Origin of the sequence: Laspinema palackyanum D2c (genome assembly GCF_025370875.1) — a bacterium.
Taxonomy (GTDB): domain Bacteria; phylum Cyanobacteriota; class Cyanobacteriia; order Cyanobacteriales; family Laspinemataceae; genus Laspinema; species Laspinema palackyanum.
This window is the reverse complement of record NZ_JAMXFD010000009.1, coordinates 1-57,671: the sequence shown is the minus strand read 5'-3', so window position 1 is coordinate 57,671 and position 57,671 is coordinate 1. Positions and strand designations below refer to the sequence as shown.

The 57,671-nt window shown below is 48.0% G+C and carries 47 protein-coding genes (1 of these 47 running past the window's edge); 26 read left to right on the top strand and 21 right to left on the bottom strand.

Features of this window, described 5'->3' with window-relative positions; genetic code table 11:
* The 3 genes from NG795_RS13000 to NG795_RS12990 all read right to left on the bottom strand — a co-directional run.
* On the bottom strand, positions 1-227 hold the beginning of the coding sequence (locus tag NG795_RS13000; protein WP_367289086.1) for an alkaline phosphatase D family protein. 1,417 nt of this gene lie to the left of the window's left edge; only the first 227 of its 1,644 coding nucleotides appear in the window; the start codon lies at positions 225-227; its stop codon lies beyond the left edge, outside the window.
* A 97-nt stretch (positions 228-324) separates the two neighbouring features.
* Positions 325-501: a hypothetical protein gene (locus tag NG795_RS12995; protein ID WP_367289085.1), complete on the bottom strand. Its 177-nt coding sequence runs from the start codon at positions 499-501 to the stop codon at positions 325-327.
* A gap of 30 nt (positions 502-531) precedes the next feature.
* Positions 532-1,032: a gluconokinase gene (locus NG795_RS12990; RefSeq protein WP_367289084.1), complete on the bottom strand. Its 501-nt coding sequence runs from the start codon at positions 1,030-1,032 to the stop codon at positions 532-534.
* Between the two features lie 298 nt (positions 1,033-1,330).
* Here NG795_RS12990 and NG795_RS12985 point away from each other — a divergent pair, with 298 nt between their 5' ends.
* The 8 genes from NG795_RS12985 to NG795_RS12950 all read left to right on the top strand — a co-directional run bounded on the left by NG795_RS12985 (position 1,331) and on the right by NG795_RS12950 (position 16,976).
* Positions 1,331-2,692 carry an ATP-binding protein gene (locus tag NG795_RS12985; RefSeq protein ID WP_367289083.1) on the top strand — a complete coding sequence of 454 codons (1,362 nt, stop codon included), beginning with the start codon at positions 1,331-1,333 and terminating at the stop codon, positions 2,690-2,692.
* Between the two features lie 223 nt (positions 2,693-2,915).
* Positions 2,916-4,259 carry a P-loop NTPase fold protein gene (locus NG795_RS12980; RefSeq protein WP_367289225.1) on the top strand — a complete coding sequence of 448 codons (1,344 nt, stop codon included), beginning with the start codon at positions 2,916-2,918 and terminating at the stop codon, positions 4,257-4,259.
* A 2-nt stretch (positions 4,260-4,261) separates the two neighbouring features.
* Positions 4,262-9,652 carry an nSTAND1 domain-containing NTPase gene (locus NG795_RS12975; RefSeq protein WP_367289082.1) on the top strand — a complete coding sequence of 1,797 codons (5,391 nt, stop codon included), beginning with the start codon at positions 4,262-4,264 and terminating at the stop codon, positions 9,650-9,652.
* Positions 9,653-9,752: 100 nt separating this feature from the next.
* Positions 9,753-9,968 carry a DUF4926 domain-containing protein gene (locus tag NG795_RS12970; protein WP_367289081.1) on the top strand — a complete coding sequence of 72 codons (216 nt, stop codon included), beginning with the start codon at positions 9,753-9,755 and terminating at the stop codon, positions 9,966-9,968.
* A gap of 276 nt (positions 9,969-10,244) precedes the next feature.
* Complete coding sequence (locus NG795_RS12965) at positions 10,245-10,841, top strand: chromophore lyase CpcT/CpeT (protein ID WP_367289080.1); 597 nt, start codon at positions 10,245-10,247, stop codon at positions 10,839-10,841.
* 571 nt (positions 10,842-11,412) lie between these two features.
* Positions 11,413-12,564, top strand: coding sequence for an NAD-dependent epimerase/dehydratase family protein (locus NG795_RS12960; RefSeq protein WP_367289079.1), 1,152 nt, complete (start codon positions 11,413-11,415; stop codon positions 12,562-12,564).
* Positions 12,565-12,750: 186 nt separating this feature from the next.
* Positions 12,751-13,884 (top strand): glycosyltransferase, encoded by a 1,134-nt coding sequence (locus NG795_RS12955; protein WP_367289078.1) that lies wholly within the window; start codon positions 12,751-12,753, stop codon positions 13,882-13,884.
* Positions 13,885-14,399: 515 nt separating this feature from the next.
* Positions 14,400-16,976, top strand: coding sequence for a GAF domain-containing protein (locus tag NG795_RS12950; protein ID WP_367289077.1), 2,577 nt, complete (start codon positions 14,400-14,402; stop codon positions 16,974-16,976).
* A gap of 24 nt (positions 16,977-17,000) precedes the next feature.
* Here the strand turns inward: NG795_RS12950 and NG795_RS12945 are convergent, their stop codons facing one another.
* From NG795_RS12945 to folB, 8 genes are all read right to left on the bottom strand, one after another.
* Positions 17,001-17,831 carry an ABC transporter permease gene (locus NG795_RS12945; protein WP_367289076.1) on the bottom strand — a complete coding sequence of 277 codons (831 nt, stop codon included), beginning with the start codon at positions 17,829-17,831 and terminating at the stop codon, positions 17,001-17,003.
* Positions 17,832-18,064: 233 nt separating this feature from the next.
* Positions 18,065-18,478 carry a 6-carboxytetrahydropterin synthase gene (locus NG795_RS12940; RefSeq protein WP_367289075.1) on the bottom strand — a complete coding sequence of 138 codons (414 nt, stop codon included), beginning with the start codon at positions 18,476-18,478 and terminating at the stop codon, positions 18,065-18,067.
* 11 nt (positions 18,479-18,489) lie between these two features.
* A complete protein-coding gene (locus NG795_RS12935; protein WP_367289074.1) occupies positions 18,490-19,233 on the bottom strand; it encodes an SDR family NAD(P)-dependent oxidoreductase in 744 nt (247 codons plus the stop codon).
* Between the two features lie 315 nt (positions 19,234-19,548).
* Positions 19,549-20,343 carry an ABC transporter ATP-binding protein gene (locus NG795_RS12930; RefSeq protein WP_367289073.1) on the bottom strand — a complete coding sequence of 265 codons (795 nt, stop codon included), beginning with the start codon at positions 20,341-20,343 and terminating at the stop codon, positions 19,549-19,551.
* Between the two features lie 339 nt (positions 20,344-20,682).
* Positions 20,683-21,732 carry an ABC transporter substrate-binding protein gene (locus NG795_RS12925; RefSeq protein ID WP_367289072.1) on the bottom strand — a complete coding sequence of 350 codons (1,050 nt, stop codon included), beginning with the start codon at positions 21,730-21,732 and terminating at the stop codon, positions 20,683-20,685.
* 98 nt (positions 21,733-21,830) lie between these two features.
* Entirely contained in the window at positions 21,831-22,280 is a 450-nt protein-coding gene (locus NG795_RS12920; RefSeq protein ID WP_367289071.1) for an NUDIX domain-containing protein, read from the bottom strand.
* Positions 22,281-22,400: 120 nt separating this feature from the next.
* A complete protein-coding gene (locus NG795_RS12915) occupies positions 22,401-23,321 on the bottom strand; it encodes a glycosyltransferase family 2 protein (protein WP_367289070.1) in 921 nt (306 codons plus the stop codon).
* A gap of 284 nt (positions 23,322-23,605) precedes the next feature.
* On the bottom strand, positions 23,606-24,001 hold the full coding sequence (folB, locus tag NG795_RS12910; RefSeq protein ID WP_367289069.1) for a dihydroneopterin aldolase: 396 nt from the start codon (positions 23,999-24,001) through the stop codon (positions 23,606-23,608).
* 348 nt (positions 24,002-24,349) lie between these two features.
* On the opposite strand from folB, the gene purC reads away from it, so the two are divergent.
* The 11 genes from purC (at position 24,350) to NG795_RS12855 (ending at position 36,152) form a co-directional block, all read left to right on the top strand.
* Entirely contained in the window at positions 24,350-25,081 is a 732-nt protein-coding gene (gene purC / locus NG795_RS12905) for a phosphoribosylaminoimidazolesuccinocarboxamide synthase (protein ID WP_367289224.1), read from the top strand.
* A gap of 132 nt (positions 25,082-25,213) precedes the next feature.
* Positions 25,214-27,721 carry a BamA/TamA family outer membrane protein gene (locus NG795_RS12900; RefSeq protein WP_367289068.1) on the top strand — a complete coding sequence of 836 codons (2,508 nt, stop codon included), beginning with the start codon at positions 25,214-25,216 and terminating at the stop codon, positions 27,719-27,721.
* A 16-nt stretch (positions 27,722-27,737) separates the two neighbouring features.
* Complete coding sequence (lpxC, locus tag NG795_RS12895; RefSeq protein WP_367289067.1) at positions 27,738-28,613, top strand: UDP-3-O-acyl-N-acetylglucosamine deacetylase; 876 nt, start codon at positions 27,738-27,740, stop codon at positions 28,611-28,613.
* 69 nt (positions 28,614-28,682) lie between these two features.
* Positions 28,683-29,213: a 3-hydroxyacyl-ACP dehydratase FabZ gene (gene fabZ / locus NG795_RS12890; RefSeq protein WP_367289066.1), complete on the top strand. Its 531-nt coding sequence runs from the start codon at positions 28,683-28,685 to the stop codon at positions 29,211-29,213.
* A 136-nt stretch (positions 29,214-29,349) separates the two neighbouring features.
* Positions 29,350-30,162, top strand: coding sequence for an acyl-ACP--UDP-N-acetylglucosamine O-acyltransferase (gene lpxA / locus NG795_RS12885; protein WP_367289065.1), 813 nt, complete (start codon positions 29,350-29,352; stop codon positions 30,160-30,162).
* Positions 30,163-30,172: 10 nt separating this feature from the next.
* Positions 30,173-31,378: a lipid-A-disaccharide synthase gene (lpxB, locus tag NG795_RS12880; RefSeq protein ID WP_367289064.1), complete on the top strand. Its 1,206-nt coding sequence runs from the start codon at positions 30,173-30,175 to the stop codon at positions 31,376-31,378.
* Positions 31,379-31,567: 189 nt separating this feature from the next.
* Positions 31,568-31,972, top strand: coding sequence for a hypothetical protein (locus NG795_RS12875; protein WP_367289063.1), 405 nt, complete (start codon positions 31,568-31,570; stop codon positions 31,970-31,972).
* Between the two features lie 194 nt (positions 31,973-32,166).
* Positions 32,167-32,505, top strand: coding sequence for a DUF6825 family protein (locus NG795_RS12870; protein ID WP_367289062.1), 339 nt, complete (start codon positions 32,167-32,169; stop codon positions 32,503-32,505).
* A gap of 195 nt (positions 32,506-32,700) precedes the next feature.
* Positions 32,701-34,428: an ABC1 kinase family protein gene (locus tag NG795_RS12865; protein WP_367289223.1), complete on the top strand. Its 1,728-nt coding sequence runs from the start codon at positions 32,701-32,703 to the stop codon at positions 34,426-34,428.
* Positions 34,429-34,535: 107 nt separating this feature from the next.
* Complete coding sequence (locus tag NG795_RS12860; RefSeq protein WP_367289061.1) at positions 34,536-35,264, top strand: Stp1/IreP family PP2C-type Ser/Thr phosphatase; 729 nt, start codon at positions 34,536-34,538, stop codon at positions 35,262-35,264.
* A 681-nt stretch (positions 35,265-35,945) separates the two neighbouring features.
* A complete protein-coding gene (locus NG795_RS12855) occupies positions 35,946-36,152 on the top strand; it encodes an NblA/ycf18 family protein (RefSeq protein ID WP_015152044.1) in 207 nt (68 codons plus the stop codon).
* A 766-nt stretch (positions 36,153-36,918) separates the two neighbouring features.
* Here the strand turns inward: NG795_RS12855 and NG795_RS12850 are convergent.
* Positions 36,919-37,293 (bottom strand): group I truncated hemoglobin, encoded by a 375-nt coding sequence (locus tag NG795_RS12850; RefSeq protein ID WP_367289060.1) that lies wholly within the window; start codon positions 37,291-37,293, stop codon positions 36,919-36,921.
* 747 nt (positions 37,294-38,040) lie between these two features.
* Here NG795_RS12850 and NG795_RS12845 point away from each other — a divergent pair.
* Positions 38,041-38,916 (top strand): universal stress protein, encoded by an 876-nt coding sequence (locus tag NG795_RS12845; protein WP_367289059.1) that lies wholly within the window; start codon positions 38,041-38,043, stop codon positions 38,914-38,916.
* A 19-nt stretch (positions 38,917-38,935) separates the two neighbouring features.
* Here the strand turns inward: NG795_RS12845 and NG795_RS12840 are convergent, their stop codons facing one another.
* The 4 genes from NG795_RS12840 to NG795_RS12825 all read right to left on the bottom strand — a co-directional run bounded on the left by NG795_RS12840 (position 38,936) and on the right by NG795_RS12825 (position 46,502).
* On the bottom strand, positions 38,936-39,385 hold the full coding sequence (locus NG795_RS12840) for a hypothetical protein (protein ID WP_367289058.1): 450 nt from the start codon (positions 39,383-39,385) through the stop codon (positions 38,936-38,938).
* A gap of 343 nt (positions 39,386-39,728) precedes the next feature.
* Positions 39,729-40,907, bottom strand: coding sequence for an anhydro-N-acetylmuramic acid kinase (locus tag NG795_RS12835; RefSeq protein WP_367289222.1), 1,179 nt, complete (start codon positions 40,905-40,907; stop codon positions 39,729-39,731).
* Between the two features lie 309 nt (positions 40,908-41,216).
* Positions 41,217-44,438, bottom strand: coding sequence for an efflux RND transporter permease subunit (locus tag NG795_RS12830; RefSeq protein WP_367289057.1), 3,222 nt, complete (start codon positions 44,436-44,438; stop codon positions 41,217-41,219).
* 243 nt (positions 44,439-44,681) lie between these two features.
* Positions 44,682-46,502 (bottom strand): efflux RND transporter periplasmic adaptor subunit, encoded by a 1,821-nt coding sequence (locus NG795_RS12825; RefSeq protein WP_367289056.1) that lies wholly within the window; start codon positions 46,500-46,502, stop codon positions 44,682-44,684.
* Between the two features lie 577 nt (positions 46,503-47,079).
* Between NG795_RS12825 and NG795_RS12820 the strand changes: the two genes are divergently transcribed.
* Positions 47,080-47,925 (top strand): Npun_R2479 family HD domain-containing metalloprotein, encoded by an 846-nt coding sequence (locus tag NG795_RS12820; protein WP_367289055.1) that lies wholly within the window; start codon positions 47,080-47,082, stop codon positions 47,923-47,925.
* A 179-nt stretch (positions 47,926-48,104) separates the two neighbouring features.
* On the top strand, positions 48,105-49,247 hold the full coding sequence (locus NG795_RS12815) for an AI-2E family transporter (RefSeq protein ID WP_367289221.1): 1,143 nt from the start codon (positions 48,105-48,107) through the stop codon (positions 49,245-49,247).
* A 5-nt stretch (positions 49,248-49,252) separates the two neighbouring features.
* Here the strand turns inward: NG795_RS12815 and NG795_RS12810 are convergent, their stop codons facing one another.
* Together NG795_RS12810 and NG795_RS12805 are read right to left on the bottom strand one after the other, a co-directional pair.
* Positions 49,253-50,323 (bottom strand): ABC transporter permease, encoded by a 1,071-nt coding sequence (locus NG795_RS12810; protein ID WP_367289054.1) that lies wholly within the window; start codon positions 50,321-50,323, stop codon positions 49,253-49,255.
* Between the two features lie 127 nt (positions 50,324-50,450).
* Positions 50,451-50,609: a hypothetical protein gene (locus NG795_RS12805; RefSeq protein ID WP_367289053.1), complete on the bottom strand. Its 159-nt coding sequence runs from the start codon at positions 50,607-50,609 to the stop codon at positions 50,451-50,453.
* A gap of 285 nt (positions 50,610-50,894) precedes the next feature.
* Here NG795_RS12805 and NG795_RS12800 point away from each other — a divergent pair, with 285 nt between their 5' ends.
* Together NG795_RS12800 and cysE are read left to right on the top strand one after the other, a co-directional pair.
* Positions 50,895-51,380: a hypothetical protein gene (locus tag NG795_RS12800; RefSeq protein WP_367289052.1), complete on the top strand. Its 486-nt coding sequence runs from the start codon at positions 50,895-50,897 to the stop codon at positions 51,378-51,380.
* A gap of 208 nt (positions 51,381-51,588) precedes the next feature.
* Complete coding sequence (gene cysE, locus NG795_RS12795; RefSeq protein ID WP_367289051.1) at positions 51,589-52,341, top strand: serine O-acetyltransferase; 753 nt, start codon at positions 51,589-51,591, stop codon at positions 52,339-52,341.
* Between the two features lie 159 nt (positions 52,342-52,500).
* On the opposite strand, the gene NG795_RS12790 is transcribed toward cysE, so the two are convergent.
* From NG795_RS12790 to NG795_RS12780, 3 genes are all read right to left on the bottom strand, one after another.
* Entirely contained in the window at positions 52,501-52,698 is a 198-nt protein-coding gene (locus NG795_RS12790) for a hypothetical protein (protein WP_367289050.1), read from the bottom strand.
* 234 nt (positions 52,699-52,932) lie between these two features.
* Complete coding sequence (locus NG795_RS12785) at positions 52,933-53,427, bottom strand: hypothetical protein (RefSeq protein WP_367289049.1); 495 nt, start codon at positions 53,425-53,427, stop codon at positions 52,933-52,935.
* Positions 53,428-54,106: 679 nt separating this feature from the next.
* Entirely contained in the window at positions 54,107-55,486 is a 1,380-nt protein-coding gene (locus NG795_RS12780; protein ID WP_367289048.1) for a helix-turn-helix domain-containing protein, read from the bottom strand.
* 211 nt (positions 55,487-55,697) lie between these two features.
* On the opposite strand from NG795_RS12780, the gene NG795_RS12775 reads away from it, so the two are divergent.
* Entirely contained in the window at positions 55,698-55,934 is a 237-nt protein-coding gene (locus NG795_RS12775; RefSeq protein ID WP_367289047.1) for a hypothetical protein, read from the top strand.
* A gap of 302 nt (positions 55,935-56,236) precedes the next feature.
* Positions 56,237-57,208, top strand: coding sequence for an MvdC/MvdD family ATP grasp protein (locus NG795_RS12770; RefSeq protein ID WP_367289046.1), 972 nt, complete (start codon positions 56,237-56,239; stop codon positions 57,206-57,208).
* Positions 57,209-57,671 lie beyond the last annotated feature (463 nt).

The following is a 57,671-nucleotide window of genomic DNA, read 5'->3' as shown; positions in this document are numbered from 1 at the left end:
GTCAAGCGTAACTGATATTCACGGCGATCGCCTAAAATCAATAAGGGAATTCCGTGAGTCGGAATGGGACGAGAAGACACCACTAACCAGTATTCCCCCGGTTCAGAAACCCGGAACCACAGACGGACCGTGGTGGGGGTCGTATGACCGAGAATACTGGTTTGCTCTAAGGGTGAATTCGGCCAAGGATGCTGTTCAGGATCATAAAACTTCAGCAGGGGATTCATAAGGGTTTCTCGTCTCCATTGCACGGATAAGGAAAGACCATTCTATTATCTCGGCAATGGAGACACTGAATTCACCCCTTGGCAGTTCTAATCGACTTTACTGTGATTTTCCAGTCAGACTGCGGATCTGAGGCATCTCATCGGTTTGGGATTGGGATTGTCCCCGATCGCAATTTTGATGGGGTTGGGGTCGCTTAATAGCGGGCGATCGCAGCAACGGCACCCTCTCCTGGCATTTGGGAGACTCTGCCTCCTGATCACTCCCCAACCCCATCAACTATCTAAAATCCCCCTGCAAACTCCCTCATCCCGACCCTTTCACCACACTAGAAATCCGTTCCACCAACTCAGAAACGGGTAAAGAAACATCCAAATGAATCGCCTCATCGGGAGTCGGTTCTTCTAACGCATCAAATTGACTATTTAGCAAATCTGCTGGCATAAAATGGTCTGTTCGCGACTGCATTCGTTCCTGAATCACTGCCTGGGAACCCTTCAAATAAACCAACTTAATGGGTTCCAAAGAACAATCCAAAATTTCGCGATAAGATTGCTTCAATGCCGAACAAGCTAACACCACATTTTTATCTTGCTGTAACCAAGCGGAGATTTGTTGACGCATTGCCATTAACCAAGGGTGGCGATCGCTCTCATCCAAGGGAATTCCCCGACTCATTTTCTCCACATTTTCCGGGGAATGTAAATCATCGGCATCCATAAACTGCCAGCCTAACTGCTCTGCCAGACGCTTCCCGACGGTAGTTTTCCCCGAACCCGATACTCCCATGATGATGACAATGGTCACCGTTAAAGCTCCTTTTTCTGCCGACTGTGATTGCTTTGGCGCGTCTCTCGATTCCTCAGTTGAGAGCGATCGCGCTTTTATGGGTTTCCGTTGCTACAGATTCCCCCTGTGGGTCCAATTTTACTATTATAAAACATCTTTGCCTTTGAGATAAACCCTGCCAGTACCAGAAGCGTCACAACCTCACCGAAATTTACCCAATTCAGGGTTTTCATTAGATAACGCAACTCACCCTTGAAAATAGCTCAGGGGTGATTCACTACTTGAAGCAAACCGCAATAATACAGCAATAACTAAAATGGAACGTAAGTTTATCGAATTTTATAAGGTGACTAATATTGTATCTAAGCGGGTTAGTCCCCTTGATTTAGAAGCCCGTAAATATTATGTAGATTTATCGCCGGTTATTGGAAATGAAGTTGAAAAAATTCATGATAAAATCATTATTACTGGGCAGCACGAACCAACTTGCACAGTGTTAACAGGCTATATTGATTCAGGCAAATCAACGGAACTCCTACGATTAAAACATAAATTAGAAGTGGCAGGGTTTCATGTGGTTTATTTTGAAGCCTATGAAGACTTGGATATGATTCAGGTATCCATCGCCCATATTTGGCTGGCGATCGCCTGTCGCATTGTCCAAAGTTTGGAGACAATAGAAATCAAGACGCCCAAAAAACTTAATAAATTTCTACAAGAATCTTTGCAAATTTTCTATTTTGACGTTCAAGAAGAAATAAAAGAAGCAATTTCAAAAAATGTTCGGCTAAAACTAGGAAAAGATGGAGATATTTTTACTTGGTGTATAGAAATGAGAGAGGTTATAAAAAACTCTCAAAAAAAATCGTTCTTTTATCAACCTTTAAGTCAATTTTGGAATTCCCAAAAAAGCGAACTTATAGAAGCGATAAATCAGGAGTTAATCGAACCCCTGGTTACCCAAATAAAAGCCCAAGGAAAACAGGGATTAGTTGTGATAGGGGAGGGTTTAGACGGAATTTATAACATTAGATTACCCGGGGGTCAAGTACAAACTGAATATTTATTTGTTGACCAAGGAGAATATTTGACAAAGCTAAATTGTCATGTAGTTTATACCCTACCCATCTCCCTAGTATTTTCCAATCATTATGAAATGCTGACTCAGCACTTTGGTGAACTGAGAGTTTTGCCAATGGTGCCGGTGCGATCGCGCGAGGGTCAAGAACATCAGGAGGGAATGGCACGCTTACGACAACTGGTCCTCATCAAAGCCTTTCCTGAGTTGGATGAACAACAGCGTTTAGAGGCAATTTCGCTAGTTTTTGAAAATGCTGAAGCCTTAGATAGATTATGCCGCATTAGTGGAGGTCATATCCGCAATTTAGCTGGTTTATTATACAGGTGCGTGATGGAAGGGGAGGATTTTTCTTTTCCTCTAAAGCGGCAAGCCTTAGAAAAGGTCATTGATTCCTATAAAGAAGACTTAAGAGCAGCAATTAATGAGGAAGAATGGGAGTTGTTACGTGAGGTAAAAACCTCCCAAATGGTGAAAATAGGAGACTCAAAATATCAAATGCTTATTCGCTCTATGTTTGTATTAAAATATGGCGACGGTAATCAGGAGTGGTTTGATATTAATCCAGTCCTGAGTGAAGCCGAAGAAATGCAAAAATAAGCCAATCTAATCCTGAGTTTTAGATGAAGCAGGACCGGGCAGATTTATACCCACTCCTACGGGCGATCGCAAGCAACCGAGTCCACAACCTACCCAATTTAGCAGTTTTGTTAGATAATAGATAAGGCTGTTCCCCTGGGGTCCTAGCGATGTGGACCCGATCGTCCAAAACTGCTGAGAGTCTCCCCTACCATCCAACGGCAAAACCACCCCAATTATGACAATGACCCCTGATATCCGTGACTTTTATCGTGCTACTGAACCCGGACGGGCCCTAGTTTGTGCCAACCCCGAGGACCGGAAATATTACATTGATTTTTCCACGGTTCGCGGTGGTGAAATTATTGATAAACTTAAGAACAAAATCACCTTTTTCATGCCCGATCGCCCGACTTGTGCCTTGTTTACGGGCCATATTGGTTGTGGGAAATCCACGGAACTTTTGCGGCTGAAAATGGAACTGGAAAAGGCCGGGTTTCATGTGGTTTATTTTGCTTCCAGTGATGACTTGGAACTGACGGATGTGGATATCGTGGATGTGTTGCTGGCGATCGCCTCTCGCATCTCCCACAGTTTAGAGTCCATTCAACTGCTGCAAACGAGCAAGCTCAAAGCGTTGCTGCAAGACGTTTCCCGGGTTCTCAACGCGGATATTCAAGGAATCAAAGCCAAAATTCCAAAAATTGGCGATGTGGGAATCAGCGGACAAGGAGACAACTTTACCTTGTCTATGGGAATTGGGGAAATTACAGCGCAAGTCAAGCAAGATGCTTCTTTACGGAAAAAGCTGAATCAGTTTTTAGGACCCCAAAAACAACAACTGCTGGATGCCATTAATCAGGAGTTGATTGAACCGGCGATCGCAAAATTAAAAGAACAAGGAAAGCAGGGTTTGGTCGCCATTGTAGACAATTTGGACCGCCTCGATAATAGTCCGAAATTCGGGGGGAAACCGCAACAAGAATATCTATTTGTGGACCAAGGGGAATATTTAAGCAAGCTGAATTGTCATCTGGTTTATACCCTACCTTTGGCGCTGAAATTCTCCAATAGTTATGGAATGCTGACACAGCGATTTGAGGACCCGAAAGTGTTGCCAATGGTCCCGGTGCGATCGCACGATGGCAGTGAACATCAAGCGGGGATGGCCCTCTTGCGGCAAATGGTCCTAGCGAGAGCTTTTCCCGACTTGGACGCACAACAACGCTTAGATGCCATTCCCCTGATTTTTGACAGTCCCGACACCTTAGATCGCCTCTGTCAAATTAGTGGGGGTCACGTTCGGGATTTACTCAAATTGCTGAATACCTGGATTATGGAAGAAATGCAGTTTCCCCTGGGTCGTCAAACCTTAGAAACCGTGATTCAATCCAGTCAAAATGATATGATAATCCCGATTTCTGAGTCAGAATGGGAGTTATTGCGGGAGGTCAAAACTCGCCAACAGGTTAACGATGATACGGGATATCAGCAGTTGATTCGGAGTCGGTTTGTGTTTGAGTATCGGGATAACGGAAAAGTTTGGTTTGATGTGAATCCAATTTTAGCCGAAGCGGGGAAACTATAGAGATGAATCACTCCTTTAATCCAGAACAAATCAGCCCGGAAAATGAGAAGGCTTTAAAAAAATTGGCTTGGGCATTGGAGGCATCTCGGGGGGAGTTTAAGCTGTTTATTGCCCGCTGTAATTATATCCAATTGCGGGACCGGCTGGCCCAAAGATTACAACAGCTTTGTTCCGTGGAAATTCGCCGAATTGAGGTCAAAGCAGGGGACCGATTGCTGCATAGCCGAATTCGGCTAGAATTGGGGGAAGAACAACCGGATGCGCTGATGGTGTTTGGGTTAGAAATTGTTACGGATATTCAGACCCTGCTGAGTTCGGCGAATCAAGTCCGGGAGGAGTTTCAGAACCATTTTCATTTTCCCCTGGTGCTGTGGGTGAATGATGAAGTCCAGAAAAAAGTCCGCCAGATTGCCCCGGATTTGGAGAGTTGGGCGATTCCGGTACAATTTACGATGGATCGAGAGGCGATCGCCTCTTTTGTCACGGCAACCGCCCAGAGTTGGTTTGCCAATCAACTGCAACTCACTCGCCAATCTGCCTTAAAATTGCAAGGAGAACTGGCAGCAGCGCAACAGGATTTAATCAGTCAAGGTGGATTAGATGAAGAACTCAATGCCAATTTAGAGAGTCTATTGGGTGCGGTTAAATTCATCCTCGATTCCCCGGATTTGGCCCTCGTCCATTATCAACTGGCGGCGAACTGGTGGGATAAATCTCATCAGTTAGAACGCCTAGGAAAAATTTATCATCAAATTGCCGTTTGCCATTATATCAAAGCCCGAAAACAACGGAATTTAGAACCCTCCGATTGGCAACCTACACGGGAAGCACTCGCCCAATGTTTAGCCACTTTTGAACAAACGGAAAACCCCCATTTAATTGCTGATTCCCTAGACAGCATCGGCAAAATATTACGCCAGTTGCAAGACTGGGAGACCCTGCAACACCTGGCAACCGAGGCGTTATCCATCCATGAAACCCAAAATCAGCCCCAAGAAGCGGCGCGAGATTACGGGTTTTTAGGGGAAGTTGCTTTATCCCAAGAAGATTGGAACCGGGCTAAAGAATTAGCGGAAAAAGCCCTAGAGATTTTAACCTCAAATTTTGGGGTTGTCTCTGAGTATTTGAGGGGAAACCTGCACCCCCAACCGGAAGAACGCCGAGTTTTGTATGATGCGAGTTTATATTATTTTATTTTAGCCCAAGCGGAGCAGAATTTAAACCATCCCGAACCGGCCCTCGGTCATTTGGAAGCAGCAAAACAAGCGGGGAGTCCGGATAATGATACGAAACTTTATATCGATATTCTCTGTCAATTACATATCCTGTATTTTCGGCAAAAACAATATTTAGAAGCCTTTCACATCAAATTAACCCGATACTCCGTTGAACAACAATATGGAATCAGAGCCTTTGTCGGGGCTTGTTGGATTCAACCGCAACGGCAGGAGAGTTTTGGTCTAATTCTAGGGGAAAAGCGCGAAACGGTGGCCCCGGAAATAGCCGCTTCTGGGCGGATGCTGGATGTAGAAAAAATTGTCCAAGAAATTGGCGAGAATAATTCTCGAATCCTGGTGATTCATGGACAATCCGGGGTGGGAAAAAGCTCTCTGGTGAATGGGGGAATTATTCCCAAGTTAAAGGAAAATTCAATGGGATATGAGGAATATTTACCCATTGCAGTGCGAGTTTATACGAACTGGAAAGAAGAATTTGCCAACAGCTTGGCGGAGGCATTAGCAGAGAAAGGGATAACTGGGCAGCCTGTCCCTGGGTCGGAAAAAGGGCAATTAGAATTGTTCCTGAAACAGTTGCAGGAGAACGAGCAACGAAATAGGCGATCGATACTCATTTTCGACCAATTTGAAGAGTTCTTTTTTGCTTGCCCCACCCCCAGGGAACGGCGGCAATTTTTTAATTTTCTCGGGGATTGTCTGAGCCAAATTGTCAGCATCAAAGTTATTCTATCCCTGCGAGAGGATTATTTGCACGAATTATTAGCGTGCGATCGGCTAGAAAGCATGATGATTATCAACAATGATATCCTCGCCCGCAAAGTCCGTTATCCCCTCGGTAACTTTCTCCCGGAGGATGCTCAACAAATTATCCAGCGCTTAACGGAAAAATCACAAATTTGGTTTCCCGATGCCTTAATTAAGGAATTAGTCCAGGAATTAGCAGCGGAATTAGATGCCGTGCGCCCTATTGAATTGCAAATCGTTGGCGCACAACTGCAAGCGGAAAATATTACCACCTTAGCGGAGTATCAGGAACGGGGACCCAAAACCGAATTTGTCAAGCGCTACTTAGACGATGTGGTAAAAGACTGCGGACTCGAAAACCAGGAGATAGGGGAACGGGTCCTGTACTTGCTCACTGATGAAAAAGGCACTCGTCCCCTGAAAACGCGGGAGGAAATAGCGCAGGAGTTACAGGAACTCGCCGCCGATTTGACGGGAGAGGTTAGCCAATTAGATTTAGTGTTGAAAATTTTTGTAGACTCTGGCTTAGTGTTGCTAATCCAGGAAAAGCCAGCCGAACGGTATCAACTGGTTCATGATTACTTAGCGGAGTTTATTCGCAAGCAACAACAGCCTCAGTTAGAACGATTAAGGGCTGAACTGGAACAAGAAAGAACCCAACGGAAATTATTAGAAGCCGAACGTCAAAAGACCCAGGAAGAGTTAGAACAGGAAAGAAAGGCCAAGCAAATCTTAGCAGAAGCCTCTAAGAAAGCAGCACAGCGAATTCGCCTGAGTACACGAATTTTGGCCGCCTCCTTAATCGCCGCCACAATCACCGGAGGACTTGCCATTAAAGCCACTCAAACCCTGGAGGAAGCCCGAGAAGGGACGAGACTTGAACGCGAAGGGTTAAATGCCTTACGACAATTTGAAGCCTATCAACTCGATGGATTAGTCTCAGCCATGAGCGCGGGGCAAGAGTTAAAAGCCCTGGTTAAGCACAAGCGTTCCCTCTCAGATTATCCCACTCTAACCCCGATGCTGGCCTTGCACACCATCATCAACCAGATCTCGGAACGGAATAAACTTCAACATCAGGATTCGGTCTCCAGCGCCAGTTTCAGCCCAGACGGGGAGAGCATCGTCACCGCCTCCTCGGACAACACCGCCCGGGTCTGGGAGCGCCGTGGCCAGATGATTGCCGAACTCAAGGGCCATCAGGGTCGGGTCTGGAATGCCAGTTTCAGCCCAGACGGGGAGAGCATCGTCACCGCCTCAGAGGACAACACCGCCCGGGTCTGGGAGCGCAGCGGCAAGCTCGTGGCGGAACTCACCGGCCATCAGGGTTCGGTCTCCAACGCCAGTTTCAGCCCGGAAGGGGAGAACATCCTCACCGTCTCAGATGACAACACCGCCCGGGTCTGGGACCGCCGTGGCCAGATGATTGCCGAACTCAAGGGCCATCAGGGTCGGGTCTGGAATGCCAGTTTCAGCCCGGACGGGGAGAGCATCGTCACCGCCTCAGAGGACAACACCGCCCGGGTGTGGGAGCGCCGTGGCCAGATGATTGCCGAACTCAAGGGCCATCAGGGTCTGATCGGGGATGCCAGTTTCAGCCCAGACGGGGAGAGCATCCTCACCGCCTCAGATGACAACACCGCCCGGGTGTGGGAGCGCCGTGGCCAGATGATTGCCGAACTCAAGGGCCATCAGGGTGCGGTTTGGGATGCCAGTTTCAGCCCAGACGGGGAGAGCATCATCACCGCCTCAGATGACAAAACCGCCCGGGTCTGGGACCGCAGTGGCCAGATGATTGCCGAACTCACCGGCCATCAGAGTGCGGTTTGGGATGCCAGTTTCAGCCCAGACGGGAAGAGCATCCTCACCGTCTCAGACGACACCGCCCGGGTGTGGGAGCGCAGTGGCCAGATGATTGCCGAACTCAAGGGCCATCAGGGTCGGCTCAGAAGCGCCAGTTTCAGCCAAGACGGGCAGAGCATCCTCACCGCCTCCTCGGACAACATCGCCCGGGTCTGGGACCGCAGTGGCCAGAGGATTGCCGAACTCAAGGGCCATCAGGGTCTGGTCTGGAATGCCAGTTTCAGCCCAGACGGGGAGAGCATCCTCACCGCCTCAGATGACAACACCGCCCGGGTCTGGGACCGCAGTGGACAGAGGATTGCCAAACTCAAGGGCCATCAAGATGGGATCAACAGCGCCAGTTTCAGCCCAGACGGGGAGAGCATCCTCACCACCTCAGATGACAACACCGCCCAGGTCTGGGACCGCCGTGGCCAGAGGATTGCCGAACTCAAGGGCCATCCGATGGGGGTCTTCAGCGGCAGTTTCAGCCCAGACGGAGAGAGCATCCTCACCGTTTCACATGACGACACCGCCCGGGTCTGGGACCTCCATGGCCAGATGATTGCCGAACTCAAGGGCCATCAGAATGGGGTCTTCAGCGCCAGTTTCAGCCCAGACGGGGAGAGTGTCGTCACCGCATCAAATGACAAAACCGCCCGGGTCTGGAACCTCCGTGGCCAGATGATTGCCGAACTCAAGGGCCATCAGAATGGGGTCTACAGCGCCAGTTTCAGCCCAGACGGGGAGAGCATCGTCACCGCCTCAGAGGACAACACCGCCCGGGTCTGGGACCGCCGGGGCCAAATGATTGCCGAACTCAAGGGCCATCAGGGTACGGTCTACAGCGCCAGTTTCAGCCCAGACGGGGAAAGCGTCGTCACCGCCTCAGAGGACAACACCGCCCGGGTCTGGGACCGCCGGGGCCAAATGATTGCCGAACTCAAGGGCCATCAGGGTACGGTCTGGAATGCCAGTTTCAGCCCAGACGGGGAGAGTGTCGTCACCGCATCAAATGACAAAACCGCCCGGGTCTGGAACCTCCGTGGTCAAATGATTGCCGAACTCAAGGGCCATCAGGGTACGGTCTGGAATGCCAGTTTCAGCCCAGACGGGGAGCGCATCCTCACCGCCTCAGAGGACAACACCGCCCGGGTGTGGGACCGCAGCGGCAAGCTGGTGGCAGAACTCACCGGCCATCAGGATGGGGTCAACAGCGCCAGTTTCAGCCCGGACGGGGAGCGCATCCTCACCGCCTCCTGGGACAAAACCGCCCGGGTGTGGCCTGTGGGAAGTTTGGATGAGTTGCTGGAGTGGGGATGTGACTGGCTTGGGGATTATCTGGTTACCCATCCCAGGGAATTAGAAAAGTTAGAGACTTGTCAAACGCCATCCAATTTGGCAGAGGCAGCAATCTATTTAGTCCGAGAAGGGGAGGTGCAAGCGAGAGCGGGTCAGGTGGATGCGGCAGTGGCGACGTTCCGCAAGGCGTTGAAGTGGAATGCAGAGTTAGATTTTAATCCGGAAGTTAAAGCGAAGCAGCTTGCCGAGGAGGGAAATCCAGAATAAGCGGGTCAGGTCAGCTTTGATATTTGGAGGGTTTGGTTACCCCTAAAATAGACAATCAATTTCAATTTATTCCTCTAATTTTTACCCAGGAGTTAATCTCATGAAACCTGAACTTTATCAAGAAATTGTTTTGAAAGAAGACTGGGAGGAATTTAATCTGCACCGGGGTGATATTGCTACTTTAATTGACTTTGTACCTTCACCAACTGGGGGCGAAGATGGCGCGATTTTAGAAGTGTTTAATGTCCGGGGAGAGGCGATCGCCCTCGTGACGGTTCTGGTTTCTAGTATTGAGGGTCTCCCGCCTGATGATTGACTGTCCATTGGGTGACTCTGGGGATGATGCTGGGATAGGGAACAGTTTTTAGGGAGTGGGTGGGTTTGGTGCTTTAGGGGATAACGACTGAAGTCGTTACTACGAACATCGGGAGGGATAACGCCTGAAGGCGTTACTACGAACGTTGGAGGGATAACGCCTGAAGGCGTTACTACGAACATCGGGAGAATGAGGGTTGGGGTGGCGCGGAATTTTCGGGTCTGCCGTAAAATAAGCAGAACTGCCCCCACTTTAAAATCTTACTCTGTAATATCCATGACTCATTCCACTGATATTCTGACTTTGGCGCGTTGGATGGCGTCGGACTTTAGCAATTTTGACCAGGCGATCGAGAATCCGCCGTTTTTTGCCCATATTCGGGTCTGTATGCGGCCCCTGCCTTATGAGTTCCTCGATGGGGTCAGTCTGTATTTAGAGCAGGCTTATGATTTTATGCTCAATGAGCCCTATCGGGTGCGGGTGTTGAAGTTGGTCCCAAAGGGCGATCGCATTGAAATCGAAAACTACAAGGTCCAGGATGAGGCATCTTTCTACGGATCCGCCCGCGATCGCCATCTCCTGCAATCCCTCACCCCAGACAAGCTCGAAAAAATTGCCGGTTCTACCTTCATTACGGAATGGACTGGATCCAAATTTCAGGGCGAGGTGGAACCTGGAAAAAGCTGCATTGTGGTTCGTAAGAATCGCACTACCTATCTGGATAGTCGGTTTGAAATTGATGAAAATGTCTTTATCAGTCACGATCGCGGACTGGACCCCGATACCGATGAGCACGTCTGGGGTTCCGTTGCCGGTCCTTTTGTGTTTAACAAGCGGGTTGCGAGTTTTGCCGATGAGGTGGTGGTGAATTGATACTAAACCCGCCCGCCCGCAGGCTGAAGCCTGGGGCTATACGGACGAAGCCTGCCTCCGCAGGCTAAGAGAGAGACGCGAGATCTTGCATCTGTGCAACAAGCCTTTGTAGACCCCGCGATCCGGCGGGGGATCAATCCCCCGCCTCATAGCTAAAGTCGGTTAAAAACCGACTAGAAAACCCACGGGATAATACTTTCAGTCGGTTTCAACCGACTTAAGTTGTTAGGCGGGGGTTTGAACCCCCGCCGCTTGTTGCAACGCGCATAAGATGTCAGAAAACTGACTTTTGACAACCTGATTGGGGATCAAGGGTAGAATTTCTCCGCAATCTGGGTGTTTCAAGTCAATGTTATAGATTAGCCTGCGGAGGCAGGCTTCGTCCGTATAGCCCCAGGCTTAAGCCTGCGGGGCAGCTTCAGGGTGCAGGTTAAATGAGGCATTTTGTGCTCCGGTATTCCTTAATGCAGATTTTTTTCGGAAATCTGTCAACTCGCTGAAGTGAAATATCCCACAGGTGGCACAAACCTGGTAGAGTTACCGAGTATTGGCAAGCAAGATTCATCTACCTATGAGAGTCCTGGTTATTGGCGGTGACGGCTATTGCGGTTGGGCAACTGCGCTTTACCTATCCAATCACGGTTACGATGTCGCAATTTTAGATAGTTTGGTGCGTCGGCACTGGGATATGCAACTCTGCGTTGAAACCCTAACACCGATCGCCCCGATTCAGCAACGATTGCAGCGTTGGCGCGATCTAACTGGTAAATCTATTGATCTGTTCGTTGGGGATATCACTGATTACGCTTTCTTAAGTAAGGCCCTCCATCAGTTTGAGCCCGATACCATTGTTCACTTTGGTGAGCAGCGATCGGCCCCCTTTTCGATGATTGATCGTGACCATGCGGTTCTCACTCAAGTGAATAACGTGGTGGGAACCCTGAATCTGCTTTACGCCATGAAGGAAGATTTCCCTGACTGCCATCTGGTCAAGTTAGGCACAATGGGCGAATATGGCACACCAAATATCGATATTGAAGAAGGCTATATCACCATTGAGCATAACGGGCGCAAAGATACCCTCCCCTATCCGAAGCAACCGGGAAGTTTCTATCACTTAAGTAAGGTTCACGATAGTCACAATATCCAGTTTGCTTGCAAAATTTGGGGCCTGCGTGCTACGGACTTAAACCAAGGGGTCGTCTATGGGGTCCTGACGGAAGAAACCGGCATGGATGAGATGCTGATCAACCGTCTCGATTACGATGGCGTGTTTGGAACAGCACTCAATCGCTTCTGCATTCAAGCGGCAGTGGGTCATCCCCTGACGGTGTATGGCAAAGGCGGACAAACCCGAGGATTTTTGGATATTCGCGACACGGTGCGCTGTATGGAACTGGCGATCGCCAACCCAGCAGAAGCGGGTCAATTCCGTGTCTTTAACCAATTTACCGAACTATTCAACATCGGTGAACTGGCATCGAAGGTGAAACAAGCTGGAATTGCAATGGGACTGAACATCGAGATTGACCATCTGGAGAACCCCAGAGTTGAACTCGAAGAACATTACTTTAATGCCAAAAATACCAAACTGCTGGATTTAGGTTTACAACCCCATTATCTATCCGATTCCCTACTCGATTCTCTGCTGAATTTCGCCGTTAAATACCAGAACCGAATCGACAAAAACCAGATTCTACCTAAAGTATCTTGGCGACGTTAAACCCTCGTGTTTAGCGGCATCCGGTGAGACTAAAGGATTCTATATCCTGCGTAACTTTCTCAAGGGAGTGCGAAATTCTAGCTCCCCAGTGACCAGAGCTAGAATCTCGCACTATCATTCATCAATTAAAACCGTTGAAGTTGCAAAGAGGCTGACCTAAAAACCCTTGCGTAACTAAAATTTGATATGAGAATTGCACTTTTTACCGAAACCTTTTATCCCAAAGTTGATGGCATCGTCACCCGACTTTGCCGCACTGTCGAACAACTGCAACGTGCAGGAGATCAAGTCCTCGTCTTTTCTCCAGACTACGGCATTACTGAATACAAAGGAGCCGAAGTTTACGGCGTCACCGGGTATCCCTTACCCCTCTATCCCGAACTGAAATTAGCCTTTCCCACGCCATCCTTACGGCGCAAACTTGAAGATTTTCAACCGGATTTAATTCATGTGGTCAACCCGGCTGTTTTAGGAGTCGGGGGAATTTATTACGCTAAAAGTCTGAAAATTCCCTTAGTTGCTTCTTACCATACCCACCTCCCCAAATATTTGCAACATTATGGGTTAGGAGTGCTAGAACCCCTGCTGTGGGAATTGCTGAAAGCGGCTCATAATCAAGCGGAATTGAACCTCTGCACCTCAATGGCAATGGTGGAAGAATTGCGAAATCATGACATTGAACGGGTGGATTTGTGGCAGCGTGGGGTGGATACGGAGTTATTTCAACCTCATTTAGCCAGTCGAGAAATGCGGAGTCGCCTGAGTCAAGGACATCCCGACAGTCCCCTGCTGCTGTATGTGGGACGACTCGGTGCCGAGAAAGAAATCGATCGCATTAAACCCGTCCTAGAAGCGATTCCCGATGCCAGATTAGCCTTAGTCGGTGATGGACCCACCCGGCAACAACTGGAACAGCATTTTGCCGGGACTCCCACCCATTTTGTCGGCTATTTACACGGAGAAGAATTAGCCAGCGCCTTTGCTTCAGCCGATGCCTTTATTTTTCCTTCCCGAACAGAAACTCTAGGGTTAGTGCTGTTAGAAGCAATGGCAGCCGGTTGTCCCGTGGTTGCTGCTGCCAGAGGTGGCATTTTGGATATTGTTACCGATGGGGTTAACGGATACTTGTTTGATCCCGATGAGGAGAACGGTGCGATCGCCGCCACCCAACGCCTCCTCGCCAACCAAATCGAACGCCAGTCCCTCCGCCAAAATGCTCGCAAAGAAGCAGAACAATGGGGATGGCAAGCGGCAACCGCGCAATTGCGACGCTATTACCAAACCATCCTAGGTTCCGGTCGTTTACCCCTAGCTGCCTGACGGAGTTCCTGTTCGTAGTAACGACTTCAGTCGTTTCTTCCTGTTCGTAGTAACGACTTCAGTCGTTTCCGCGTGACGAAAGCGCCAGCCAAGTCACGCACTCATAGATAGAGCATAGAGTCTGCTCGTTTACTTCTTGCAGCCTGATAGCAACAACCGGCGGGGGATAAATCCCCCGCCTAACAGCTAAAGTCGGTTGAAACCGACTGAAAACACCACGGGATAAAACTGGCAGTCGTCTTTAGACGACTTTAGCTATGAGGCGGGGGTTTAAACCCCCGCCGGTGTTGAACTACGAACCAAGAGAACGACTGAAGTCGTTACTACGAACCAAGAGAACGACTGAAGTCGTTACTACGAACCAAGAGAACGACTGAAGTCGTTACTACGAACCAAGAGAACGACTGAAGTCGTGACGTTGAACATCCTCCCCCACCTCCCAATCTCCCCACATTTCCCAGGGGTAGCGTACCATAGAGATCAGGCAAATCTGAGCCGGTAAGCGTTGATAACACATGACATTTTCAGGCACTGGTAGCGTTCTAGCGGCTTTAACTCGGGTGGGTCGCATGGGGGAGTTGACCCGGCGGGTCAAGGATATGCAGGTTGGCGAATTTGTCTGCATCCTTGATTTTATTACGGCAGAATTTCAGCAATGTCTGCTGGCGATCGATCTGATTAATAATGAAGCGCTCGAAATTCTGTTAGAACAACTCCTCGATGCCTTCACCCTCAAAATTAGTCAAATCCTGCAAGCAGAAAAGACGACTATTTTTTTAATTGACCAAGAGAAAGAGCAACTCTGGTCAAAAATTAGCCAGGATGAAACCGGGAAAAGTACCGAAATCCGCTTACCCATCCATATCGGCATTCTCGGTCATGTTGCCTGCAATGGGGAAAGTGTCAATATTGCCGATGTTCGTCATCATCCTTTATTTCAAGCGGAAGTGGATGAACCCCCGGGATGTGACCCGCGAAATCTTCTCTGTGAACCGATTTTTAGCAGCAAAGATACCGATCGCGTGGTAGCGGTGGTCCAGGTCCTCAATAAAATGGGGGAGGTTCCGTTCAACCGCGAGGATCAGCTTCAATTTGCCGGGTTTGCCTCTTCTATTGCAATTATTCTGGAAAGTTGTCAATCGTTTTATGTCGCGGCGAGAAATCAACGCGGGGTGAGTGCGTTACTGGAAGCAACGACGACTTTAGGTCAAAGTCTGGACCTGGAAACGACGTTACGCGCTGTGATGGACCGCGCCAAGGATTTAATGCAGGCCGATCGCAGTACCCTATTTTTACTCAGCAAGGAAACTGACGAACTCTGGACGAAAGTCGCCAAGGCAGATGGCAAAACAATGGTGGAAATTCGGATTCCGGCAAATCGTGGCATTGCCGGTTATGTCGCCTCTACGGGTCAAACACTAAATATTCATGATGCCTATCTGGACCCGAGGTTTGACCCCACGACGGACCGGAAAACGGGATACCAAACCTCTACGATTCTTTGTATGCCAGTTTATAATGCCTCGGGGGAATTAATCGGGGTGACGCAACTGATTAATAAACAGAAGGGGAGTTTTAATTCCTCCGATGAAGCGTTTTTGCGCGCGTTTAATGCTCAAGCGGGAATTGCTTTGCAAAACGCACAATTGTTTGAGAGTGTTTTGCTGGAGAAGCAATATCAAAAAGATATTTTAGAAAGCCTTTCCGATGCGGTGATTTCCACCAATATGGATGGGAAAATTGTCACGATTAATGAGGCGGCGCTAGAGTTGCTGGGATGTCCGATTCAGAAGGAGGACCGCAAACAGAGCGATCGCCAGTTTCAGATTCAGCGGGAAAATAAGCAAAAACTGCTGCTATGGCAGCAAAAGTTACAAGGTCGCTATGTTTGGGAAGTGGTTCCCATCGAACATCTGAGATTTCGCTTAGAGGATGCATTACGAAATGCGGCAAGGCATTTTGTCCCGGAACAAAGTCTGACCATTGGGTTAGTCAAGTTGGATGAAACGAATATGGAAAGTGCGATTTTGGTGATAGGCGATCGCAACAATCCTGAGTTTTACATCCCCTGGAATGAGCCGGATGAAAATGTCATAAAATACCCCAAAAGTCAAGTCAAAGAAATCGAACGCAGTCTCAACCTCACGGTGAATCCTTTAACCAACCCAGAAGGGGGAGTCCGGGGTGGATTAGTCGTTTTAGAAGACATAAGTCGCGAAAAACGGATGAAAACCACCATGTATCGCTACATGACTCCCGGGGTCGCGGAACGAGTCATGGCATTGGGGGAAGATGCCTTAATGGTGGGGGAACGCAAAGAAGTTACTATTCTATTCTCGGATATTCGCGGTTATACAACCCTGACGGAAAACCTAGAAGCGGCAGAAGTCGTCTCGCTTTTGAATAACTATTTCGAGACGATGGTAGAAGCAGTTTTTAACTGTGACGGAACGTTAGATAAATTTATTGGTGATGCGCTAATGGCCGTATTTGGCGCACCATTACCCCTGAAAGAACACGCTTGGAAGGCGGTACAATCGGCCTTAGATATGCGTCGGCGTTTAGATGAATTTAATCGTCAGCAAAAAGAACATAATATTCGCATTGGGATTGGGATTAGTTCCGGGGAAGTTGTTTCTGGAAATATTGGCAGTCAAAAGCGGATGGATTATACGGTGATTGGGGATGGGGTGAATTTAAGTGCACGGTTAGAAAGCGTAACGAAGGAATATAAATGTGATATTATTATTAGCGAATTTACTTATCAACTTTGTAGCGATCGGATATGGGTGAGAGAGTTAGATAAGATTCGGGTGAAGGGGAAAAATCAGGCAGTGGGGATTTATGAATTAATTGGCGATCGTCAGACTCCCCTAGATGCCGCGAAACAGAAATTCTTAGACTTTTATAGCGCCGGACGTGCCGCATATATCTCCAAAAACTTCTTAGAATCGATTACCCTCTTTCAATCCGCAGGCGCAATTTACCCCGAAGACCAAGCGGTGAAAATTCACATTCAAAGAGCGGAGGATTATATAAAAACGCCACCTCCAGAGGACTGGGATGGCGTCCATACGATGACAACAAAGTAATATAAATTGGGTAAAAAGGGTCAATTAAGTATCCCGTTTAACTGACCCTTCATGCCATTCCCCTAAAACCCAATCTGATATTCTTGATAACAGAATAAAAATCAAAATACCCAGCATTGTCACCAGGAATAAGGCGGCAAACATTCGGGGAATTTGTAAATTGTAACCGGCAATTAGCATTTGATAGGCAATCCCGGAATCGGTACCGCCAGTCCCGGCGACAAATTCTGCCACCACAGCACCAATTAAGGATAATCCCCCGCTAATCCGCAATCCTGATAAAAAATAGGGTAAGGCACTGGGGAGTCTCAAATACCAGAGGGTTTGCCAACGGGAGGCTTTATAGAGGATAAATAAATCTCGTAAATTGGGGTCGAGACTATTTAAGCCAAAGGTGGTATTAGAAATAATCGGGAAAAAGGCGACAATCCAGGCACAAGTCACCAATGCGCCAAAGGTATAGTCTTTAAACCAGATAATAATTAAAGGTGCGATCGCCACAATAGGAGTAGTCTGTAAAACAATCGCATAAGGATACAGACTTTTCTCAATCCACTTACTTTGAGACATCAACACCGCAATCATTAACCCAGAAATTGCCGCAGTGATAAAGGCTACTACCGTAATTTTTAAGGTAATGAGCAACGCGGGAAACAGAATCGGCCAATCCTTAATTAAAGCCTGAAAAATATCCGAAGGTTTCGGCAATAAATAAATGGGAGTTTCGGTGACTTCCACCCCAATTTCCCAAGCGGATAGCACCAGAATTCCCACTACAATCGGGGCAATGGTATCCAAAGATAATAACTTATTTTTCTTCAGTTTTGCTAAAATTAAGGCGATATCTTTGTTCATTTTATCGGTTTTAGTAATCTAGGAATCGGTTTTGTCCGAAAGGGATTAACCCGTCCGTAGTTGAGAGGATAGATATATCAATCGACCCAAAGGGCGTCGGTACAAAATGGGTGAGAAACCGGGTTTCTGTCAAAATTTTTCGCAATTCATCATCAATTTGGGTGAGAAACCCGGTTTCTTGTCCCTGGGGTAAACTATACCGATACTTTAGTCAGGGCGGACAGTAGCAGTCTCTAAGTGCCCCGATAGGTCACATGATCATTGTCGGTTTCATACAACTGCATTTCATAGAGCATTCCAGGGGGTAGCTTGGGTTCTAGCATATTCCAAAAGACCACGACCATATTCTCAGCGGTGGGATTGATGCCTTTGAAAGCAGGGACATCTAAATTAATATGCTTGTGATCGACCTCCTCCAGAATTGCGGCATCAATGGCATCTTGAAGGTCAAAGAAATTCAAAACAATCCCGGTTTCGGGATTGACTTCTCCACGAACTGTCACTTTTAATGCATAGTTATGACCATGACCATTAGGATTGTTGCATTTGCCAAATACTCGGCGATTTTCTTCATCGGATAAGGCATCGCTGTGGAGACGATGAGAGGCGGAAAAAGTGACTCGACGGGTGATATAAATCATCGACATACTGAAAACTCCTAAGCATTACTAAAAATTTCAAGGTTAGCGCCGGTGAGACATTTCGCTTGATAGTCATCCGCTAAAAAAACGATGGTGCGCGCCACATCATCCGGGGTGGTTTGGGTTTTTAGAAAGGGCGCAGCTTGTTTCAGAAGAGCGGTATCCACTGCACCGGGGGAAACACTATTCACGCGAATTCCGTGGGGTTTACCTTCTACGGCGAGGGAATCGGTGATGCCAACGACCCCGTATTTACTGGTAATGTAACTGGTGAATCCCGGAAATTTATCGGGTCCGCGAACACCGGAGAGGGAGGCGACATTGACGATCGCACCGCCATGAGATTGAGCGATCGCCCGACGAAAAAACTCACGGCAGTACAAAAATATCCCGGTGACATTCACCGCCATGATCCGTTCCCAGTCCGCCAGTTCAATTTGGGTAAAATCGGTCACTTGAACCATTCCGGCATTATTAATTAAGATATCCACCCGACCGAAGGTGGCGATCGCCTGGTCAAAGACCTCTAGAGTCTGTGCCTCTGAACTGACATCCGCCGGATACACCACAACTTGCTCAGGTTGAGATTCAGTGGCGATCGCCTCTCTCACACCCTCCAGTTGCTCCCCACTCCGACTGACGAGGACCACAGAAGCTCCTCGCTGTGCCAACTGTCGAGCCGTGGCGGCACCAATCCCCCGACCTGCTCCTGTGACAATGGCAACTCGTCCCGCTAAAGATTTCTCCAAATGATTCAGCATCTCCTTCTCGTAGGGGCAAGATTCACTAGAAAACGGCGCTAGAACTCTGGTTGATTGACCCTACTTCAAGGAAACCGTAACTAAGAACCAGGGGTTAATTATAGCAAAATTTTGACCCATCTGAGCCAAAATAATCCAATTATCCAGCTCCTCAATTAAACCCCCTCTATCCTGCCAAACCTCCTGAACTCCAGGGAGATTGAGCTGGATTGAGGGGTAAAAATCACCCAGATTTAGGGAAGCGATTCATCCCGGATGAAGCCTAATTCTTTATCCTAGAGATGCCTTGAATCATCTCGGCCTTTGATAGCAGAATTAGACCGAGAAAAATTGTCGAGGGGATTCCCGGGAATGCGGATCCATTGCTTCCGCTAAAGCGGCATACACCTGTTGACAATAGTTGAGATAACGCTCAGAAGTCCGAAACGCTTCGGTGCGGGGTAACGGTTCATCGATGGGAATCTCAGCGATCGCCCGTCCCGGATTCGCCCCCATCACCACCACTCGCTTGGAGAGATAAACCGCTTCATAAATATTATGAGTCACAAATAGGATGGTTTGACGTTGGTGATTCCATAATGAAAGTAACTCATCATTGAGGTTAGTACGTGTGATATCATCCAAAGCCCCAAAGGGTTCATCCATCAGTAATACTCGGGGTTCCGTGACGATCGCCCGAGCAATAGAAACCCGCATTTTCATCCCCCCGGAAAGCTGGCGGGGATAGGCATTCGCAAAGTTTTTCAATCCGACTAATTCCAACGTCTTGGCAATGGAAGCATCGGCCATTCTTTTGGGAATTCCCATCAGTTTGAGGGGTAAGCGAATATTATTTTTTACCGTACTCCAAGGCATCAAAGCCGGTTCTTGGAACACAAACGCGATCTGTTGTTTTAAGGTGCGATCGGCCCATTCAATTTTTCCCCCACTGCTCTCACTGAGGCCCGCAATAATTCTTAAAATGGTACTTTTCCCACATCCAGAAGGGCCAACTAAACTGACAAAATCTTCCCGATTAACCTTCAGATTTACATCCTTTAAAGCCACCACCCCATTATTAAAAACCTTGCTCACCTGACTGATAGTAATCGCCGTTTCCGGGTTCATCATGTTTTATTTTAACTCAAGAAAGCTAATTTCAAATTCAATTGTAAACCGTTGATTTTCTCTTTGCCGCTGGGTAAGCAGGCTTTTTTAAGAGAGCCATACCCTTAAGGGAAATCCAAAAAATAAATCATTCAAACGTTCGTAGTAACCCCTTCAGGGGTTTCTTTATAAAGATGACTCGGTGAAGGAATCACTCCGAACATTTTGGTGGTTTTATTTTTTGGAGTTCCCTAATGGTAAGGGTTTTCTAAAACCACAATCTAGGGTTGATTTGCGAATCAACCCTACAGAGCGGGTTCGAGTTTCAAGACTGCTCAATCAGGGCAAAAGAAGGCTAAAATTTTAAGACAGGTAATAGTCTACCCCCTTATTAATAAACTCTAAGGTGTAGGCATCTTTATAGCTGGGTTTATCCTCTAAAACCCCAGCAGTTACCAACTGGTCAAACAAAGTTTTCCATCGTTCATCAGTCATCGCCCCAATCCCGAGGGTTTGAGCATCTCCCGACTTAATCAGATCATACTCCGCTACCTTACCCAGTGCAAAAGCCAGCAACTCATCAGACATTTCTGGATTGTCTTGCTGAATCAACTCATTTCCCAGTGCGGGATTGTCAAGATAGCTGTACCATCCTTTGATAGAAGCATCGACAAAGCGATGAACCAACTCCGGTTTTGATTCAATTAATTTATGAGTGGTTTCCAGGGTGAAATTATAAGGATTCAAGCCCGTTTCACTTAACAGTAAAACCACGGGTTTAAACCCGCCTTCTTTTTCAATGAGAAATGGTTCTGAAGTCAATAATCCCTGTTGGACCGAATCTTTGTCTAGCAAAAATGGGGTGACATTGAAATTATAAGGCCGTTGCTGGTCTTGAGTATAACCGTACTGTTTTTCTAGGAAAGGCCAATAAATACTACTCAGTCCCGGAACAATAAACACCCGTTTTCCCTTGAGTTGCGCCAACGAATCATTGCCGACCCCGGGATGGGCTAAAAAGGCTTGAATTTCATTTTGAAAGATGGCGGCGATCGTCACTTTGGGAATGCCTTGATCCGCTGCTTGGAGTGCATTGACTGCTTGTCCAATACTAAAGTCAACCAAATCCCCCATCAACAATTGAGTCACATTCCCTTGGGGGGGAAGGGGTCTAATTTCCACATCGAATCCATAGTCTCGATAAATCCCCGTCGCCAGGGCCTGATAAAATCCGCCGTATTCGGCTTCAGCTTTCCAGCTTAACCCGACTTTAATTTTGTCAAGTTTTCCATTCGCTGTGGAGGCGGAAGGTTGCTTTCCAGGATTCGTACAACTGGTTAAGATACTGGTTCCTAGAGCCAAGGAACTCATTTTCAGGAATTGGCGACGTTTGATAGAATTAAAATTAGTCATAGTCAGTCATTGAGGGTAAGGGACAGATTTTCTTGAGGGTATGGGAACCGGATTAGAGAGGAGATGAAGGGAAGAAGCAAGCGGGTTAATTGACCCGTTCAAGCGTCACCCCGGTTGAGATAATGTTCAACCAAAACGCGGGTGTAAGTATTCAAAGAATAGTTGAGTGCCTCTTGTGGGGTAACCCAAACCCATTCCTCAATTTCCTCATTGGGAATCACCGTTTCTGTGGTCGAACGGGCATAATAGTTCATCATAATAAAGTGAGCGTCCCGATAAAATTGGGGGTCTACGACGGCTTCTTGCAACAGTGCCCAGCGAATGTCCACCAGGTCCAGTCCAACCTCTTCTCGAAACTCCCGTACTAAGGCCGCTTCTAGGGTTTCACCCCAATCCACCTTCCCCCCGGGGACCCCCCACAACCCCCGCCATTTCGTAGTTTTGGCAATCAAAACCCGACTGCTAGGGCCACAAACCAGCGCCCCTACGGTACTTAAAGGAAAGGTTTGAACGATAGATCGGGGTGAAACCAATGATGGATCGTGCATGACTTGTAATCCCTGGGGTAATCGACAAACAGGCAGAGGGAGGGTTTTGATGATCTCCGGTAGAGATTAGTGTAACAACCTTTGTCCGCCCAAGGCTATGCCGGTGATGATTGAGATGGGTTATACCCACTCTGCCAACTGGTCGGAATTTTTCATACTTTTGACTTGATTGTTTTGCCTTGCCTCGAAATACTGGTCATCGGTGACGACATCTTGCTGGACAATTTGAGGATGAATCAGGGGAAAATCCAGTTCTTCTGTGGGCAAGTCTGCAAAACTACTGGGATTGATGGTGTGGGTTGCTTCTTGATGTCCAAACCCAATATTAGAGACTAAGTTTTTATTGGGTAAAATGGAAGAATTTTGATGATAAAGACAGGCAAAATTCCATTGATGGTCCCAGGTATCGATTTGGTTTTCATAGACCAAATCAAAAACTTGGGCCTTGACCGATGCTTCTTGTTTGTTTCCGATGATTTCGGCTAATTTATGGGTCTGTTTGAATTCGGGCCATAATTTAATATCAACATCGTAGTAAGTTTGCCATGCTCTGCGCCAAGTTGCCCAACCCCAAATATGAGTCCTGCGGGAAAAATAGTAACTTTCATGGAGATTCTGTCCGGGAATTCCTTCATTGCTTCCGGCAATATGCATGACTCTGTAATCATCTCGATACTGAGTTAAAAGTTCTTGACAATACCGGAAGAAACTTTGATTGGGTAGACAGTCATCTTCGAGGATGATGGCTTCTTCAACGGTATCAAAGATCCAATTTATGCCACTGGAAACGCGCAATTTACAGCCTAAGTTAATGTCTGAATAATGCTTGATGACTTGACAATCCCAGTCTACGCGGTCGATGATCTGCCGAGTCGCTGCACATTTTTCGGCTTCCCCGGGGCGATCGCGACGCGGCCCATCGGCAATGACTAACAACTGAGACGGTTGAGCTTGACGAATCGACTCAAAGACCTGTTCGGTGGTATCGGGTCGGTTAAAGATGAGCAAGGCAACCGGGGCTGTTAATTGCCAATCATCCATGTTTTTGATTCTCCTTAATGTTGTCAATCAATCTAACTGTAAAGGCGCGCCTTTTCAGGGGACAAGAATCAGTGTTGGTTTAATCCTGTCAAGGGAATAAATTTGATGTCTTTCACCTAAAAAATGACTGGATACTCTACCGAATAGGTGAGCGATCGCGACAGAGCGAGTCTCAAGTTGACCCGCAGAGGCTTCGAGCCGGATAATGAACTGCTTTGGTACTGTATCATTCTCGGAAACTCTACGCAATCCTTTCGGTTTCCCATCAGAGATTTAGCCCAGGTTTATGAATTTAAAAAATCCGAGAGAGACCGGGTGATTTCTACGGAAATTTTCCCAGAAAAGTCGGGGATTGGGGCGGAAACCTTCGTCAAGCGAACTCTAATTTTTTGAGCTTGCTCGCATTCGAGAATGGAGCGAGCAATTTGGGTGGCCAAATGTTCCATCGTATTGACCTTAGCGGTTTCGATGTGATGGCGAACCCGCTCAACCAATAGACGATAATCTAAGGTTTCTTCTAGGCGATCGCTGTTTCCCACCGCTAATAAATCCACCCATAAGGTTAAATCCACTTCAAACCATTGACCGAGCATTCGTTCTTCAGCCAAGTAGCCCGTGTAACCGTAATAGCGCAGGCCCGTAATCTCGATCGCGTCTCTTTGTTCTACAGATTTGTCCATGTTTTACCAAAAGTCAATCCCTGGGTTCTGTCCCGATCTTGGACATCTTTCCCGATTGTCAGTCCCAAGGAAACCCAGGGCCAAACTATCCTACCGCAAACTGAGAGAACTCATCCCTTCCCCGACAAAATGTCGTTGTAAAACTTTACTAGGACCCTAGCAGGGGGGAACTTAGGGCCACTGCTGCCCAGCATCCCCCGGTCATTTTCAGCAGTGATGCGATCGCCTATGAGGCTCCTGCAATCATTCGGGCCACACAACGATAAAATGATTGAGCGACCTCAAGTCGTCGAATTTCGGGCCCCGTTCTGGGTGCTAAGTTCACTGAATCAGAAAGCAAAAACGGTTATGGCGGCGATGGAAAAACTCTATGAAGGCAAAGCGAAAATCCTATATACCACCGAAGACCCCGAGGTAGTGCTCTCCCAGTTTAAAGATGATGCCACCGCCTTTAATGCACTTAAACGGGGGACCATCGTCGGTAAAGGGCAGATGAACTGTGCGATCGGCACGGCCCTGTTTAACCTGCTGGAATCCAAAGGAATCCCCACCCATTTCATCGAGCAAACCAGTCCGAACTCCATGCGAGTCAAGCGGGTGCAGATCGTCCCGGTAGAGGTTGTCGTCCGGAATATTGCTGCGGGAAGTTTGTGCAAGCAAACCGGGATCCCCCAGGGAACCGTCCTCAAACAGCCCCTGGTGGAATTTTTCTATAAAAAAGATGAACTAGGGGACCCCTTGTTAACCCGCGATCGCCTGCTGTTATTAGAACTTGCCACCCCAGAACAAGTAGAGCAACTGCGGACAATGGCATTGGAAATCAACCAAATCCTCTCAGAATTTTTCCATAAGTGTCAAATTATCCTAGTTGACTTTAAACTGGAGTTCGGATTCGATGGCAAGGGGAACCTAATTCTTGCCGATGAAATCAGTCCTGATACTTGCCGACTCTGGGATGAATCCCAGAGTGATCCCACTGCCCGAATCCTGGATAAAGACCGATTCCGGCAGGATTTGGGAAACGTAGAAAATGCCTATCAGCAAGTCCTTGAACGGGTGCTTTCTCATCTATCCACTTAAGAGTCCGAGGGATTAATTAGCCCTAACGCCTTAATGAAGGGAGGAGAATTTACTTCCTTCAGGAATTGTGGTGACTCCCGCTTGTATCCTTTCTTTTGGTTTCTCTGGACGTGCCAAATAACGACTAAACCCATGCGCTTATCTCCTGTCTTGTCAGCCGTTCTTGCTACTTGTGCCATTCTCAGTATTGCCAACCCCAGTCGGGGAGAGACCTCGGCTCTCTTGGCCCCATCCACAACCGAACCTTCAATGGAAGTGGAGGACCCCAGGACAACCGAGCCTGGGGAGCGATCGCCCGATGGACCGGCAGAGGGGGCTAAATCTTCCATAATTGAGGGGATTAAAAGTATTGAGAGTATTGAGAATGGGGATGCAGCCAGTGTAGCTGTGACTCAGGCACAAGGGGAGCCGATCTCCCCGGTTGTACCTGAGATTGTTCTGCCTGAAACCGAGGCGGAGCAACCGGCAGTAGAAGTCAGCGAGGGGGAGGTCACAGAGGAAACCCCGGTGATTGCATCGGAATTCGCCGTGGAAGAAGACCCCTTAGTTTCGGCGATCGCCCCAGAAGAAGAAGTCATCACCGCCATTGGGGCACAGAGCGATCGGCCCAGTCAATCCCCGGCCGAACTCCTGAACACCCCACCCTTACAACAACCGCACCTCAGCGATCGAGCAGAGGACTGGAAGCGGGCGATCGCCCAAGACCCCACCCCAACCGAACCCGCCGAACCCGATGCCATAGAAACCGAACCCTCCACTCGTCCAGTCGTCCCCTCACCCACTCCCGAATCCAGCCCAGAACCCACTCCCCAACCCACTCCCCAACCGACAACACCGCCTCCTTTCATTCCACCCCAGTCCCAACCGGCACCCCAAGCCGAACCGCAAGTCTTGGTTGCCGAAGTCGTCGTTAGTGGCGTTGAAGGACGACTCGAAGACGAAGTGTATCGAGTGATTTCCCTGCGTCCAGGACAGACCACCACCCGGTCCCAACTGCAACAGGACATCAACGCCATTTTTGCCACCGGCTATTTTTCTAACGTCCGGGCCGAACCTCAAGACACCCCCCTCGGTGTGCGAGTCACCTTTGTAGTCGAATCCAACCCCGTTTTAAACAGCGTAGAAGTCAGGGGAAATCAAGTCCTTCCCCAAGAGGTGATTGATGAAATTTTTGCAGCGCAGTATGGGGATATCCTCAACCTGCGCGACTTCCAGGAAGGCATCAAACAATTAAACGAATGGTACCAACAAAATGGCTACGTCCTAGCCCAAGTCATTGACACCCCCCAAGTGGCCGCTGATGGCACCGTCATTCTGGAAGTCGCCGAAGGAGTCGTCGAGAGTATTGAAATCCAGTTCATTAACGAAGAAGGGGAACTCGTGGACGCCGAAGGGCAACCCATTCGAGGCCGGACTAAGGAATACATTGTCACCCGAGAACTCGAACTAGAACCCGGAGAAGTCTTTAATCGCCAAACCATTGAACGGGATTTACAGCGAGTATTTGGACTGGGCATTTTTGAAGATGTCCAAATTTCCCTCAACCCTGGTCAAAATCCTCGCAACGTCGTGGTTGTGGTCAATGTCTTAGAAAGAAGTACCGGGTCGATCGCCGCAGGTGCAGGGATTAGTTCTGCCAGTGGTTTATTTGGAACCCTCAGCGTGCAAGAACAAAACCTATTTGGGAGAAACCTCAAATTAGGGACCGAGTTGCAAATTGGACAGCGCGAGGTGCTGTTTGATGTCAACTTTACCGACCCCTGGATTGCGGGTTGGGAGAGTCGCACCTCTTATACCGTCAATCTATTCCGACGGCGCTCCATCTCCTTTATTTTTGATGGGGGCGATCCAGAAATCGAACTCCCCGACGACGGCGGGCGTCCGCGAATTCTGCGCTTTGGCGGGGGACTCACCTTTTCCCGTCCCCTGGATAATGGCTGGAGAGCCTCCTTAGGCACCCAATATCAACGAATTAGTACCCGAGATGATGATGGGGATATCGCCCGAACTGACGAAGCCGGAAACGATTTGAGCTTTAGTGGCGACGGTAAAGATGATTTGTTTACCTTCCAACTCAGTGGCACCCGAGATTTACGCGATAGTGCTTTGCAGCCCACCTCCGGGAGTGTCCTGCGCGTCAGTACAGAACAATCGGTTCCCATTGGCCTAGGAAGTATCTTCTTCAATCGGTTGAGAGCCAGTTATAACTACTACATCCCTATCAATTTAATTCGCTTTTCTGAAGGACCTCAAACCTTTGCTTTAAGCGTTCAAGGCGGAACAGTCCTCGGGGATTTACCCCCCTACGAAGCCTTTTCCCTCGGGGGAACCACCACCGTGCGCGGTTACGATGAAGGGGCAGTAGGAACCGGGCGCAGTTTTGTCCAAGGGAGTGCCGAGTATCGCTTCCCGATTTATTCGGTGGTGGGCGGTGCACTGTTCTTTGATGCAGCCACGGACTTCGGAACCGGGGGCGACGTTCCCGGACGACCGGCAGAGGTCCGCAACAAACCGGGGAGTGGATTTGGCTATGGGTTGGGGCTGCGAGTCCAGTCTCCCCTGGGGCCAATTCGGGTGGATTTCGCCCTGAATGATGATGGAGGCAGTCGCTTCCACTTTGGTCTTGGTGAACGATTCTAGGAGGCCAGATTTGTTAATGAATCCCTCCTACCATCAGTTTTCTTTAACATCCCGTCTTCCACAGGGTTTAGTTGCACCTGTGGAACGCGCTGGGGTGGGATTGCATACAGGGAGCTTGACTCGGGTGAAAATACTGCCCGGTGTACCTGGGGAAGGACGCTGCTTTGTGCGGGTGGATCTTCCTGGGTGTCCGGTGATTCCAGCCCGAGTTGATGCCGTCCATCAGACCACCCTTTCTACCGAACTGGCGATCGCCCAGGCATCAGTGCGAACTGTCGAGCATTTGTTAGCCGCTTTGATGGCAATGGGGGTGGAGGATGCGCGCATTGAAGTGGATGGACCGGAACTGCCCCTATTAGATGGGTCCGCCCTGTCTTGGGTGGAGGCGATCGCCCAAGTCGGCCTAGTCCCGACCATCTCCGGGGACCAGCCAGAAATTACTCCTCTGTCTACTGCGGTTTCCATCTATGAAGGAGATGCTTTTGTGTCGGCCATCCCTTCCCCGGAACTGCGATTTAGTTATGGAATTGATTTTCCTGAACCGGCGATCGGCAACCAGTGGCACAGTTGGTCCCCCAGTCAGTCCAGCTTCGCCACAGATATCGCCCCTGCCCGCACCTTTGGTCTAGCCCGCCAAATCGAACAACTCCGGACTGCCGGTTTAATCAAAGGGGGTAGCTTAGACAATGCCCTGGTTTGCGGGGAAACCGGGTGGATAAATCCCCCTCTACGATTTCCAAATGAACCAGTGCGTCATAAAATTTTAGACTTAGTAGGAGATCTGAGTTTACTCGGCCCTCTGCCCCTGGCTCATTTTATTGCTTACAAAGCGAGTCATAAGCTGCATATCCAGCTTGTGCGCGCCCTGGCAGAATCACGGGTCCAGATTTAATGAGGCGGGCGGGGTATGCTTGATAACTCTCTCCACTCTCGATCCAGACCCTATCCACCTAAGCAAGTCATGACCACTTCTATTGAAGTTAATTCCGTTCAATCAGCAGAGTCTACCCCCAGCAAAACCGAAAGCACCTCCCCGAATGGGACGGAGGCTGTCTTAAAAACCAGCTTTACCTTAGAAGAAGTCCAGCAACTGCTGCCTCACCGTTATCCCTTTGCCCTAGTGGACCGGATTATCGAGTATGTTCAGGGAGAACGGGCGGTTGGGATTAAAAATGTCACCTTTAATGAGCCTCATTTTCAAGGACACTTTCCCGGGCGTCCGATCATGCCTGGGGTGTTAATTGTCGAAGCAATGGCACAAGTCGGCGGTGTGGTTCTGACTCAGTTTCCTGGAATGGAAGGGAGTTTATTTTTATTCGCAGGCATTGATAAAGTCCGTTTCCGTCGTCAAGTCATTCCTGGGGACCAACTGATAATGACCACGGAACTGGTGCGCGTGTCCCAACGGCGGATTGCTAAGATGCAAGCGCGGGCTGAAGTGGATGGTCAATTGGTGACCGAAGGGGAACTCCTGTTCTCGCGAGTAGATTAAACGGGAAATTATTAGTGAGGAGTGAGCGGGAAGAATTGAGAATTGAGAATTGAGAATTAAGTCCTAGGGAACAGTTGACCGTTCACTGTTGCCGGTTGATTCTTTTTTCTTCCTTTTTCCTTCTTCGAGTAATTTTATGAAAACTCTGATTCATCCGACGGCAGTCATCCATCCGGATGCGGAACTGCACCCGACTGTTGAAGTCGGACCTTATGCCGTGATTGGGGCGCAAGTCAAAGTAGGTGCAGATACGACCATTGGTCCTCATGTGGCGATCGAGGGTTGCACGGAAATCGGGGCGCGCAATCGCATTTTTCCAGGGGCAGCGATCGGGTTTGAGCCACAGGATCTCAAGTATTCTGGGGCTGCAAGTCTCACGAAAATAGGCGATGGGAATACGATTCGCGAGTATGTGACGATTAATCGAGCCACGGGAGAGGGAGAGGCGACGGCGATCGGCAATGATAATTTGTTGATGGCCTATGTGCATATCGCCCACAATTGTGAAATTGGCGATCGCGTGGTGATTACCAATACGGTGCAACTCGCCGGTCATGTTCGCATTGAAAATCACGCCAGAATTGGCGGAGTTTTAGGCATCCATCAGTTCGTGCATATTGGGGAACTGGCAATGGTGGGGGGGATGACGCGGATCGATCGCGATGTCCCGCCCTATATGTTAGTCGAGGGCAATCCCTCTCGGGTGCGATCGCTCAATCAGATCGGTCTCAAACGCGCCGGAGTCTCACCGGATGACTTGTCTGTACTCAAAAAAGCCTTTCGCCTGATTTATCGCTCTGAGGAGACGTTTAAACAGGCGCTGGAACAATTAACGGACCTGCCCCAAACCCCCTATCTCCTCCATCTGTCCGAGTTCCTGCGTCAGTCCATCACGGGCGATCGCCGGGGACCGATTCCCGGACGGCGACGTGATTCGAGTCCAGAATAAGGGGTCGCCAATGGCAACAATTTTTATCAGCACCGGGGAGGTGTCTGGGGATATGCAAGGGGCAATGTTGGTAGAAGCCCTCTATCGTCAGGCTCACTCCGCTGGGATATCCCTAGAAATTATGGCCTTGGGTGGGGCAAAAATGGCCCAAGCCGGTGCAGTCCTCCTGGGAAATACGACGGGAATTGGTTCCATAGGGATTCTCGAATCCTTGCCCTATATTTGGCCGACTCTGCAAATCCAGCGCTCTGCTAAAGCCTATCTGCGAAACTCCCCCCCGGATGCGATTATCCTGATTGACTATATCGGTCCAAATCTGGGGATTGGGAATTTTGCCAAGACACACCTGCCCCAGGTGTCGCGAATTTATTATATTGCCCCCCAGGAGTGGGCTTGGTCTTTGGGCGATCGCACCACAACTCAGATTGTCGGACTCTGCGATCGCCTCCTGGCCATTTTTCCCATAGAAGCGCGCTACTACCATGAACATGGTGCAGCGGTTGATTGGGTGGGTCATCCGTTCATTGATGTCCTGGAGAGCGCCCCAACCCGAGAGCAGGCGCGTCAAACCTTGGGAATTGACTCGGATGAACTAGCGATCGCCCTTCTCCCCGCCTCCCGACAACAAGAACTCCGCTATCTCTTACCCGTGATGTTTGAGGCGGCACAGCAGATCCAAGCTCACCATCCATCGGTACAGTTTTATATCCCCTTATCCTGGGAAAAATATCGCCCCACCCTAGAAACCGAGATTCAGCGCTATGGGTTACGCGCTAAATTGGTCGAAGCGAGTCAAAGTCGCATGGCGATCGCTGCTGCTGACTTAGCCATTACCAAATCCGGGACCGTCAATTTAGAAATTGCCCTGTTAAACGTCCCCCAAGTCGTCATCTACCGGGTCAATCCCCTCACCGCTTGGATTGCTCGACATCTGCTCAAATTTTCCATCCCCTTCATGTCCGCCCCCAACCTTGTTTTAATGAAATCTATCGTTCCAGAATTGCTGCAAGAGTCAGCTACAGCCGAGAACATCGTTCGGGAAGCGCTGGACTTACTGGAAAATCCCGATCGCCGGCAGCAAATGCAGCAAGACTATGAGCAAATGCGAGCTGCCTTGGGGGAACCGGGAGTTTGCGATCGGGCGGCACAGATTATTTTGGGGTTGATCCAGACAACCGGCGAGGGACAACCGGCGGGGGTTAAAACCCCCGCCTAACAGAATCAAGTCGTCTAAAGACGACTGAAAACACCACTGGATCAGACTTACAGTCGGTTTCAACGAACTTAATTTATTAAACGGGGGATTGATCCCCCATCGGGTGTTGCCACTAGGAAACCCAAGGTATGATGAAGCGTAAAAAATCAAGAATTCCTAACAATTCCGGGAGACCCGAGAAGAAAAGTTATGAAAAATACCCTCCTCTATTCCACCCTGTTGGGATTATCCACCCTGATCCTCGCTCCTAGCGCCAGGGCGCAACTGTTACCGCAACCCTGGGTTTCCGTAGGCGTGCAAGAGAGTGAACCGACCTTTTCTGTCGGAGTCCGGGGATTGGGCTTAGGGGTAGAATTGGGTTTGACCAATGAGAGTGCGGTGGGGATTGACGTGATGAAATTTATCAGCCCCCCCTTGATTGGGACGATTTCCGGCTATGTCGGGGTAGGGCTTTATGATAACCCCAATGCCAGTGGACAAGAGTTTGCTTATTCCGCAGGGGTGCAAATCAGGCCCGATGGTAACTTTTTCTTTGGGGCGGGATACCACAACCTCCGAGGGATTAACGGTCAAATTGGGTTCAAACTTTATTAGAACCGTGGCATTAGTCTGAGGCGATCGCCCGAAGACCCCTGGATTCAGGGGTCTTTTTAACGTTTTGATGCAAGAAATTCAAGGCAAATGTCGGCTCTAGGTTGTTTTTAGCCCTAAGACAACCCATGAGAGCCTGCGCCATCGCACTCATCAACGTTATAATTCTTTACGGAAGCCTGCGTATAATAAGTTAGATGAGTAAACCTGTAGTCGATGCCTTTTTTGTGGGTAGAGCCTTATCCCAAGCGCTTTACCACGAGCTAGAAAAAACCCTAACCAATGCCCTGAGCGATTTGGGTAAATTTGATGCGGAACAGCGAGAGCGTCTGCGGTTATTCACCCAAGAGGTGATGGAACGAGCCAGTCGCGAATCAGGTTTCGTGATGAACGTGCCTACGAACTCAGGGATCTCGGGTCCCATCGGAAGCCCGATTCCTGAACCGGGGGATCTGCAAGCAACCATTGATGAGTTGCGAGCAGAAATTGCCCAAGTTCGCGCTCAGTTACAGATTTACCGTAGTAACCGTCCTTAAGTGAAGAGACGGACAGACCCTGCCGCGATCGCCGCGTCGTCTGTAACCTGAAATCGGATTCCCGATCCTGGATCCGACGCCATCCTTGTCATTATTAAATTATCGACCGATTAGATATAGCAGTCGCAAACCCGAGTGTCTGAACTCTTAAACGATCCTATCCCAAGTCCTGAAACTCCAGAAGGTCCTAAATTAATGAGGCGATCGGGAGGTACTCTCGCCATTCGAGGGAAAGGGGGAACCGTACCCTATCGTCCCAAGGCATACCGCTGGAGTCGTCCCAATTACTCCCCCAATCGGCGGCGGATCGAAATTTGGAATTTTGTTTTACAGTTTTTGGCGAGTCTGTGGTCCATGAATAAACCCTGGACCTATAAAGGGGGATTCACAGAAGCCAAAAAAATCGCCAGACGGCGAAAACAAGCCAGTTGGATTCGTGAGACCATATTAGAACTAGGTCCAACGTTTATTAAGTTGGGACAGTTATTTTCAACGCGATCGGACTTGTTTCCTAGTGAATATGTCGAGGAGTTGGCTAAACTCCAAGATCGAGTCCCCGCATTTAGCTATGAACAGGCTAAAGCCATTATTGAGGAAGATTTTGGTCGCAAAGTTGATGAGCTCTTCCGCAGTTTTGATCCGGTCCCGATCGCAGCAGCAAGTTTAGGACAAGTCCACAAGGCGCAACTCCATTCTGGGGAAGAAATTGTGGTCAAGGTCCAGCGTCCAGGACTCAAACGCCTGTTTGGAATTGATTTAGCCATCGCCAAGACGATTGCCCACTATTTCCAAAATCACCCCCGCTGGGGTCGAGGTCGGGATTGGTTGGGAATCTATGACGAGTGCTACAAAATCCTCTACGAAGAGGTTGATTATATTAATGAAGGTCGCAATGCGGATACCTTTCGCCGCAATTTTCGCGATAAAGAATGGGTGCGCGTGCCTCGGGTTTATTGGCGCTATTCTTCCCCTCGCGTGTTGACCCTTGAATATCTTCCGGGGATTAAGATTAGCCATTATGAAGCCCTAGAAGCAGCCGGACTCGATCGCAAAATCCTCGCCAAACTCGGGGCGGAAGCGTATTTAAGACAACTCCTCAATCATGGGTTTTTCCATGCAGACCCCCATCCGGGGAATCTGGCGGTGAGTCCTGATGGGGCGTTAATTTTTTACGACTTTGGCATGATGGGGCGGATCCGCACCGATGTTCGCGTCAAACTGCTGGACCTGTTTTTTGGGATTGCCAAAAAGAATGCCGAGGACGTGGTGGAGTGTCTCATTGAGTTGGAGGCCCTGGCGCGAACGGATGATATGGGACCTGTGCGGCGATCGATCCAGTATATTCTGGATAATTTGATGGATCAGCCCTTTGAGGAGCAGTCGGTGGCGGCGATTAGTGATGATCTCTATGCGATCGCCTACGATCAACCCTTCCGCTTTCCCGCTACATTTACCTTCGTAATGCGTGCCTTTTCAACCCTGGAAGGTGTGGGGAAGGGTCTGGATCCAGAGTTTAACTTTATGGAGGTTGCAAAACCTTTTGCAATGCAGATTATGACGAATGGTAACTCGCTCGATCGCAATACGTTCTTCAATGAAATCGGACGGCAAGCCGCGCAAGTCGGATCAACGGCGTTGGGTTTACCTGGCCGAATTGAGGATACGATAGAGAAACTAGAACGTGGGGACATTCGCATCCGCGTCCGATCCATTGAAACTGATCGGGTGCTGCGGCGGATTGGTAACGTTCAAATGGGGACCAACTTAGCCTTATTGGTGAGTGCATTTACCCTCTCGGCAACGATTTTATTGGTGAACGGTGAAATCTGGCTGGCCCTAATTGTCGGGGCTGTGGCACTCTTGCTGGCGGGAAGTTTGATCCGACTGATTATGCGGATCGAACGGTCAGATAAAATGATGTAATGTTGTAACTTGGAACCCTTAGATTTGAAATTGGGCGTCCTCGCCTATCCAATCTAAACCCAATTTTCTATTCCCCCTGTAAAAGTTGTCATAGTAAGCGTTGAGTTATGAAACGATCTTTCGCGGGTCTGACGGATACGGGACTCGTTCGTTCTGTGAATCAGGACGCCTTCTATATAGATGACCCGGAGGGGCGATTTTTTATCGTAGCCGATGGTATGGGAGGCCATGCGGGAGGCCAAGAGGCCAGTCGAATCGCTACTGAAACCATTGAAAAATATTTAGTGGAATTCTGGAAGTCTTCCAAGAAGACTCCCGATCTGTTGAAAGAAGCTTTTTTGAAGGCTAATCAAGCCATTGTTGACGACCAATTAGACCATCCTGAGCGATCAGATATGGGAACGACTGCGGTGGCGGTCGTATTTCGCGATCGCAATCAACCTTGGTGTGCTCATGTCGGCGATTCTCGGTTATACCGACTGCGCGGACAGGAACTGACTCAGATTACGGAAGATCATACCTGGGTGGGACGAGCACTCAAAGCTGGACACCTCACCGTAGATGAAGCTCGGAAGCATCCCTGGCGGCACGTTCTGGCTCAATGTCTGGGACGCCAGGATTTACAACAGATTGATTTGCAAGAGTTTGAGGTCCAACCGGGCGATCGCCTGTTGCTCTGTAGTGATGGGTTGACTGAGGAACTGTCCGCTGAGGCGATCGGCCCTAATCTGCAATTGAAACTCTCCGGTGACGAAGCGGCCAAGAAACTGGTGAATGCCGCTAAAGATCAAGGGGGACGGGATAATATTACCGTCGTGATTGTCACCCTCGACTAAGGCGATCGCAACTCCCTCCAAGTCAGGGATTCCAGACATAACCCTATCATGACCCCAAAAGCCTTTCCCCAAACTGACCCCAAACTGGGTTTTTAATCCCAAACTGCTTCTCCCTTCGGCTTGTCTAATTCCCATCCTCTTCTACAGTTCCGATGCTTTAGAAAGAGGGTCATAGCCACACAGAGGATTGCACCTCTGACTCATCCATCCGATAGAGCCGTTCCCGGTCTTTGGGAGCGGTTTTTTTTGATTTTAGGCGTTTTTTGCCAAAACTTATCGCCTCAAGGGCCAGAAAGCCTGCAAAAACGTATCTCGCGACAGAGGGCAACAGGCTATCATATCCGTCATATTAGAGATACAGTAAGAGCCACACTCGGTATGTCAACCCGAAGAAATACCTAATTTGGTTCAAACTGAGCAATTTTCAAAGATTTGATTTGATACAAAGACTGTAGGCCCAGGCTTCAACCCGTGAAACCTGCTAAGTCATCGTTTCCCGATATACCCCCAGGGCAAGATTGCCATTTTGTCAAATCTTTGTTATATTTCTTAACAAGAGGCAAACAGGATATCCTGACCGCCCCCAACAAAGGCAGAAAGAGACAGCATATAAAGAGGGGTTTACCCGCTTTACAACTCTCCTTCCAGCCCTTGTGACTATCAAACATTAGGAGTTTTACAATGAGCCAACCGATAGAGCTATCTTTGGAACAACAATTTAACGTCCGCGCCTTTGAAACCCAAGTCGAGAAAATGAGCCTTGAACAGTCTCAGCATTTTCTCAAAGAACTGTACAAACAAATGATGGTCAGAGAAACCATGTATCAGCAATTCCTGAAACATGAATGGGGTTTAGATCAAGGACCACGTTTTAGCAGTGAGTTTTAATCACCGTGCTAAATTTTATCCAAGTCCCAACAGTGGGCGACCTCCGTCTCTTGCTTAGTTCCCAAGGGGGAGAAAAGCTGGGGATGCTGGGGCGTCAACTCTCTTTCCTTACCAAACAAAACAAAACACCAGAGACTATCTCCTCAGATATTCTCTAACCCAATTTGATTAGATAAACCCTTAGTAAAGTTCGTTCATGAAATTTATCGTGTTTTGTCCCAAAAAGGACAGCACAAACCCTTCTGGTAGTTCAAATCTTACTCAAAACTATTGTCCTTCCACTCGTGCCTGAGCAACTGCTCAGGCACAAGTTTTATGCATACTAATCCCATCACTGGTTATTCCCTAGTTCGTAGTAACGACTTCAGTCGTTCTCTTCTCTTATGTTCGTAGTAACGACTTGAGTCGTTCTCTTATCTGGGTTCGTAGTAACGACTTCAGTCGTTCTCTTATCTGAAGTTCGTAGTAACGACTTGAGTCGTTCTCTTCAATTGTTCAACGTCCCGACTTCAGTCGTTCTCTTATCTGAAGTTCGTAGTCAGTTACATCTTGCACCCTTTTGAGAAAGCCCCAGGAAGCAGTGGGTGGTATTGCACCTACAAACCTCGGATAACGACTGAAGTCGTTACTACAAACATGGAAGCAGTGGGTGGTATTGCAACTACAAACCTTGGATAACGACTGAAGTCTTTACTACAAACAGGGGATTGCAGTAGATTGGAAAGGACTGAAGTCGTTACTACAAACAGGGGATGGTAGTTGCTGATTATTGGTTTAATACATCTTTTTTGTGCTGCGGAGCCGCAGCGATCGCCGCTACTTCTGCCAATAAATCATCAGGAACCCCCATTTCCTTGAGAGTTTCCATGAGGTCTTCTGCCACCGCATCAAAATGTTCACTGCTTAGACCTTGTTCTTCTACCAAAGCTTTATGGGCTTCTCGCATATAGCGCCCATCATAGTGATCGCTGCCACCAAAAGCATAAGTCAGAAATGCTTTCTGGTGCATTCGCTGTTTAGCCATATCGGTATTGGCAAAAAAATGCTTGATGCGATCGTCATTTAGAACCCGTTCATAAAACTTATCTACTGCCAGGTCAACGGCGGCTTGGCCTCCTAGTTTATCAAATAAAGTCGTCATGTTTTTTCTTCAAATTCAACCATTAAGTTAAAAAAAGAATCACTTTAGTAAAAAGTTTAACCCGAAAGTGATTCAATTAAACTTCTAATATACTATAGCGTATTTGGCTTTTTTTACCCATTGCTTTAGGAGAAAATAAAAAATAAATATGAATCATTTTATTTTATTAAATAATTTTCATTAAAAAATATCCGCCATTTAACCGTAGGGAGAAGACACTAATCGCCCTAAGTGGTATTGAAGAGATGATTTTATTTTTTGGAACTCCCTAAATAACAAAAAACTAGAAAATTGAACGAGAGAATGGATGTAATTTTGTTTGATTTTCATTTTTATGGGAGTAGATTCACTGATTAATTCCCGTTAAATACCAGACCCAAATTTTTGCTACAAATTTTCAGGGGGCATTGCCTCGCATAATCTTGGTTGGTGTAACGACACTTCCGACTTTGGATAAGGACAGCAAGTCGGGACGTTGAACAGGGGATGAGAATTGAAGTCGGGAGGTTGAACACCAGAGAACGACAGCAAGTCGGGACGTTGAACACCGGAGAACGACAGTAAGTCGGGACGTTGAACTGGGGGAGGTGGGACTGAGAGTGACCAAGTGTGCGGCAAACTGCTAAAATTTGAGCATGAAAAAAATTGGGGGAGCGATCGCGGCGATGGCAAAGAGTCCAAAACCTGAGCCAGCCGCCGAATTTCCCAGTTTTTGGGCGGTCAATGATACCCGAATAATTTGTTTAAATGTTTAAGCGTGTTTTAATTAGTACGGATTTGTCGGATGGCTTACTGCGCTTGGGAAAATTCTTACCCAGTTTAGCTGCCGGAGGGATGGAGCATATCGTATTTGTCCATAGCGTTCCCCTGTGGACGAAAGGACAAATTCCTCGGGAAGATACGGAAAAAATCAGTTTGGCACGCGATCGCCTCAATGGCATTTTGACTCAGGTCCCGGATGGGTTGCAGGTTGAAGTTGAGGTGTTCTCCGGTAATCCGACGGAGAACATTCTCAAGGCAGCGGAACGGTACAAAAGCGAGGTGATGATTTTAGGGGCCTCCAACCGCAATTTACTCAGTGAAAAACTCTTTGGCAGTACGACCCTGGAGTTATCGGGACGAACCAATATTCCCATGATGACGATTCCGACTGCGCTGCTGTCTCCCTTAACTTCTGAGGAATTGGATCTGCGCTGTCGGCATCTGTTCCGCTACATTCTGCTTCCTTATGCGGATACCCAAGCATCGGGAGTATTACTCGAAGAGTTTAAGCGCTACGCGCAGAAGCGTCCCCCTAATTCCTTAGAACGCTGTATGTTAGCGTGGGTAATTGATGCCGGTGTCCTGCGAAATGTCCCGAAGGACTACAAACTCAAGGAAGCTCATGAGAAATTAGCCCCGATTCAAGCCGAGTTAGAAGCGATCGGCTTGCAAGTTGATGTGGAAGTCCGCTTAGGTGAGCCAGTGCTGGATATTTTAGATTTAGCACAGATGTCCGATATCTGTGCAGTGGCACTGGCTTCCAATAGCTTAGGTAAAATTGTGGATTGGTTCCCCAGCTTTGCGGCAGAAGTCCTGCGGCGCAGTTGTGAACCTGTCATCTTTTTCCCCTCCCGACGGTAATAGCCGTTAGTGACTCAGTTTACTCCCCTAGCCGAGTCAGTGTAGCTTCCATTGCACTGGTTAAGTAGTGCCCTGCTAAAATGCCGCTTGAGTGGTAGTAGGTATTGTGATTAAGGCGATGCAAGGTTTCAAAACCACTGCGTCGCTTTTTTTCATCCCCAAGTACCCAATAGCGCTGGATAATCGTTTCCGGTGCGATCCATCCTTCTCCCTCCACTCGTCCGAGTTCGCTATGTTGGAGAACAAAGGTGTATTGGCGGTCCCCCACGTCAAAATGTCCCCGATATTGCAGGGTAATTTCTGGGCGATCGCTTCCAGGAAAGGTCAGCTTGGTCACCATGTTAAACCAATCTTCCCGAGTCCATGCCACTAAAATTTTCCCGGTGACGGGACTGGTTGGAACATTCCGTTCTAACCAAGTGCCTTCAAGGGTCCAGCGACCCGGTTGCAGTAAAAATATATGATTCACGGCACCATATCCTTGCTTGAATTGCAGTCTGCCCCTATAGCCTTTATATGCTACCAGGTTTTATGGGACGTAGTTTTTATGAGCGAGAAAAATTTTGGTAATTTTTAGCAGACAACGAAAAGAAGACCGGATATAAATAATGATTTTGAATGTTTGATTTTATAATGGGCTCGTTTTTGAGTATAAGCCCTATAAATTATCTCTACTTTGAGAGGAGAGTCGGATTATCATTTGTTCTCTATAAAAAATAAACAATTAATTTAACTAATATGGGATGAACTCAAAAGTAATTTAGGATGGGCATCTCCCCGGTCAAACCCTAGGAATAACCGATTATTCGGGCTCAATATTTTCCTAAAATAGGATGGTGAATTTCTCCCAAAAGGGCGGGGACTTTCGCGCCAGTACATTCAGGGAGATTGCCCGGAATTCCTTGTTGACGCCAATAAGCTAACACGGCAAAGGCGATCGCCTCTTTAAAATCGGCATTCACTCCCCTGTCATCCGTGGTTAACACCGCCACAGATTGACCATAGATTTCCTGTAAGCGCTTCTGTAACCGTTGTTTTAAATAACTGTTGCGACTGCCGCCGCCACATAACAGGACCCGACTCGGGGGGACGGGTAAAAAAGAGCGATAGTTGATGGCGATCGCCTCAACGGTGAGTTCCGTCAGCGTTGCCAGCAAATCCTCGGGACTGAGGGAGTAGGGTTCCGCATCGGATAAACAATCCCGAAAATAGTCCCAGCCAAATAATTCTCGTCCCGTAGACTTCGGGGGCGGTTCGTGGAAAAATGGATGTTGAAGCCAATGATCCAGTAAAGCTTGGCAGGGGACTCCCTGGGCAGCCCAAGCCCCATCTTTGTCGTAGGTGGCTTCCCCATTGGTGAGGTATTCAACCGCTAAATCGATTAGGCTATTCCCGGGACCTGTATCCCATCCCAGCATTTGGGGAAAATCTGAACCCGTAGAGGGGGAATTCTGTTGTGGGGGAATAAATGCGACATTGCCGATGCCGCCAATATTTTGAACACATTGATAATGGTGGCGATCGCCCAGAAGGTAGAGGTCCACTTTAGGTACCAGAGGCGCACCTTGTCCTCCTGCGGCGATATCCCCTGCTCTAAAATTGGTAATTGTGGGAATTCCGGTAAGTTGAGCAATCACAGCACCTCGTCCTAATTGCAGACTGTACCCCAGTTGTTTTGTCTGAGGGGGACGATGGTAAACAGTTTGTCCATGAGAACCGATTAACTCTACCCGGTTGTCTCCTTGCAGGGTTAAGGCAGCATGAGCAAAAGTTTGGGCGATCGCATCATCCAGTTCGGCAAATTCCGCCATTGATAGGGAATCCCCAGCACAAACCGCTAAAATTTTTTGTCGCAGAGGTTCGGGATAGGGAGAGGTTGTACCTGCCACCCAATCCACCTGTAGATCTGATTCAGTTCCGGTGATGTCCACCATCGCCGCATCAATACCATCTACGGAAGTGCCACTAATTAAGCCAATTACTCGGGTCATGAGTTCGCTGAGTTTGCCAATGGTGTTGATTTTACAACTAATGCGATCGTGATCAGAGAGATTCTTTGGGAATGCGATCGGGAAAGTTGCCACCCGGCGGGGGTTTAAACCCCCGCCTAACAGAATCAAGTCGGTTGAAACCGACTGAAAACACCACGGGATAAGACTTGCAGTCGGTTTTTAACCGACTTTAGCTATGAGGCGGGGGTTTAAACCCCCGCCGGTGTTGAGAATGGTGCAAGATCTCAGTTTCAACCGATTTAAGGTTACAACCCCCGTCGGGTGTTGCCACTTGTCCTGAATGGGCCATTATTTTAAGCCCAGAACTTTGATTTTATCCTTTTTGCCTTGGAGGGCTTTTAACTTGCGACGGTGACGAGATTTGCCGTTCATGAGGTTTTTGAGGAAACTTTGGAATCCATCAACGTAGGTAAATAAGACGGGGACGACGATTAAAGTTAAGAGGGTGGAGGTGGAGAATCCGCCAATGACTGCGATCGCCATTGGAGAACGGACTTCGCCTCCTGCACCAATTTCTAGGGCGATCGGCATCATTCCGGCGATCGTGGAAAGGGCAGTCATGAAAATCGGTCGTAATCGGGAGACTCCGGCTTCTATAATCGCTGGAACTTGTCGCATTCCATTTTGTTGATTGGCGAGGGTACAATCGACTAACAGGATGGCGTTTTTGGTGACTAATCCCATCAGCATGACAATCCCAATTAAGGCAAATAGTCCTAATTCCTTTTGGGTCACCATCAGTCCGAGAAGTGCGCCCCCAATCGAGAGGGGGAGGGCTGCCATAATCGTGACGGGATGTAAAAAATTGTTATACAACAACACTAAAATGGCAAAAATCGAGAGGACAGCTAGTCCTAATGCACCCAGGAAGCGCCCGAAAATTTCTTGCATAATTTTGGCATCTCCGGAGGATTGTTGTTCCACTCCGGGAGGGAGTGTCATCCCCGGTAGCGCTTCCACTTGTGCGAGAGCATCGCCGAGGGAAACCCCTTGTAAATTGGCTTCAATGGAGACTTGACGGGCGCGATCGAAGCGATCGATTTGGGCGGGACCACTACCCAGAACGATATCAGCAACCGCAGATAAGGGAACTAAGCGCCCGGATTGACTGGGAATTTCCAGATTACCGATCGCCTTGAGGTCATTACGATAGCTTTCCGATAACCAGACTCGGATGGGAATTTGGCGATCGCTTAGGTCAAATTTCGCCAAATTTGCCTCATTATCCCCGAGAGTTGCTAGAGATGCCGTCCGGGCGATCGCCTGGACGGATACCCCCAAATCCGCTGCCCGTTGGGGGTCCGGTTTAATCAAAATCTCCGGTTTCACCACCGATGCACTGGAGGACACCTCGACCAATCCGGGGAGTTCGCGCATTTGTCGTTCTAAAGTATCCGCCGCCTCTTGCAAAGCCACGGGATTTTCACTTTTTAGCACGATTGATAAATCTTTGTTACTTCCCCCCGCACCAGCAGACTGGAAACTAATCCTTGCACCAGGAATTTTGGTAAATTCTTCGCGCATTTGTTTCTCAAAAACTTGTTGAGAAACCTCTCGTTCCTCTTTGGGCAACAAATTGACATACAATGTTGCTGTATTCAAGTCTCGGGATGCACCCCCACTCCCCACGGTTGCCAACACACTTTCCACTGCCGGATGTTTTTGTAACAGGGAGATCGTGCGTTGGGCTGTGCGATCGGTCTCCCGTAGAGTAGAACCCGGAGGAAGTTCTACATTGACCGTACTCAACCCCGTATCTCCACTATTAAACAAGCCTGTGGGAATATACGGGACTAACTGTAAACTGCCAATAAAGAAAGCAAACGCAATCATCAACGTAATCACCCGATGTTTCAGCGACCAAGTGAGAGCGGTGCGATAGGGCGTGATTTTTCGACGGGGGGAGTTGGGCATTTCCTCCGATGCCGTTCCCATTGGATGTTTCTTACTTCTGCGTTTTTGGCTGGAAGAGTGCTTATCTTTGAGCAAATAGGCGCTTAACATCGGCGTTATTGTGGTTGCCACCAAGGTTGAAAACATAGTGGAAACCGAAACCGTCACCCCAAACGGCTGGAAGAACTGACCGGGAATTCCTCCCATAAATGCCACGGGCAAAAAGACCGCCACAATGGTTGCAGTGGTTGCTAACACCGCCAACCCAATTTCTTGAGCCGCATCCATTGCAGCTTGATAGGGTTTTTTCCCCATTTTTAAATGTTGGTCGATATTTTCAATCATACAGATTGCATCATCGACTAAATTTCCCACGGCCAGAGATAGCGCCAGCAACGTCATTCCATTCAGGGTATAGTCCAGCAGTCCCATAACCATAAAGGTGGGAATAATGGACAGGGGTAACGCAGCCGCCGTAATCAACGTGGCCCGCCAATCCCATAAGAATAAACCCACCACACCAACTGTTAGCAAACAGCCCATCACCAAGGCATCAATTGAGGCTTGGTAGGACTCACGAATCTCATTAGCGCGGGTAAAAATCAGTTCAAACTCGATATCATCCGGTAGGGTTTTTTGCAGTTCCTGGATGCTTTGGCGGACCCCTTCCTCTACGGTAACCAGGGTACTGCCGGTACTCCGCAACACAGAAAAGGCAACGACGGGGGTGGCAATTTCTCCTGAGTTGGTGGCTGGGGGTTGAGAATTGGCACTCTCTTGTCCAGACCAAAATCGGGCGCTTTGTTGGGGTTCGGCGAATCCATCAATGACGTTAGCGACACTTTCTAGGGGAACCGCTTCCCCGGAAGGGAGAACAATGCGGTTTTGTCGCAACGCTTCGACGGTTTGAGCCGATCCTAGGGTGCGAATGGTGTTTTCACTGCCGCCGACTTGGGAACGACCCCCGGGAAGGTTGATATTTAAACTGCGAATTTGGTCATTGATTTGGGTGGCGGTAATCCCCAAAGCTTTGATGCGAACGGGGTCGAGTTCGATGAGGATTTCGCGGTCCACGCCCCCAATTCGATTGATTTGAGCCACTCCTGGAACGGCAAGGATAGCGCGCGCAATGGGGCGATCGACTAAATCGCTTAATTCTTCCACATTCCGGCGATCGGACCGCAGGGCGTAGGTGAGAATGGGTCCCCCGGCAAAGTCAAGGCGGCTGACGATCGGGTCGTTAATATCTGCGGGTAAGTCTTGGCGAATTTGGGAGATGGCATTGCGAACATCGTTGGTGGCGCGATCGCTATCGGTTCCCAAGATGAAGTTAATGATGGTTGTAGATATCCCATCGGTGACGGTGGAGTTCAGTTCGTCAATATTCCCTAACCCAGCAACCGCATCTTCAACTTTTCGGGTCACCTGGGTTTCGAGTTCTGTCGGTCCTGCACCCGTTTGGGTGACGGTAATACTCACGATGGGAATATCAATGTTGGGATTTTCATCAATACCCAACTGACCAAAGCTCATCCAGCCCACCACTGTCAAAATTAGAAACATGACTAAGGTGGGAACCGGGCTTTTGATAGACCAAGTGGAGATGTGAAAAGACATGAGGGAATCTAGGGTGTAGTTGGAGGATGAGGAAGATTGGAGGAGATTGGGTTCATGTTTGTAGTAACGACTTCAGTCGTTTCCGCAGGAGTTGGCATTAGCCTACTCCTGCCCCTTTGGAAGCTTAAGCTCCAGTCCCTAAACAGGCATTTAAGCCGCTCATGGTGCCTGTCAGGGCGTTCGCCCTGACACCCTTGGCAACGACTGAAGTCGTTACTACAAACAGAAGGGCCATCTCCTGAGCTAAAGCTCAACCTGGGGAGTCGGAGTGAAGTCCTCACCAATGCGAATCCGATCGCCATCTTTGAGATAGGCAGCACCCTCCACTACCACGCGATCGCCTAGGGATAGACCACTTTTAATTTCCACTCGGGTGCTACTCAGGTCCGAAGGGGAACCGTCCGCCACCTCACCCATTTCTACTGGCTGTGCCTGCACCATATCTTCCCCAACTAAGCGATAGACGATCGCCGAACCATTGGCTTGCGGTAACACCGCTTTCCCGGGAATCGTAATCGCTTGAGCTGCACTGGTGGTAATCCCAGCCCTTAAAAACATCCCGGGTCTCAAAATTGAATCCGAGGGCAAACTGACTTTAACCGTTGCCTGACGGCTTTCTTCATCCACCAAGGGAGCAATTTCTCGCACAGTCCCTGCTACCTTAATCCGGCTATCCGCATCGGAGGTAACCTGAACAGGTGCACCAATTTGGATCTGGGATAATTGAGTTTCGGGAATTTTGACCTGGAGTTCGAGTTGACCATTAGCAATAATCGAAAACAGTTGTTTCGTATTACTGGTCACATCCCCAACTCGGGCCACTCTTTCTGCGATAATCCCCGCTTTTGGTGCGCGGACTACGGTGCGTTCTTGTTGGGTTTCCACCTGTTGCGCCCGGGCTTGGGTACTGCGGAGGCTGGCGGAGGAACTGTTGGCATTAGCGCGGGCGCTGTCGAGTTGCGATCGCGCGATTTGGACATTGGCAATGGCGCTTTCCAGTCGGGCTTGAGCGCTGTTGACGTTGGATTCAGCACTTTTGACCCGCGCGTTGGCGATGTCGATGTTGGAGTTGGCGCTGACCACTCGGGACCTCATGCTGGCAATATTGGCCTCACTGCTGGCAATCCGGGCTTGGGCACTTCTAATATTGGCTTCGGCGACGCGCACCCGTTCTCGGGCGTTTTCAGCGGCAGTGCTGCGGGTTTCCAGTTCTTGGGTGGAAACGGCCCCGGCTTCGGCTAATTGTTGATAGCGATCGCGTTCTCGTTCGGCTTGGGCGAGTTCGGCTTGGGCTTGGGCAAGACTAGCGCGGGTTTGTTCGAGTGCCGCTTCAGCTTCAGCTTTGGCAGCCACTGCCTGGTCAACCTCGGATTGAGCTTCGTCTATGCCCGCCGTGACCTGTCCTGCCCCAGCTTCCACTTCGGCTTGGGTTGCTTTGGCTGTGGCAACAGCGGCTTCGGCTTCCGATTGGGTGGCGAGGGCTTGGGAGACGGCGGCTTCGGCGATGGCGATCGCCGCTTGGCGGTCCGCTACGGTGGACCTAGCTGAGTCGATTTGAGCCTCGGCTTCGGTAATTTGCGATCGCTCTACGGCATCATCGAGAATGGCCAAAACCTGCCCTGCCTCCACCACATCTCCCTCATCCACTAAGACTTGTTTAATTTGCAAGCCAGATGCTTGGGGCAGTACGGGCAGAAGGTCGTAGGCTTGGACGGTCCCGGTGGCGTCTAGGGACCTTTCTACTCGGGCGCTTTCTGCGATCGCCACGGTGACGGTTTGATTAGCAACGGGTTGGGCATTGGGCGCTTCTGCCGCCACTCCCGAAGAATTCGCCGCAGTTTCCTCCTGGGGTCGATTCAACAGGTGCATTCCCCCGACGGCGATCGCCGCCCCAATCCCTATCCCCACCATCAGTTTTTTCCAGTCGCTCGTTCTTGGGGGGGTGGCAAGGCGAGTTGTGCCAGGGGCGGACTCCTCTGAATCCTCCGAATCCTCTACCGTCTCCAATTTAAGACCCGACTCTTGTGGCAGCCTCCGTGAGTCTTGAATATCTGGGTTTTCCATTGTGTCCTCAGTCTCCGCTTGTGAGAAAGCCCCTTTCCTCATTTTCCCCCCAAGTCTTTAGCGTAATAATTTTAAGCGTTTGCAAAGAAACATTGCAATTTGTTTCGTTTCTTAAATTTTAATAGAATTTGTTCTGTTTAGGGAAGTCATTTTGACGCCCACTCTCTATTTTCTTTCCCACCCTATTGCAGATTATCTATCCGTAATTTTAAATACAGTAAAACCGGGCAGAATTCAGAAGCAATTTCGTATTCAACCGATGATAAGGATGTTAGAGATTTAAACCCCTGGGTCGGATGATCATCCGTTGGACCTTCAATCATAGACCTACTTGGAACCGGGCCGAAAAACCTAGGGCACAAAGGGATTGAGAGAAGCCTCATTTCGGCCAGAGTGGATCCCAATCCTTCCGGGCCGAGATTGGGCCGAGTCAGATGCCTGGAACTCAACAGGCAGCCAAAACCCAGGTAACGTTTGATGACAAGATAGATAAAGATGGGGTAAACAAAAAAGAAGAACCATCTGTAACTCCTGCAAACCCGGGAAAATAGAACTCTGCAAAGCGCGAGTACCAACTATGCTCAATACCACTGAAATACTGATCGACAACTTTGTGCAAAAGCTGAGGGAAGGCTACCACCGAACCTACGGAGGATATAAACCGGACTACGAGGATATTATTGCCTGGGCGGGGAGCATGGCGCTCGAAAATATTGCCAACAGTGACGCCCTGTACCACAATGTCGAACACACCATTTTAGTGACCTTGGTGGGGCAGGAGATCATGAGAGGCAAGCATATCCGGGAAGGGGGTGTGTCTTGTGAAGGTTGGCTTCATTTCATTATTTCCCTAGTCTGTCATGATATTGGCTATGTCAAGGGCGTGTGCCGACAGGACAACAATGGATGGTATGCCACGGGACAAAATGGAGAAATGATTCAGCTTAAACCGGGGTCAAGCGATGCGGGACTGACGCCGTATCACGTCGATCGCGCCAAACTCTTTATTGACGAACGGTTTGGCGGTCATAAACTGATTGATGCCGAAGAAATCAAGTACAATATCGAACTCACCCGGTTTCCAGTCCCGAAAGCCGAGGATCATCAAGATACGATTAACTATCCCGGGATGGTGCGGGCGGCCGATTTAATCGGGCAACTGAGCGATCCGCGCTATTTGAAGAAAATCGGGGCTTTGTTCTATGAATTTGAAGAAACCGGCACCAATGCAGTGCTCGGTTATAAGCATCCTGGCGATTTACGGAAGAACTATCCCAAGTTTTATTGGAATGGGGTTTTTCCCTACGTCAAAGATGCCTTAGAATATCTGACGCTCACCCAGCAAGGAAAACAAGTGGTTGCCAATCTCTACTCTAATGTTTTTGTGGTCGAACATGAGAGCGCCCAAGAGCAGCCAGAGTAAAGGGTAATTAGGTGAAACTGCGACAGAACAACTTCTGTGACAAGCATTGCAGTTGCGGAGGGGTTGAGCCTGGATAAGGGGGCGATCGCGTGATGGAATGAGGCGGATTCTCCCCGAGGTTTCGCCTCATCCCCTTAAAATAATGAGGCAAGATGTCTAGTGAAAGCCCCTATCGATTGATGAAACAAGTCTTTTCACCCTTCCAACAGTTTTTACTGACTTGGCTGCTCATGTTAGCGGTGGGTTGGGCTACCCTGAGTGCGCTGAGTTATGTCGGGGAAGCAGTCGGGATTCTGATTACTGCCGGGTTGATTGCCTTTTTGCTCAACTATGCCGTGAGTCGATTGCAACACTTTCTACCCCGTGGGATTGCGGCGGTTGGGGTCTATTTGCTGGCGGGTTTACTCGTGCTGGTGGTGGGATTGACGGTGGTGCCCCCTGTGTTTAATCAGGGTCGGCAATTAATTGACAACTTTCCTAACTTAGTCAAGTCGGCACAGGACCAACTCGCTGGATTTCAAACTTGGAGTGAGCAACGCAATTTGCCCTTTGATGTGGGGCTGGTGGAGCAACAGATCGGGGAACGGATGCAGGGACAGGTGCAGGCGATCGCCTCCCGAGGGTTTGGGTTAGTCGTGGGAACGGTAAGCTGGTTCTTAGATGGCGTCCTGATTCTGGTCATCTCGTTTTATATGCTCGTGGATGGGGACCGTTTGTGGCGGACCCTCACCTGGATTTTCGCCCCTAATATTCGGGAGCAACTCACCGCGTCTTTGCAGCGAAATCTTCAAAAATTTGTCTCTGGACAATTGCTGTTGGGGTTATTTATGGCAGTCACCCTGACTCCGGCATTTTGGGCATTACGGGTCCCGTTTTTCCTCTTATTTGCCGTATTTATTGGCATCATGGAAGTGATTCCCTTTGTGGGGGCGACCCTGGGAATTGGTGCGGTGTGCCTGATTGTGGCGTTTATTGATTGGTGGTTGGCCCTGCAAGTTTTAGCGGTGGCGATCGCTTTGCAACAGGTCAAGGATAATATTATGGCCCCTCGGATTATGGGCAGTCTCACGGGATTATCCCCGGTGATTATTTTTACCTCCCTGTTGTTAGGCGCGAAAGTTGGAGGATTTTTAGGGATAATCTTGGCAATTCCTCTGACTGGGGTGATCAAAAGTGTTGTAGAAATTGCGATCGACCCCACCCTACCCCCGCAAACTGGGAGTTTCTTCAACAATATCCTTAGTCCGAAACCCCCGCAAGCGTTACCGGCAGAATCTGGGATTTCTGGGGGCGATCGCCTCCCCAATTCCCCAAAAATGTAACTCTGTTACCGTTGCACACTCCGAGGGTCAAGGGCATCTCGTAACCCATCCCCCAGGAGATTAAACGCCAATACGGTCAAAATAATTAACAGCGCCGGGGGCCAAACTAACCAAGGTTGTAACACCAAAATTGAGGCATTCGTAGACAGGGAGAGCATATTCCCCCAGGACGGATCCGGCTGCTGAATTCCTAACCCAATCAGACTCAACACCGATTCAGCGACAATAAACCCCGGAATCGACAGGGTTGCCGCAATAATCGTATAGGTAGCCGTCTGGGGGATGACGTGCCGGAGAATAATATAGAGCGGTTTTGCTCCCATTGCTTTAGCTGACTGGACAAATTCGCGCTCTTTAATGGACAAAACTTGACCTCGAATCACCCGCGCCAGTCCGGACCAACTGACGAAGGAGGTAATCACCACAATTAAGATAAACCGTTGGGCACTGCTGATTCCAGCCGGTAAAATTAGGGTGAGGGTGACCAAGAGATAAATGCTGGGAATGGTCATCAAAACTTCGACGAGGCGCATTAAAATACTATCCAATGCGCCCCCAAAATACCCCGAAATTCCCCCCACAATCAGCCCCAAGGGAAAGGAAATTGAAATCCCGACTAAGCCAATAAATAAGCTGATTCTCGCCCCCAGGACCAGGCGGCTGAATTGATCCCGCGCTTGATCGTCTGTCCCCAGGAGGTTTAAGGGTGCAGGTCCCGTGGTGCCAAACAGATGAATGTCTCCGGGAATTAATCCAAAGAGTTTATAGGCGGATCCTTTGACAAAGAGTCCCAGGCGGGAAGGTTGCTCAAAATCAACGAGCAATTCGCGATCGCCTGTCTCTAAATCGATCGCCCCTTGGGTGGTGGGATAAACATGGGGACCAATAAAGGCCCCGGTGGTTTGATTCCGCCAGTAAATCTGCGTCGGGGGCAACAGCGCCCCATTCGCCTGGGAAATATAGGCATCATAAGGGGCGACAAATTCTGCTGCGATCGCCGTTAAGTAAAATATCAATAACAAAATAGCTCCTAACCGAGCCAAGGGATTCTTTTTTAACTTTTTCCACCAGTTCATCGTATTTCTTAGGTTTTTACGGTTTAAAGCATCGAAAATAATAGACTGAAGGGAGCATCAGCACGGGCGATCAGGGCCGAGATTGCTTGCCTGTGATCCTCAACAGTGGCGAAATCTATTCTCCCCCTCAATCATCCACTGCCCATAAAATTAGCAGAAAAATGACAAATAACCCCACCTGTAAAGGCAAGCGGATCGACCCTACCAAAAGGATGGGGATACTCACTAACAATGAAGTCAGCAACCAAGCCAGGTAACTGACCACCAACATGACAATTACAGACATAATGACAATTTAAGGGAAATAATCTAGCGGGCTATCGGATTTGGGCATTCGTTAACATAGAAATCAGCAATATCGATTCACATAATTCTTGGCACATTGAAGACTTAGGGCGTCCTCGGTACAGTAGCGGTTAGAAACCGGGTTTTTTGACCCCATCTTCGTCTGCTTTGTCACAAAGAAAGGTAAAGAAACCCCGGTTCTTGTCCTAATCTCTCTAATCCCTACGCAGAAGCCCTAGAGAACAGCAATCTGAATTCCTCAATTAGGCAAGAGGCTCCTAAAACTATGTTAACAAATGGCATCAATCCCTGGAAATGTACCGGCGCGATCGCCTTAACCGTTGCGTTCAATGTCCTTCCCGCTTTCGCCAACTCAGCCAATTTTGAACCGTTAATTTTATCCCGGGGATTTCAACCCAGTAGTGGAGTCGTCTCGGGTTTTACAGGGGGTTCGATTTCGCTTCCTGCGGTCACCACGGTGCGCGATCGCCAGAACCAACTCTGTCTCGGATTCGGAGATCCGACTCCGGATCATATCATGGAATTACGCACTAACTTTCCACGATTAACCGTAGAACTAAACAGTCGAGGGGTGGATACCACGTTAATTATCCGAGGTCCTGATAATACCTTTCGTTGTGGAGATAATACCGAGTTAAGTCGGGATGCCCGAGTCACAGATACAGACTGGCCCCAAGGGACCTATCAGATTTGGGTAGGGACCAAAGAAATGGGAGTTCGCCGCCGCTATCGCCTTTCCGTTCGCGAATAAGGGACGAGTACAGCCCCTGACTGGAAGATCCCCTCGAAAATATGCGAAATCTCTGACATTGGTCCTATGTCATGGGTTGGTTGTTGATGACAAACCACAAACGACAAACCACAAATTCAACCTCCTTCGGATCCAGGGTCAATCAGTCGGATCTGTCGAAGCACGGTACAATAGAAGATGGTCTATTTGCCGAGAGTGCTAACGAAGCGTGCTAAATACCCTTGTAGCTGACTTCCAAATTATTTTTGAGCGTGACCCAGCAGCACGCAACTGGCTAGAAGTTTTGTTTTGCTATCCAGGTTTGCAAGCGCTGCTGTTTCACCGTGTCGCCCACTGGTTACACCAAGTCGGCATTCCCTTCATTCCTCGCCTGATTTCTCATCTGGGTCGCTTTTTCACCGGGATTGAAATTCACCCCGGCGCGGCGATCGGCAGGGGAGTTTTCATCGATCATGGCATGGGAGTGGTGATTGGCGAAACTGCGATCGTCGGCGATTATAGCTTGATTTATCAAGGGGTCACCCTCGGTGGTACCGGGAAAGAATCCGGCAAGCGTCACCCCACCCTTGGGGAAAATGTTGTCGTAGGTGCCGGTGCCAAGGTACTCGGCAACATCCTGATTGGCAATAATGTCCGCATTGGGGCCGGTTCTGTGGTGCTGCGGGATGTTCCTTCAGATTGTACGGTAGTCGGCGTTCCCGGTCGAATTCTCTATCGTTCCGGGGTGCGAGTCAACCCCTTGGAACATGGTCAATTGCCTGATTCCGAAGCATCAGCGATTCGCAGTTTACTCGATCGCATTGAAGCTCTCGAACAGCAAGTTCAAGATATGAAACCCCAGAAACCTTCTTTTGTGTTCGTCGGTGGACGCTCTGAAGAATTCTCTTTAGAGCAACTCCCGCCGAATTGTAACCTTAATAATAAAGCGATTCAGGAGTTTCTGGATGGGTCAGGTATTTGACCCCCTGTAAATCTCTGAAAACTGATTCAAGATTACGCTATGACTCATCAACGCCCGCTTCGGCGGGCTCTTTTTATGGAGCACAAACCGGCACCCTGTTCTAAGAGCGTTCCGCTAGGAAAGGGCTCAAGCTACACAAACAAAGCCCGCGCAGGCGGGCTAGAATACCTCAGTTTTGGGTTTTAATCGGGAAGCAGTGACAAAGGCGACGGTCCCGCCAATCAGTCCCCAAACCAGCCAGAAACCCCGAGGATATCCTTTGCCTGTGGCAACTCGTGCCGCGAGAATTCCCATGATACAATGCGCGACTGCTAAGAAGTATAAAATCGGTAAATTCGCTTGGATAGTTTGCAACAAGGCGATCGCCCTCTCATGCTTGACGACAATTGGAGTTTAAGGATAACTTCAGATTCCATGCCAGTCCGGTTTGCACCAATGGCGACTCAATCCGTAAGTATCGGTGTGGTTTATCCTATCAACTTTCTGCACTTCAGACAATCTGCATTCCCACCTTTCAACCTGTTTTACCAGAGGAATGGGGGAGGCGACTGCCGAGGAGATTCGGTGCAGTCGCCGCTATTGCATCGGAGGTTACTCAGCAGTGGTGGATTTTAGGACGCGATCGAGAATAGCCCGCGCTTCTTCCGCTTGCTCTCTCGCTGCTTGATAGCGCTGATTGGCTTGGGCAAAGGTTTTCAGGGTTTTAAACCCTTCTTTGAGATTAGCAATTTCCTCTTCCGTAACCGGGCGATCCTGAAAGAGAATATCAATTTGCTCACGCACTTTCAGCGCCTCCGCATGGGACCTATCCACTTTTTCCTTGAGGGTGACCAAACTACTGAGAATTTGCACCGCTTCTGTGAGTGCATCATCGGTATTTTCATCTAAGCCTTCAGGTTCTTTCACTTCAATAAATTCATCGGGACTAAATCCTTCAGAGAGCTTGTTAGAGAGTTTAGTAGGCAATTTCCCCTCATCCATCATTTCAAGGAGTTGATCCATTGCTTTGTCCCGGGCTTTTGATGAATCTCTGCCGGAAACGGTCAAGATAATTTCCGGGGATTGGGCGATCGTGTACTGAACCATAGTTTTAAGCAGAAACGGTTAGGGATATGGTGATAAAAGACGTGCGACGCCGGGGCAAAACCAGAAAGTCTCCGGTCCTAATTCGAGGGCGATCGCCAGAAAACCAACCAATGAGGCCCCGGAGAGAAGGGGCAAAATTCAAGCTAAATTTACCCCGATTATCCCTCTCATTGTCGGCAACAATTGTTGGGTTTTCTATCTTTATTTTCTCATATTTACGCATTCCCGTTCCATTTTTGTTATATTTTTTAAAATATCTCCAAGGTTTCAGACCGACCCTCCAACCCTCTCATTAAAATGCTCACCCTAGTCTGGATCCATTGCCATCTCATCGGATTATACTTAATCCCCTCAATTCATTAGCCCCATCGGTTATAACCCTGTGACCAAAGGCCCAAAGGGAAAAAGGAATTTGGGCATCAATGAAAACTCATAGAGCTTTTTTAAGCGACCATAACCATCAAATTGGTGTTGTTTATTGGCCCCAATCCACATCCTTGTTAAACCCGCTTGAGTGTAAGGTTAGTATCTTTACCCATCGCATTTTGAAGAGAGGGTATTTCCCTTCCGCAGATCCTCTAGCGGAGCCAACTTTTAAATCGGTCGATTACTTCAACTAGACCCAATTAAAACCGTTTTTATGGAAAATTAAAGGTTTAAAGGAACTTTAACAGACTGGCTATTTGTTTTCACCTCTCTGAACCAGATATGCTTTAACAATATAATTTAGCTGAAATGCTGGCTCGTTCATCGCCACTTTTTCGACTAAACACCGTCTATTTAAAGATTGTATAATTTGCCAGAATTGACTCTGAGGAACCCCCAGATTAGCATAGTTTTGGGAAATTGCGATCGGCTCATCTTGAATCCCTAACCACTGAACCACCTTTTTTTCTAATTCGGATAACCGCTCTAACTGAGACTCTAATGTTGCTTCTATATCACCTAAAAATAAATCCTTTTCTTGAATTAAATGAGCCGCCCTGCCGTCAAATAACTCTATAATTGTTGCAGAGATAATATTTAACCAACCCGGATGACCTTGATATACCTTGATTAATTCATCGCAGATTGACTCATCTTGCAACTTTTTTTGTCGCAAAATTTCTTTAGCCGATGCTCCTAATCCTTCAATTTTCAACGATTTGGTGGATTGACTTTCCTTTTCTAAAGTCTCGATGTCTCCGGGTTTTTCCCAACTACTTAAAATCAAACAACTTTGATGAGACGAGGTAGCTACTTGCTGAAAAAAATTACGATAGTCTTTATATTCTGTTAAATAATGACCTGCTAAATGACCCGGTTTAAAAAGATGCTGCACGTCATCCAGGACTACTAAACAACGATATAAACGAAAATAATCAATAATTTCTGGTAAGGAACTGGTTGAAGATTCAGCCAAAAAATGCGTCAGGTGATCTTTCAGCTTCACCAGTTTAGGCAAAGGCTCAAGACTCCGATAAATAATATAATCGAATTTTGTCTTAATTTCTGAGATTAACTTAAGAATCAAAGCAGTTTTCCCTATTCCACTTAAGCCATAAATTGTAATTAACCGAGCCTGATCATTGACCATCCATGATTTCAGGGTAGAAATTTCTGCATCACGTCCGTAATCATAGTTTAATTCTGGGACGGTGGTTAGATCCACTATCGGAAATTTATTTTCGTCTTTGTTAGAGGGCAATCGCTTTTCTGTATCCTCTAAAATCTGGGGATTCCCCCTACAAATATTTACATGACTATTACTAATATTATTACTGTTAATCTGTGGAGAGTTAAAAAAACTGTAAATAGCAGATCCCGATTTATTTTCTAAAATCGCCCGCACATTGCTTTGTTCAATAGCTTCATCAAACACACCAGAGAGAAGTTTCCATAGTTTTGCTCCCTCTTTTTTTACATGATCATAGCTATATCCATTCTGTTCGGCAATTTTCTGAAAATTTTTGTGCTGTAAAACACTTTCTAATATATCTTTTTGTAAAGAAGTAAGGTGTTTGCCTGTTTCGGCAAATACCTGGTCATCAGTCCATTTTGACAATTCTTGAAGGTCCATAGATGTTCTGTGTCCTCATTTACGTTGTTTTGGCACTAAAACCCACTATTTGCCACTAAAATTTCAAGTTTGCAAACAAAGAAGAAGTTTATGCACTAAATCCTACTATATCACACTAAACCTCGTCAGTCCAACTTTCCCACTAAATGCCACCCCCAATCTCAACCAGATCAATTAAAATCTTGTTAGCGAATTCTTGAGAATCAGTCTTATGAGAACACAAACCTTAGAACACCCGGCAAGTTCGGTGCCTTTCACTCTCAATTTTGTTGAGAAAATCAACCCAGCATTGTACGATCAAGCGATTCAGGATTCACAGATTCTCAAAGAATCCTATGATCCGGAAACTCAAACGTCGAATACTCCTATTTCTGCTGCTGGTACTTCCTTGACCTATGATGATACTTCTTTCGGTGGAAAAAAAGATTCAAGGCAGAGTGATACTTAAGGCATCATGTAAAAATAAGTTGTGCAATTTTTATCTGGAATTGTCTCGGAATGGCTCTTCCAGGTAAAAATTGTTCAGGTTATTCTTACGTGACTCCTAAGACAGTGGCATGAGTTAAAAACCAAGGGGTTTCTGTATCAAACAACAGCAATTATCCGGTACGGTAGAATGCGGAGGAAGCCTTCTATCGTATCCCTTTGATGTGTGAGGGATTTTCAGTAGAAAAAGCCTGATGTGAGCCATCAATATCAGTTGATCGCCAGACCTAGGTTATTTTCCAAAAATCATGTGAGAAATTAAAAATGCTCTTAATTTTTACGAACAAGCAGGATGTCCACAGCGATGAAGTGATTAGATCTCTATATAAAAAAGGTATTGAAGTTTTTCGGTTAAACTCAGAAGATTTGCTCAGAAAATACAAGATAAATCTTCATATCGATTCCAATGGTTTATGGACTGGACAGATTACTGACGAACTTGGGAGAATCTTAAACTTAGATCGACTAAAAGTAGCCTGGTTGAGAAAACCTGACTTTGATTTTTTTGGTAAGATTGCTGAATCGCCGGAAGAACAGTTTATCGCCTCAGAAACAAAATCTTTTATCAATTTACTATATTCTCTACCTAGCATACGATGGATAAACGATCCATTTATTGCCAACAAAGCAAAAGTTAAATTTCAACAACTTTTACTTGCCAATAAATACGGGGTCAAAATCCCGCAAACTCTGATAACAACGCAGCCAGAAACAGCCAAAGATTTTTTTATAGAGTGCGGAGAGGAGGTTTTAGTTAAAACAATTTATACTGGAAATATAACAATTGACGGTATCAATCAAGGTATTCTCTCAAAAAAGATTGGTAAAGATGATTTTTATCAATTCTATAAAACTATTTTTTTATCACCAACTCAATTGCAAGAATATGTGGAAAAAGCTTTTGAATTAAGGATTACCGTTATTGGGGAAAAGGTATTTGCCGTTAAAATTGATTCACAAGCTCATGAAGAAACAAAAGTTGATTGGCGACTCCATACTCAAATGAATCCCCATTCTATCTTTGAACTACCGGCAAAAATAGAAAAATTCTGCATTGAATTTTTGAAAGAACAAAAACTGTTATATGGAGCGATGGATTTTATTGTAACTCCTAACAATGAATATGTATTTTTAGAAAATAATCCTTTTGGTCAATACCTTTGGCTAGAAATAGAAACAAAAATACCCTTAACTGAAGCGATGTGTGATTTGTTAATCAGCTATCTTAATGCTTAATTGCTTTTGGGTTACTGTTGTAGCGTATCATTATCTCATATTATGACAAATCTCAGGGTTAAGGGTGATTTTTTCAGGAATGAAATTTTCCAGGATAACCATTTTTAAACACCTAAAAGCGATCGCCCCCAAATTTCCTTCTGACCCAATCAATCAGCCATAGCCACTGAAACCCTTACCGAACATCAGGAACTGATTAGCCAATCAACTCGATGACAGCCGGTTTCTGATGCCGATACTCCAACACAGATTGAGGCTGGGCCCGTTTTCCGTGACCAATGCAGCGATCGCGGGCCATCATTACCAAGTCCTAGGTCCGTTTCCAGCCCTCTCCAACCCAGGTGAACTCGTCGGTTCCGCCCCTGACCCTTGGAACAGTTCAGAGGCTGGTTGACTGACAAAACTTAGTCAGGCGGATACTTGTAAGTATGTATTTTGAACTCAATACGGTAGGTACGGTCGT

Coding starts and splice junctions, on each gene's coding strand:
- NG795_RS12995 (WP_367289085.1), bottom strand. CDS start 501: ATGGGGTTGGGGAGTGATCAGGAGGCAGAGTCTCCCAAATGCCAGGAG.
- NG795_RS12985 (WP_367289083.1), top strand. CDS start 1,331: ATGGAACGTAAGTTTATCGAATTTTATAAGGTGACTAATATTGTATCT.
- NG795_RS12980 (WP_367289225.1), top strand. CDS start 2,916: ATGACCCCTGATATCCGTGACTTTTATCGTGCTACTGAACCCGGACGG.
- NG795_RS12975 (WP_367289082.1), top strand. CDS start 4,262: ATGAATCACTCCTTTAATCCAGAACAAATCAGCCCGGAAAATGAGAAG.
- NG795_RS12970 (WP_367289081.1), top strand. CDS start 9,753: ATGAAACCTGAACTTTATCAAGAAATTGTTTTGAAAGAAGACTGGGAG.
- NG795_RS12965 (WP_367289080.1), top strand. CDS start 10,245: ATGACTCATTCCACTGATATTCTGACTTTGGCGCGTTGGATGGCGTCG.
- NG795_RS12960 (WP_367289079.1), top strand. CDS start 11,413: ATGAGAGTCCTGGTTATTGGCGGTGACGGCTATTGCGGTTGGGCAACT.
- NG795_RS12955 (WP_367289078.1), top strand. CDS start 12,751: ATGAGAATTGCACTTTTTACCGAAACCTTTTATCCCAAAGTTGATGGC.
- NG795_RS12950 (WP_367289077.1), top strand. CDS start 14,400: ATGACATTTTCAGGCACTGGTAGCGTTCTAGCGGCTTTAACTCGGGTG.
- NG795_RS12945 (WP_367289076.1), bottom strand. CDS start 17,831: ATGAACAAAGATATCGCCTTAATTTTAGCAAAACTGAAGAAAAATAAG.
- NG795_RS12940 (WP_367289075.1), bottom strand. CDS start 18,478: ATGTCGATGATTTATATCACCCGTCGAGTCACTTTTTCCGCCTCTCAT.
- NG795_RS12935 (WP_367289074.1), bottom strand. CDS start 19,233: ATGCTGAATCATTTGGAGAAATCTTTAGCGGGACGAGTTGCCATTGTC.
- NG795_RS12930 (WP_367289073.1), bottom strand. CDS start 20,343: ATGATGAACCCGGAAACGGCGATTACTATCAGTCAGGTGAGCAAGGTT.
- NG795_RS12925 (WP_367289072.1), bottom strand. CDS start 21,732: ATGACTAATTTTAATTCTATCAAACGTCGCCAATTCCTGAAAATGAGT.
- NG795_RS12920 (WP_367289071.1), bottom strand. CDS start 22,280: ATGCACGATCCATCATTGGTTTCACCCCGATCTATCGTTCAAACCTTT.
- NG795_RS12915 (WP_367289070.1), bottom strand. CDS start 23,321: ATGGATGATTGGCAATTAACAGCCCCGGTTGCCTTGCTCATCTTTAAC.
- folB (WP_367289069.1), bottom strand. CDS start 24,001: ATGGACAAATCTGTAGAACAAAGAGACGCGATCGAGATTACGGGCCTG.
- purC (WP_367289224.1), top strand. CDS start 24,350: ATGGCGGCGATGGAAAAACTCTATGAAGGCAAAGCGAAAATCCTATAT.
- NG795_RS12900 (WP_367289068.1), top strand. CDS start 25,214: ATGCGCTTATCTCCTGTCTTGTCAGCCGTTCTTGCTACTTGTGCCATT.
- lpxC (WP_367289067.1), top strand. CDS start 27,738: ATGAATCCCTCCTACCATCAGTTTTCTTTAACATCCCGTCTTCCACAG.
- fabZ (WP_367289066.1), top strand. CDS start 28,683: ATGACCACTTCTATTGAAGTTAATTCCGTTCAATCAGCAGAGTCTACC.
- lpxA (WP_367289065.1), top strand. CDS start 29,350: ATGAAAACTCTGATTCATCCGACGGCAGTCATCCATCCGGATGCGGAA.
- lpxB (WP_367289064.1), top strand. CDS start 30,173: ATGGCAACAATTTTTATCAGCACCGGGGAGGTGTCTGGGGATATGCAA.
- NG795_RS12875 (WP_367289063.1), top strand. CDS start 31,568: ATGAAAAATACCCTCCTCTATTCCACCCTGTTGGGATTATCCACCCTG.
- NG795_RS12870 (WP_367289062.1), top strand. CDS start 32,167: ATGAGTAAACCTGTAGTCGATGCCTTTTTTGTGGGTAGAGCCTTATCC.
- NG795_RS12865 (WP_367289223.1), top strand. CDS start 32,701: ATGAGGCGATCGGGAGGTACTCTCGCCATTCGAGGGAAAGGGGGAACC.
- NG795_RS12860 (WP_367289061.1), top strand. CDS start 34,536: ATGAAACGATCTTTCGCGGGTCTGACGGATACGGGACTCGTTCGTTCT.
- NG795_RS12855 (WP_015152044.1), top strand. CDS start 35,946: ATGAGCCAACCGATAGAGCTATCTTTGGAACAACAATTTAACGTCCGC.
- NG795_RS12850 (WP_367289060.1), bottom strand. CDS start 37,293: ATGACGACTTTATTTGATAAACTAGGAGGCCAAGCCGCCGTTGACCTG.
- NG795_RS12845 (WP_367289059.1), top strand. CDS start 38,041: ATGTTTAAGCGTGTTTTAATTAGTACGGATTTGTCGGATGGCTTACTG.
- NG795_RS12835 (WP_367289222.1), bottom strand. CDS start 40,907: ATGACCCGAGTAATTGGCTTAATTAGTGGCACTTCCGTAGATGGTATT.
- NG795_RS12830 (WP_367289057.1), bottom strand. CDS start 44,438: ATGTCTTTTCACATCTCCACTTGGTCTATCAAAAGCCCGGTTCCCACC.
- NG795_RS12825 (WP_367289056.1), bottom strand. CDS start 46,502: ATGGAAAACCCAGATATTCAAGACTCACGGAGGCTGCCACAAGAGTCG.
- NG795_RS12820 (WP_367289055.1), top strand. CDS start 47,080: ATGCTCAATACCACTGAAATACTGATCGACAACTTTGTGCAAAAGCTG.
- NG795_RS12815 (WP_367289221.1), top strand. CDS start 48,105: ATGAAACAAGTCTTTTCACCCTTCCAACAGTTTTTACTGACTTGGCTG.
- NG795_RS12810 (WP_367289054.1), bottom strand. CDS start 50,323: ATGAACTGGTGGAAAAAGTTAAAAAAGAATCCCTTGGCTCGGTTAGGA.
- NG795_RS12805 (WP_367289053.1), bottom strand. CDS start 50,609: ATGTCTGTAATTGTCATGTTGGTGGTCAGTTACCTGGCTTGGTTGCTG.
- NG795_RS12800 (WP_367289052.1), top strand. CDS start 50,895: ATGTTAACAAATGGCATCAATCCCTGGAAATGTACCGGCGCGATCGCC.
- NG795_RS12785 (WP_367289049.1), bottom strand. CDS start 53,427: ATGGTTCAGTACACGATCGCCCAATCCCCGGAAATTATCTTGACCGTT.
- NG795_RS12780 (WP_367289048.1), bottom strand. CDS start 55,486: ATGGACCTTCAAGAATTGTCAAAATGGACTGATGACCAGGTATTTGCC.
- NG795_RS12775 (WP_367289047.1), top strand. CDS start 55,698: ATGAGAACACAAACCTTAGAACACCCGGCAAGTTCGGTGCCTTTCACT.
- NG795_RS12770 (WP_367289046.1), top strand. CDS start 56,237: ATGCTCTTAATTTTTACGAACAAGCAGGATGTCCACAGCGATGAAGTG.